50 protein-coding genes (2 of these 50 running past the window's edge) are annotated in these 56,829 nt (G+C 71.7%); 27 read left to right on the top strand and 23 right to left on the bottom strand.

Annotation, left to right across the window (positions count from 1 at the left end):
- On the top strand, positions 1-212 hold the 3' portion of the coding sequence (locus ABT147_RS16285; protein ID WP_351406301.1) for a discoidin domain-containing protein. The gene continues 2,110 nt to the left of window position 1, outside the view; 212 of the gene's 2,322 nt are visible here — the last part of the coding sequence; its start codon lies beyond the left edge, outside the window; the stop codon is at positions 210-212.
- 66 nt (positions 213-278) lie between these two features.
- On the opposite strand, the gene ABT147_RS16280 is transcribed toward ABT147_RS16285, so the two are convergent.
- From ABT147_RS16280 to ABT147_RS16250, 7 genes are all read right to left on the bottom strand, one after another.
- A complete protein-coding gene (locus tag ABT147_RS16280; RefSeq protein WP_351406299.1) occupies positions 279-956 on the bottom strand; it encodes a 4-carboxy-4-hydroxy-2-oxoadipate aldolase/oxaloacetate decarboxylase in 678 nt (225 codons plus the stop codon).
- 29 nt (positions 957-985) lie between these two features.
- The gene (locus tag ABT147_RS16275; protein ID WP_351406296.1) at positions 986-2,191 is read right to left on the bottom strand and encodes an aspartate transaminase; all 1,206 of its coding nucleotides are present in this window, start codon (positions 2,189-2,191) and stop codon (positions 986-988) included.
- Positions 2,192-2,195: 4 nt separating this feature from the next.
- Entirely contained in the window at positions 2,196-2,939 is a 744-nt protein-coding gene (locus ABT147_RS16270) for an SDR family oxidoreductase (protein WP_351406294.1), read from the bottom strand.
- Positions 2,940-2,998: 59 nt separating this feature from the next.
- The gene (locus ABT147_RS16265) at positions 2,999-4,309 is read right to left on the bottom strand and encodes an MFS transporter (RefSeq protein WP_351406292.1); all 1,311 of its coding nucleotides are present in this window, start codon (positions 4,307-4,309) and stop codon (positions 2,999-3,001) included.
- Positions 4,310-4,462: 153 nt separating this feature from the next.
- Complete coding sequence (locus ABT147_RS16260) at positions 4,463-5,440, bottom strand: 5-oxoprolinase subunit C family protein (protein ID WP_351406290.1); 978 nt, start codon at positions 5,438-5,440, stop codon at positions 4,463-4,465.
- Positions 5,433-6,305 (bottom strand): 5-oxoprolinase subunit B family protein, encoded by an 873-nt coding sequence (locus ABT147_RS16255; RefSeq protein WP_351406287.1) that lies wholly within the window; start codon positions 6,303-6,305, stop codon positions 5,433-5,435. The genes ABT147_RS16260 and ABT147_RS16255 overlap by 8 nt, the downstream gene beginning before the upstream one ends.
- A gap of 1 nt (position 6,306) precedes the next feature.
- Entirely contained in the window at positions 6,307-7,089 is a 783-nt protein-coding gene (locus ABT147_RS16250; RefSeq protein WP_351406285.1) for a LamB/YcsF family protein, read from the bottom strand.
- 340 nt (positions 7,090-7,429) lie between these two features.
- Here ABT147_RS16250 and nac point away from each other — a divergent pair, with 340 nt between their 5' ends.
- The gene (nac, locus tag ABT147_RS16245; RefSeq protein ID WP_351406282.1) at positions 7,430-8,362 is read left to right on the top strand and encodes a nitrogen assimilation transcriptional regulator NAC; all 933 of its coding nucleotides are present in this window, start codon (positions 7,430-7,432) and stop codon (positions 8,360-8,362) included.
- Positions 8,363-8,473: 111 nt separating this feature from the next.
- On the opposite strand, the gene ABT147_RS16240 is transcribed toward nac, so the two are convergent.
- The gene (locus tag ABT147_RS16240; protein WP_351406280.1) at positions 8,474-8,692 is read right to left on the bottom strand and encodes a hypothetical protein; all 219 of its coding nucleotides are present in this window, start codon (positions 8,690-8,692) and stop codon (positions 8,474-8,476) included.
- A 225-nt stretch (positions 8,693-8,917) separates the two neighbouring features.
- Between ABT147_RS16240 and ABT147_RS16235 the strand changes: the two genes are divergently transcribed.
- The 3 genes from ABT147_RS16235 to ABT147_RS16225 all read left to right on the top strand — a co-directional run bounded on the left by ABT147_RS16235 (position 8,918) and on the right by ABT147_RS16225 (position 13,672).
- Entirely contained in the window at positions 8,918-9,733 is an 816-nt protein-coding gene (locus ABT147_RS16235) for an SAM-dependent methyltransferase (protein WP_351406278.1), read from the top strand.
- Positions 9,734-9,889: 156 nt separating this feature from the next.
- Positions 9,890-11,191, top strand: a complete 1,302-nt coding sequence (locus ABT147_RS16230) for a hypothetical protein (protein WP_351406275.1) — start codon at positions 9,890-9,892, stop codon at positions 11,189-11,191.
- Positions 11,192-11,389: 198 nt separating this feature from the next.
- Entirely contained in the window at positions 11,390-13,672 is a 2,283-nt protein-coding gene (locus ABT147_RS16225; RefSeq protein ID WP_351406272.1) for a M4 family metallopeptidase, read from the top strand.
- Positions 13,673-13,704: 32 nt separating this feature from the next.
- On the opposite strand, the gene ABT147_RS16220 is transcribed toward ABT147_RS16225, so the two are convergent.
- Positions 13,705-16,002 carry an MMPL family transporter gene (locus ABT147_RS16220; protein WP_351406270.1) on the bottom strand — a complete coding sequence of 766 codons (2,298 nt, stop codon included), beginning with the start codon at positions 16,000-16,002 and terminating at the stop codon, positions 13,705-13,707.
- A gap of 149 nt (positions 16,003-16,151) precedes the next feature.
- Between ABT147_RS16220 and ABT147_RS16215 the strand changes: the two genes are divergently transcribed.
- The gene (locus ABT147_RS16215) at positions 16,152-16,517 is read left to right on the top strand and encodes a cupin domain-containing protein (RefSeq protein WP_046709106.1); all 366 of its coding nucleotides are present in this window, start codon (positions 16,152-16,154) and stop codon (positions 16,515-16,517) included.
- Between the two features lie 108 nt (positions 16,518-16,625).
- On the opposite strand, the gene ABT147_RS16210 is transcribed toward ABT147_RS16215, so the two are convergent.
- A complete protein-coding gene (locus tag ABT147_RS16210; RefSeq protein ID WP_351406268.1) occupies positions 16,626-17,678 on the bottom strand; it encodes a hypothetical protein in 1,053 nt (350 codons plus the stop codon).
- A 177-nt stretch (positions 17,679-17,855) separates the two neighbouring features.
- On the opposite strand from ABT147_RS16210, the gene ABT147_RS16205 reads away from it, so the two are divergent.
- Positions 17,856-18,320 carry an SRPBCC family protein gene (locus ABT147_RS16205; RefSeq protein ID WP_351406266.1) on the top strand — a complete coding sequence of 155 codons (465 nt, stop codon included), beginning with the start codon at positions 17,856-17,858 and terminating at the stop codon, positions 18,318-18,320.
- Between the two features lie 42 nt (positions 18,321-18,362).
- Here the strand turns inward: ABT147_RS16205 and ABT147_RS16200 are convergent, their stop codons facing one another.
- The 5 genes from ABT147_RS16200 to ABT147_RS16180 all read right to left on the bottom strand — a co-directional run bounded on the left by ABT147_RS16200 (position 18,363) and on the right by ABT147_RS16180 (position 25,323).
- The gene (locus ABT147_RS16200) at positions 18,363-19,943 is read right to left on the bottom strand and encodes a hypothetical protein (protein WP_351406263.1); all 1,581 of its coding nucleotides are present in this window, start codon (positions 19,941-19,943) and stop codon (positions 18,363-18,365) included.
- A 206-nt stretch (positions 19,944-20,149) separates the two neighbouring features.
- Positions 20,150-21,112, bottom strand: coding sequence for a hypothetical protein (locus ABT147_RS16195; RefSeq protein WP_351406261.1), 963 nt, complete (start codon positions 21,110-21,112; stop codon positions 20,150-20,152).
- 111 nt (positions 21,113-21,223) lie between these two features.
- Positions 21,224-21,961 (bottom strand): response regulator, encoded by a 738-nt coding sequence (locus ABT147_RS16190; protein WP_351406258.1) that lies wholly within the window; start codon positions 21,959-21,961, stop codon positions 21,224-21,226.
- Positions 21,958-23,151, bottom strand: coding sequence for a sensor histidine kinase (locus ABT147_RS16185; protein ID WP_351406256.1), 1,194 nt, complete (start codon positions 23,149-23,151; stop codon positions 21,958-21,960). Before ABT147_RS16185 ends, ABT147_RS16190 begins: the two co-directional genes overlap by 4 nt.
- Positions 23,152-23,250: 99 nt before the next feature.
- The gene (locus ABT147_RS16180) at positions 23,251-25,323 is read right to left on the bottom strand and encodes a DUF1996 domain-containing protein (RefSeq protein ID WP_351406254.1); all 2,073 of its coding nucleotides are present in this window, start codon (positions 25,321-25,323) and stop codon (positions 23,251-23,253) included.
- Positions 25,324-25,652: 329 nt separating this feature from the next.
- Here ABT147_RS16180 and ABT147_RS16175 point away from each other — a divergent pair, with 329 nt between their 5' ends.
- From ABT147_RS16175 to ABT147_RS16165, 3 genes are all read left to right on the top strand, one after another.
- A complete protein-coding gene (locus ABT147_RS16175; RefSeq protein WP_351406252.1) occupies positions 25,653-28,430 on the top strand; it encodes a SpoIIE family protein phosphatase in 2,778 nt (925 codons plus the stop codon).
- A gap of 72 nt (positions 28,431-28,502) precedes the next feature.
- Entirely contained in the window at positions 28,503-29,390 is an 888-nt protein-coding gene (locus ABT147_RS16170) for a Gfo/Idh/MocA family protein (RefSeq protein WP_351406249.1), read from the top strand.
- Between the two features lie 230 nt (positions 29,391-29,620).
- On the top strand, positions 29,621-30,412 hold the full coding sequence (locus ABT147_RS16165) for a hypothetical protein (RefSeq protein ID WP_351406247.1): 792 nt from the start codon (positions 29,621-29,623) through the stop codon (positions 30,410-30,412).
- A gap of 60 nt (positions 30,413-30,472) precedes the next feature.
- Here ABT147_RS16165 and ABT147_RS16160 read toward each other — a convergent pair whose 3' ends face one another.
- Complete coding sequence (locus tag ABT147_RS16160; protein WP_351406245.1) at positions 30,473-31,255, bottom strand: alpha/beta fold hydrolase; 783 nt, start codon at positions 31,253-31,255, stop codon at positions 30,473-30,475.
- Positions 31,256-31,440: 185 nt separating this feature from the next.
- On the opposite strand from ABT147_RS16160, the gene ABT147_RS16155 reads away from it, so the two are divergent.
- Together ABT147_RS16155 and ABT147_RS16150 are read left to right on the top strand one after the other, a co-directional pair.
- Positions 31,441-32,406: a DUF1152 domain-containing protein gene (locus tag ABT147_RS16155; RefSeq protein WP_351406242.1), complete on the top strand. Its 966-nt coding sequence runs from the start codon at positions 31,441-31,443 to the stop codon at positions 32,404-32,406.
- Between the two features lie 53 nt (positions 32,407-32,459).
- Positions 32,460-33,443, top strand: coding sequence for an aldo/keto reductase (locus ABT147_RS16150; protein ID WP_351406240.1), 984 nt, complete (start codon positions 32,460-32,462; stop codon positions 33,441-33,443).
- Positions 33,444-33,511: 68 nt separating this feature from the next.
- On the opposite strand, the gene ABT147_RS16145 is transcribed toward ABT147_RS16150, so the two are convergent.
- Complete coding sequence (locus ABT147_RS16145) at positions 33,512-34,000, bottom strand: hypothetical protein (protein WP_351406238.1); 489 nt, start codon at positions 33,998-34,000, stop codon at positions 33,512-33,514.
- A gap of 143 nt (positions 34,001-34,143) precedes the next feature.
- Here ABT147_RS16145 and ABT147_RS16140 point away from each other — a divergent pair, with 143 nt between their 5' ends.
- Together ABT147_RS16140 and ABT147_RS16135 are read left to right on the top strand one after the other, a co-directional pair.
- Positions 34,144-35,520: an FAD-dependent oxidoreductase gene (locus ABT147_RS16140; RefSeq protein ID WP_351406236.1), complete on the top strand. Its 1,377-nt coding sequence runs from the start codon at positions 34,144-34,146 to the stop codon at positions 35,518-35,520.
- 138 nt (positions 35,521-35,658) lie between these two features.
- The gene (locus tag ABT147_RS16135; RefSeq protein WP_152173297.1) at positions 35,659-36,279 is read left to right on the top strand and encodes an L-threonylcarbamoyladenylate synthase; all 621 of its coding nucleotides are present in this window, start codon (positions 35,659-35,661) and stop codon (positions 36,277-36,279) included.
- A gap of 22 nt (positions 36,280-36,301) precedes the next feature.
- Here the strand turns inward: ABT147_RS16135 and ABT147_RS16130 are convergent, their stop codons facing one another.
- A complete protein-coding gene (locus ABT147_RS16130) occupies positions 36,302-37,327 on the bottom strand; it encodes a DUF6745 domain-containing protein (RefSeq protein WP_351406233.1) in 1,026 nt (341 codons plus the stop codon).
- Between the two features lie 76 nt (positions 37,328-37,403).
- Positions 37,404-37,730 (bottom strand): DUF8820 family protein, encoded by a 327-nt coding sequence (locus ABT147_RS16125; protein ID WP_351406231.1) that lies wholly within the window; start codon positions 37,728-37,730, stop codon positions 37,404-37,406.
- A 290-nt stretch (positions 37,731-38,020) separates the two neighbouring features.
- Here ABT147_RS16125 and ABT147_RS16120 point away from each other — a divergent pair, with 290 nt between their 5' ends.
- The 6 genes from ABT147_RS16120 to ABT147_RS16095 all read left to right on the top strand — a co-directional run bounded on the left by ABT147_RS16120 (position 38,021) and on the right by ABT147_RS16095 (position 44,089).
- Complete coding sequence (locus tag ABT147_RS16120; RefSeq protein ID WP_351406228.1) at positions 38,021-38,989, top strand: STM4015 family protein; 969 nt, start codon at positions 38,021-38,023, stop codon at positions 38,987-38,989.
- A 36-nt stretch (positions 38,990-39,025) separates the two neighbouring features.
- A complete protein-coding gene (locus tag ABT147_RS16115) occupies positions 39,026-40,201 on the top strand; it encodes an STM4014 family protein (RefSeq protein WP_351406226.1) in 1,176 nt (391 codons plus the stop codon).
- A 70-nt stretch (positions 40,202-40,271) separates the two neighbouring features.
- Positions 40,272-41,078 carry an STM4013/SEN3800 family hydrolase gene (locus ABT147_RS16110; RefSeq protein WP_351406374.1) on the top strand — a complete coding sequence of 269 codons (807 nt, stop codon included), beginning with the start codon at positions 40,272-40,274 and terminating at the stop codon, positions 41,076-41,078.
- Positions 41,075-42,436 (top strand): STM4012 family radical SAM protein, encoded by a 1,362-nt coding sequence (locus ABT147_RS16105; RefSeq protein ID WP_351406224.1) that lies wholly within the window; start codon positions 41,075-41,077, stop codon positions 42,434-42,436. The genes ABT147_RS16110 and ABT147_RS16105 overlap by 4 nt, the downstream gene beginning before the upstream one ends.
- Positions 42,437-42,449: 13 nt before the next feature.
- A complete protein-coding gene (locus tag ABT147_RS16100) occupies positions 42,450-43,343 on the top strand; it encodes an STM4011 family radical SAM protein (protein ID WP_351406221.1) in 894 nt (297 codons plus the stop codon).
- Positions 43,340-44,089, top strand: a complete 750-nt coding sequence (locus ABT147_RS16095) for a thioesterase II family protein (protein WP_351406219.1) — start codon at positions 43,340-43,342, stop codon at positions 44,087-44,089. The genes ABT147_RS16100 and ABT147_RS16095 overlap by 4 nt, the downstream gene beginning before the upstream one ends.
- 58 nt (positions 44,090-44,147) lie before the next feature.
- On the opposite strand, the gene ABT147_RS16090 is transcribed toward ABT147_RS16095, so the two are convergent.
- Both ABT147_RS16090 and ABT147_RS16085 read right to left on the bottom strand, forming a co-directional pair.
- Positions 44,148-44,891, bottom strand: a complete 744-nt coding sequence (locus ABT147_RS16090) for a response regulator (protein WP_351406216.1) — start codon at positions 44,889-44,891, stop codon at positions 44,148-44,150.
- Entirely contained in the window at positions 44,888-46,531 is a 1,644-nt protein-coding gene (locus ABT147_RS16085) for a sensor histidine kinase (RefSeq protein WP_351406214.1), read from the bottom strand. Before ABT147_RS16085 ends, ABT147_RS16090 begins: the two co-directional genes overlap by 4 nt.
- Before the next feature lie 392 nt (positions 46,532-46,923).
- Between ABT147_RS16085 and ABT147_RS16080 the strand changes: the two genes are divergently transcribed.
- Genes ABT147_RS16080 through ABT147_RS16070 form a run of 3 tightly spaced genes read left to right on the top strand, consistent with a single transcriptional unit; the run spans position 46,924 to position 49,962 of the window.
- Positions 46,924-47,907, top strand: coding sequence for a Bug family tripartite tricarboxylate transporter substrate binding protein (locus ABT147_RS16080; RefSeq protein ID WP_351406371.1), 984 nt, complete (start codon positions 46,924-46,926; stop codon positions 47,905-47,907).
- The gene (locus ABT147_RS16075; RefSeq protein ID WP_351406211.1) at positions 47,904-48,443 is read left to right on the top strand and encodes a tripartite tricarboxylate transporter TctB family protein; all 540 of its coding nucleotides are present in this window, start codon (positions 47,904-47,906) and stop codon (positions 48,441-48,443) included. Before ABT147_RS16080 ends, ABT147_RS16075 begins: the two co-directional genes overlap by 4 nt.
- A 1-nt stretch (position 48,444) precedes the next feature.
- On the top strand, positions 48,445-49,962 hold the full coding sequence (locus tag ABT147_RS16070; RefSeq protein WP_351406209.1) for a tripartite tricarboxylate transporter permease: 1,518 nt from the start codon (positions 48,445-48,447) through the stop codon (positions 49,960-49,962).
- On the opposite strand, the gene ABT147_RS16065 is transcribed toward ABT147_RS16070, so the two are convergent.
- Positions 49,955-50,479: a hypothetical protein gene (locus tag ABT147_RS16065; RefSeq protein WP_351406207.1), complete on the bottom strand. Its 525-nt coding sequence runs from the start codon at positions 50,477-50,479 to the stop codon at positions 49,955-49,957. The genes ABT147_RS16070 and ABT147_RS16065 overlap by 8 nt on opposite strands.
- A 313-nt stretch (positions 50,480-50,792) precedes the next feature.
- On the opposite strand from ABT147_RS16065, the gene ABT147_RS16060 reads away from it, so the two are divergent.
- Both ABT147_RS16060 and ABT147_RS16055 read left to right on the top strand, forming a co-directional pair.
- Positions 50,793-52,715, top strand: a complete 1,923-nt coding sequence (locus ABT147_RS16060; RefSeq protein ID WP_351406205.1) for an AMP-dependent synthetase/ligase — start codon at positions 50,793-50,795, stop codon at positions 52,713-52,715.
- A 283-nt stretch (positions 52,716-52,998) separates the two neighbouring features.
- Entirely contained in the window at positions 52,999-54,246 is a 1,248-nt protein-coding gene (locus ABT147_RS16055) for a DUF4032 domain-containing protein (protein ID WP_351406202.1), read from the top strand.
- Between the two features lie 40 nt (positions 54,247-54,286).
- Here ABT147_RS16055 and ABT147_RS16050 read toward each other — a convergent pair whose 3' ends face one another.
- The gene (locus tag ABT147_RS16050) at positions 54,287-55,159 is read right to left on the bottom strand and encodes a universal stress protein (protein WP_351406200.1); all 873 of its coding nucleotides are present in this window, start codon (positions 55,157-55,159) and stop codon (positions 54,287-54,289) included.
- Between the two features lie 57 nt (positions 55,160-55,216).
- Here ABT147_RS16050 and ABT147_RS16045 point away from each other — a divergent pair, with 57 nt between their 5' ends.
- Both ABT147_RS16045 and ABT147_RS16040 read left to right on the top strand, forming a co-directional pair.
- Positions 55,217-55,573 (top strand): VOC family protein, encoded by a 357-nt coding sequence (locus tag ABT147_RS16045; protein ID WP_351406197.1) that lies wholly within the window; start codon positions 55,217-55,219, stop codon positions 55,571-55,573.
- Positions 55,574-55,670: 97 nt separating this feature from the next.
- On the top strand, positions 55,671-56,829 hold the 5' portion of the coding sequence (locus ABT147_RS16040) for an NAD(P)/FAD-dependent oxidoreductase (protein ID WP_351406195.1). It continues 518 nt past the right edge of the window; the window shows 1,159 of its 1,677 coding nt (coding positions 1-1,159); the start codon lies at positions 55,671-55,673; its stop codon lies off the right edge, out of view.

Genomic DNA, 56,829 nt, shown 5'->3' with positions numbered 1-56,829 from the left:
TGCGGTCGTTCGAACTGCAACGCTGGGACGCGGGCACCGGCCGCTGGGTCACCTTCGCGACCCGCGACACCGGCATCGGCCACGACCTGACCGTGACCGGCTTCGGCGACGTCACCACCTCCCGGCTCCGGGTGGCACTCACCGGGAAGATCGCGACGGAGCAGTACACGCCCACGCTGACCGGGATATCCGTCTACAGGAGCGACGGCTAGGCACACACGGCAACGGTCACCGGTGGGCGGGCGCCCACCGGTGACCGTCGTCACCATCTGTCGTGGTCACTCGTCGTCGACGACCAACCCCTTCGCCGCCAGCAGCGGTTCGAGACCGCACATCTCGATGACGGTCTTTCCCGCCCGGTAGGCGGCGATGTACCCGGCCTCGGCGTCGACCCGTTCCTGCGACAGGGCGACCGCCTCCGCCGCGTCCTCCCGGCGTACCACGACCACACCGTCGGCGTCGGCGCGCACCACGTCGCCCGGGCGGACGAGGACGCCGCCGACGGTGACCGGCTCGCACATGGGCCCGACGGTCTCCTTGACCGTGCCCTTGATGGAGACGCTGCGGGAGAAGACCGGGAAGCCGAGGGCCCGCAGGTCCTCGGTGTCCCGGACGCCGGTGTCGGTGACCAGGCCCGCGATCCCCTTGGCCTGGCAGGCGTTGGCGAGGACGTCCCCGAAGGACCCGGCCTCCTCGTAGGCGCCGGCGGAGACGACGATGACATCGCCGGGGCGGGCGTAGGCGATGGCGGTCTGGAGCATCAGGTTGTCGCGGGGCGCGCACTGGACCGTGAAGGCGGGGCCGCACAGGGACATCCGGTGGTCGACCGGCTTGACGGCGGAGTCCAGGGCACCGAGCCGGCCCTGTGCCTCGTGGATGGTGGCCGAGGAGAAGGCGCTCAGCCGCTCGACCACGGCGGCGTCCGGACGCTCGAACTTCGTGCTGACGCGGATCATGATGGCCTTTCAGGTGAGAGCAAGACAGATCAGGTCAGCGCGGCGCACGCCGTCGCGATGCGGGCGCACGCCTCGGTGAGGACGTCCGACGACGTGGCGAACGAGATACGGAAGTAGCCGGGCGCCCCGTACGCCGCCCCATGGATCACGGCGACCTGTTGGCTGTCGAGGAGGTGCCGGGCGAACTCCTCGTCGGTGCTGATCCGCTGTCCGTCCGGGGTGGATTTCCCCAGGGTTCCCTGGCAGTTGACCAGCAGGTAGAAGCCTCCGGCGGGTGTCGTGCAGCTCAACTCCGGGATGTCCGCGATGAGTTTCACCGCCGTGTCGCGGCGCGCCCGGTAGACGGCGACGGTGTCCCGTACGAAGTCCTGCGGCCCGGTGAGGGCTTCGGCGGCGGCGGCCTGGCTGATGGAGGAGGGGCAGGAGGAGATCTGGGACTGGAGTGTGTTGATCGCGGTGACCAGGTCGGCCGGGCCCACGCCGTAGCCGATGCGCCAGCCGGTCATCGCGTACGACTTGGACACCCCGTTGGTGAGGAACACCCGGTCGGCGAGGCGGGGTTCGACGGCGGCCAGCGAGAGGGTGTCCTCGTCGGCGTACCAGATCTCGTCGTAGATCTCGTCGGTGAGGACGCGGACGTGCGGGTGAAGCAGCAACACGTCGGCGAGGGCCCGTAGTTCGGCCCGGGTGTAGGCGGCTCCGGTCGGGTTGCCGGGGGTGTTGAGCACGACCCAGCGTGTTCGCTCGGTGAGCGCGTCGGCCAGCCGCCGCGGGGTCAGCTTGAAGCCGTCCGACTCGGGGCAGTCGACGAGGACGGGTGTGCCGTCGTTGGCGAGGACCATGTCGGGGTACGACACCCAGTACGGGGCCGGGACGACGACCTCGTCCCCCGTGTCGAGGGTGGCCATCAGGGCGAGGAAGATGACCTGCTTGGCTCCCCCGCCGACCGCGATCTGCCCGTCGGTGACGGTCAGGCCGTGGCGTTGCCGGAGTTTCCCGATGATCGCGGCGCGCAGCCGTGGAGTCCCGTTCACCGCCGTGTACTTGGTCTCGCCCGCCTCGATGGCCCGGATCGCGGCGGCCTTGACATGGTCCGGGGTGTCGAAGTCCGGCTCGCCCACGGTCAGGTCGAGGATGGTGTGCCCCTGGCTCTTGAGCTCGCGCACGCGCTGGGCCGCCGCCGTGCTGGGCGAGGGGTTGATCCGGCGTACGCGCTCCGCGGTGTTCACGGCCATGGGCTCAGCCCTCGCGGCGTTCGAAGTTCAGGCCGCCGGGGACCTGGAAGGTGGGCAGGATCTCGATGTGGCCGATGTTGACGTGCCGGGGCGAGTCGACGGCGAACTCGATGGCGTCGGCGATGTCCTCGGGCTTGAGGGACTCGTAGCCGTCGTAGAACTGCCGCTGGGCCTCCTCCATGTCGCCGAGGAGCCGGCCGAAGATCTCCGTCTCCACGCGGCCGGGGCAGATCTCGGTGACGCGGATCCGGCGGCCGTAGCCGTCGACGCGGAGCTGCCGGGAGAGGGTGTGCACGGCCGCCTTGGTGGCGTGGTAGATCGTGTTGCCGCCGAAGTTGTAGACGCCGGCGATGGAGCTGATGTTGACGATGTGGCCGAGGTCGCGCTCGACCATGCCGGGCATGAGGAGCCGTACGAGGTGCAGGACGGCCTGGATGTTGACGGCGATCTGCTCGTCGACGGCGAACTCGTCGGCGGTCAGGATGTTGCCGGTGCGGGAGACGCCCGCGTTGTTGACGAGGACGTCGATCTCCAGGCCGTCCAGTACGGCGGTGAGGGCGTCGGTGTCGGTGATGTCGACGGCGTGCGGGACGCAGCCCGTGGTGCGGGCCAGGTCGTCGAGCCGTTCGGCGTTGCGGGCCAGGGCGTGCACCTCCAGTCCCTGCTTGGCGAGCCGTTCGACGACCACCGCTCCGATGCCGGTCGACGCTCCGGTGACCAGGGCCGTCCTGTAGTCGGAGATGGGCATGCTGTGGTGCTCCTTGGTGTGGGGGCGGGGTGCGGGTGCCGGGGTCCGTGCGGGGGTGGTCAGGCGTCGCGCAGCGGCAGATGGGCGCGGTCCTTCACCCGGGACACGGCGAGGAGGGTGCCGAGGGCGGTGACGACGGCGTAGAAGGCGGGCATGTTGACGTTGCCGGTGCGGTCGATGAGGTACGTCATCAGCAGCGGGGCGGTGCCGCCGAAGAGGGCGGCGGAGACGTTGTAGCCCAGGCCGTAGGCCGAGTAGCGGACCCGGGTGGGGAACAGCTCGACGAGCAGGATGTGGATGACTCCGGTGTGCCCGGCGAAGACGACGGCCATGAGACAGGCGCCGAGGACGGCGAGGGCGACGTTTCCGGTGCCGATCAGGAGGTAACAGGGGATGCCGACGACGGCCATGGCGATCGCGGCTCCGGCGATGACCTTCTTGCGGCCGATCCGGTCCGAGAGCCGGCCCATGTAGGGGATGGCGATACAGATCGCGACCAGGCTGGAGGCGGTGACGAGGAGGCCCTGGACCTTGCCGAAGTCCAGCTCGTTGCTCATGAAGGTGGGCATGTAGCCGAACAGGACGTAGTAGCCGGAGCCGTTCATCAGGGGGATGAACAGGGCGAGCAGCATGGCACGGCGGTGCTCGGCGGAGGTGAAGGCCTCTTTGAGGGGGTTCTTGGACAGGCCGCCCTCTTCTTGCAGGCGTGTGAAGTTGGGGGTGTCGCTGATGCGCTTGCGGATGTAGATGCCGGTGACGCCGAGCGGCACGGCGAGCAGGAAGGGAATGCGCCAGCCCCAGGACTCCATGCGTTCGGTGCCGAGTCCGCTGGTCATGGCGGCGGCGATCAGGGTGCCGGTGAGCAGGGAGAGGAACGACGCGATCTGCGCGTAGCTGGTGTAGAGGCCGCGCTTGCCCTCGGGGGCGTGCTCGGCGAGGAAGCTCATCGCGCCGGACGCCTCACCGCCGACGGAGAAACCCTGGGCGACGCGCAGCAGGATGAGGAGGGCGGGGGCGGCGATGCCGATGCTGGCGTAGGTGGGCAGCAGGCCGATGCACGCGGTGGCGACGCTGATCAGCATGATGACGAAGACCAGCATCCGCCGGCGTCCGATGCGGTCGCCGAGGTGGCCGCAGATGATGCCGCCGAGGGGGCGGAAGAAGAAGGAGACGGCGTACCCGAGGAAGACGAGCTGTATGGCGTTCTCGGAGCCCGGGAAGAAGACGGCGGCGAGGGTTCCGGCCATGAAGCCGAAGATGCCGTTGTCGTAGAGCTCGGCGAAGATACCGACGCATCCCGCGAGGGTGACCTTGCGTGCTGTTCTGGGGTCGACGGTGTGGGGCAGCGGCTGAGCGGCCATGGTGGTCATGGCGTCTCCTGTCCTGGGGCGGGCAGCGGGGAGCTGGCGTGGGTCGGGGGTGTTCAACTCCGTGCGGGTCGGGTGTTCGGCTCCGTGCGGGTGGGTGGAGCGGGGGCCGGGCGGGTGGGTGGAGCGGAGGCCGGGCGGGGCCCGGGTCGGCACTCAGCGGAGGATGTGGAGTGCGTCTAATGCCGTGCGGACACGGGTCCTCAGGGCGTCGACGGCGGCACGCCGGGCGCGGTGCGCGGTGACGGCCTGGTCGAGGGTGCGGTGGCGGAAGCGGAGGGTCTGTCCGGGGCGCACCTGGCCCAGGGCGGACAGACCGGTGGCGGTGACGACGGCGAGGACGGGGTAGCCGGCCGTGACACCTCGGCCCCGGTGCAGGACGAGGAGTTCGTCCCCGGCCGGCACTTCGACGGCGCCGATGGGCACCCCTCGGGAGAGGATCTCGCCCCGGGTGACGCGGCGGGGCAGGGCGGCGCCTCGCAGCCGCAGTCCGATGTGGTTGCTCTGCGGAGCGACGGTGAACGGCGCGTCGTACAGCAGGGCCCCCGTGTCACCGAACTCGGCCCGGTCGGGGCCGTCGGTGACGTCGATGCTCCAGGTGGTGGGGAACGCGGGGACGGGTGCGCGCAGCCGGAACAGCGGGATGCGGGAGAAGGGGTGGTCGAGAGGCGGGCAGGATCTGCGCAGCCGGAGTTCGTCGCCGTCGCGCAGGGGAGGGCCGAAGCCGAGGACGGTGTCGGGGGCGCAGCTTCCCTGGAGGCGGTCGGCCTCGAAGGAGCCGAGTACGGCCAGGTAGACACGCAGTCCCTGGCGGATCCCGGTGATCCGGACGGTTTCACCGGCCCGCACGGACACCGGTTCCCATCGCGGGCGGGCCTGTCCGTCGACGGTGAGGTCGGCGGGGGCTCCGGTCACCGCGATGAGGATGTCGCCGGAGGAGACGCAGGCGAAGTCGAGGGCGGTGATCTCCAGGAGCGGGGCGCGTTCGTCGTTGTCGCAGAGGACGTTGGCGACGCGCGCCGAGTGCTGGTCGGCGGCTCCGTTGGCGGGCAGCCCGTAGCGGGAGCGGCCGACGCGGCCGAGGTCCTGCACGGTGGTGATGCCGGCGGTCCGGATCGTGAGCGTGTCAGCCATGGCGGCCCGCCGAGGTGGTGGCGCGGGCGTGGCCCTCGAAGCGGGTTGTGCCGTTGCCGGTGGGCGTGCCGTTGCCGGTGGTCGTGCCGGTGCCGGTGGGCGTGCCGGTGCCGGTCGGGTCCTCGCAGGCCGCCAGGGTCGTGTCGGCGTACGTGTCCCACTCGTCGGGTGTGATGGGGACGAACCGGAGGGTGTCGCCGGGCCGATAGGGGGTGAGGGGGTCGCCGTGCGGGTCGAGGACGCGTACGGGGGTGCGGCCGAGGAGGGGCCAGCCGCCGGGCGACGGCATCGGGCAGATGACCGCCTGCCGGCCGGCGACGGCGACCGCGCCGGGCTCGACGCGGGTCCGGGGCGAGGCCAGCCGGGGCACCGGCCTCGGGAAGGGCGGCCCGTCCATCATCGGCGCACCCGCGGGCGCGCCCAGACATCGCACGGTGAGATCGGTCCCGGTGTGGACGGCGACGACCTCCCCCTCGGTCAGGCCGAGTTGTGCGGCGACCTCGGGCAGGTCGGGCCCGTACTCCCCGCCGTAGACGACGGGGACGACGAAGCGGCGGGAAGAGGCCGGCCGCGGCCCGGACCCGGCCCCGATACGGGCGGCCTCGTGCCGCAGGACCTGCCTGACGGTGGCGTGGTCGGTGGTGGCGGAGTCGAACTCCACGAGCAGGGCGTCGTAGGTGGGCACCATGTCGTGCACCCCCGGGAGACGGACGGCGTCCAGGGCGTCGGCCAGCGCGTGGACGAGTCGCCAGTTCTCCTCGACGTCCGGGCCCGTGGCCTTCACGACGAGGGCGGAGTCACCGCAGTCCGTGATGGTGCAGGCGCCATCGCCCGGCGGGCCGTTCACCACGTGGTCGTCGGCCATGTCAGGCACCCCTGGCGGTCAGTACGGCGTCGAGGTGGGTGATCTCGACGCCGGCGGCGAGGAGTTGTGCGCGGACCCGGCCGGCGAGCGCGATCGCTCCGGGGGTGTCGCCGTGCAGCAGGACGGTGTCGCAGATGACCGGCAGGTCCTTGCCGCCGACGCTGCGGACGACGCCCTCGGTGACCATGCGCAGGGTCCGCCGGGCGATCTCGTCCGGATCGTGGATCACCGCACCGGGCTCGGAACGGGGCACCAGGGTCCCGTCGTCCTCGTACGCGCGGTCGGCGATGCCGACGATGCCGACGCGCAGTCCACGGGAGCGGGCGGCGTCGGCGAGTTCGCCGTCCTGCGCGAGGACGATCAGCGTCTCGTCGAGGGACGCGACGGCGCCGACGACCGCACGGGCGTAGTCGGCGCGGACGGCGACCAGGTTGCCCAGCCGCCCGTGCGGGGCGACGTGCCGTACCCGGGTGCCGTGCGCGACGGCGAACGCCTGCAGGGCGCCCACCTGGTACAGCACGTCCGTACGGACCTCCTCCGGCGTGAGGTCCATCGCGCGCCGCCCGAATCCCACCAGGTCGGGAAAGCTGGGATGCGCGCCCACGGCCACGCCGTTCCGTACGCAATTCCGCACGGTGGCGTCCATGATGCGCGGATCACCGGCATGGAATCCGCAGGCGACATTCGCCGAGGTCAGCAATTCCAGCAGGGCTTCGTCGTCGCCCATGGTGTAGGCACCGAATCCCTCGCCGAGATCGGCGACGAGATCAACCATGTGGGTCATGACGTCCTCCGGAAGGAAAGGGACCGACACTGAGAAGCGAAGACGAACACCGCGGATGAACACCACAGCTGAACACCGCAGATGAGGAGCGCGGATGAGCAGCGCGAATGAGGGGCGCGGACGAATATGGCAGCCACGGGAATTCGCGACGGCTTCGTCCGCTATTCCGGGCCTGATGTTCCGCTCAACGTAATCCCCCGCTCACACGATCGCCAATACTCATTCGCTTTGGCGTTATCGCGAACGGTTATGACCCGGCTCACAGCGGGACGCGTCCGGGACTGTGCTCCGGTGCACCCGCTCCCTACGATGAGGCTCCGCTCCCGCTGGAAGGCCCCGCATGGACACCAGACGCCTCTACTCGTTCATCAAGATCATCGATGCGGGGAGCATCACGCGCGCGGCCGACATCCTGCACATCGCGCAGCCGGCGCTGAGCCAGCAACTGTCCGCGCTGGAGGGCCAGTTCGGGCAGCAGCTGCTGATCCGCAGCAAACGCGGGGTCGCCCCGACGGAGGCGGGCCGGGTGCTCTACCGGCACGCCCAGCTGATCCTGAGGCAGGTCGACCTCGCCCACGCGGCGGTCTCGGTCTCCGGCCGGGCCCCCGCCGGCAGCGTGTCGGTGGGGCTGGCGCCGTACAGCCTGGGCGCGGCGCTCGCGCTGCCGCTCCTCAAGAGCGTCCGCGAGCGCTATCCGGACATCCTGTTGCACATCAACGAGAACTTCGGCGGCGTGATCAGCGAAGCGATCATGACCGGCCGGATGGACATGGCGTTCATCTACGGCGCCGGACCGCTCCGGGGTGTGCAGTTCGAGCCCCTCCGCACGGAGGACCTGTTCCTGATCGGAGCCCCCGGCGGCACGGCTCCTGCGGGGGCTCGGGGCGAGGTGAGCCTGGAGGAGCTGGAGCACGTGCCCCTGCTGCTGCCCAGCGGGATCCACACGATCCGTCAGGTCGTGGAGGCCGCGTTCCAGCACGCCTCGCTCCAGCCGAACGTGGTGGGCGAGGTGGAGTCCGCCCTCACCCTCGTCAACGCCGTCGACGCGAACCTCGGCGCGACCGTGCTCCCCTGGTCCGCCGCCCGCGCCGTCCTGGACGTGCACTCCCTGTCGGTCCGCCGCATCGTGAATCCGACGATCCAGGTCAAGCTGTCCCTGGTGACGTCGGACAATCAGCCCCTGTCGGAACCCGCGCTCGCGGTGCACGACCTTTTTCTGGAACTCATCGCCGCCTACGACGATTCACCGGGCATGGAAAAGGCCCCCGAGTAGCTCCGGATAAAGCCTCCTCCGGGACCGAACCGTGATTCGGTCTTTCCGGGAGGGTCCTTTCCGGCGGCTGTCCCGTGGGCCTTCTCCAGGGGTGGAACCCGCTGGAGATCCTCAGATACCGAATCCGAGCAGGGCGACTTCGAGAGGGAGCACGGGGCGCTCGGGAAGAGCGGGAGGGTCCTGGCCTCGGCCGGTGTGCGTGGGCGGGACGACACGGAGGGCCTTGATGCCGTCGGCGGCCCAGCCCGCGTCGGTCGGCGGCAGCGACAGGGTCATCCGGCGGCCGTCCGCCAGGGTGGTCTCGATCTCGGTCGGGTCGTTCGTCGTCATGGCAACCCACTTCCGTCGCGCACCAGGTGCGTCCAGCCTCACCACCAAGGACGCCTGTTCGAAGCGATAAGTTCCCCTGCCATCACCCACCGACAGCGCGGCTGTTGGGCCGCGAATCCCCTGCTCGGGGCCCACCGGAAATGTGAACTGGCGTACGGAGCACGGGTTTCGGGCCGTAAGTTATGTCGGGAACTCCTCGCTTCGGCTGAAAGACGGACGGTAGACATGACCGACCACGCGCCCACGCCCGGACCGGCGGCGCATCAGAAGATCGACACCTCGGTGCCGCACTCGGCCCGTATCTGGAACTACTGGCTGGGCGGGAAGGACAACTACCCCGTCGACGAGCAGGCCGGTGACGCGTACACCGCCGTGTTCCCCGGCATCGTGACCATCGCCCGCAGCAGCCGCGCGTTCCTGCGCCGCAACATCACGTACTTGGTCGCCGAGGCCGGGATACGGCAGTTCCTGGACGTCGGGACGGGTCTGCCGACCGCCGACAACACCCATCAGGTGGCCCAGCGGATCGCCCCCGAGACCCGGATCGTCTACGTCGACAACGACCCGATGGTCCTGGCGCACGCCCGCGCCCTGCTCTACTCCACGCCGGAGGGGGCGACCGCGTACGTCGACTCCAACGTGCTCGACCCGGACCGCATCCTCGCGGCGGCCGCCGAGACGCTGGACTTCAGCCGGCCCACGGCCCTGATCCTCAGCAACATCCTGGGCCACGTCGCCACGTACGACCAGGCGCGCTCCATCGTCGACCACCTGATGGGCGCGCTGCCGTCCGGCAGTTACCTCTCCATCAACGACGGTTCCCGGGGCATCGACCCGATCTTCGAGCGGGCCCAGGACGGGTACAACGAGAGCGGCGCCGTGCCGTACAACCTGCGCTCCGTCGACGAGATCACCTCGTTCTTCGACGGTCTGGAACTCCTGGACCCCGGCGTCGTCTCGGTGCCCCTCTGGCGCCCGGACACCACCGACGCGACCCCGGAGGTCATCGCCGAACACGGCGGTCTCGCCCGCAAGCCGTGACGTGACGTCATATCACCGCTCGTCGTGATGCCCGGGTCCGCCATGGGACCCGGGCATCCGCCTCCGCATCCCCCCTCGACCGGCCGCTGAAAAAACGGCTGGTGCCGGTCGGCCGTCTCCGGCAGGCTTCGCGGCGATGAGTGCCGATGACTGCCGATGAGTGAAGAGACCGCGGACGAGCAGGCGTACGCCTCGCCGAACACACTGGACGGGCTGCTGCAACGCGGACGCGGGCTGGGCGCGTTGCGGGCGCTCGACGGACCGGAGACGTCGGCCGCGTCGGCCGCGTCGGCCGCGTCGGCCGCGTCGGTGTACGAGGTCGTGCGGCAGGACTGGCGGTGGGACACAGTGGTGGACGACCGCGCCCTGTATCTGGCGCGCCTGATAAGGGAGTTGGGGCTCGCGCTGGGTCCCGTGCGCACCCTCCTCGCGGGCGACGCGGACGACTGCGAGCGGGCCACCCGGATCCTGGAGCTGCTGGCCCTGTCGGGGTCGGCCGAGGCACGCGAAGCGCTGCGGGCGCACGTCCACGAGGGCGAGCACTGGACCGATGTGCTGGAGTCCGTGGCGGATGTCTGGCCCGTCGAGTGGTGGGACGACCTGCGCGACGTCGCACGGGACCGACTGGGCGCGGACCGGCCCCCGTTGTGGCGGTCCGAGCCCTGGGTGCGCTGGCGCATGGGGGCCGGGACACCTGCGGCGGGGACCGGAGCACATACGGCGGGGGCCGAAACACATGCACCCGTGTGCCGACTCCGGCCGCACACCCTCGACATGGGACCGAGCAGCCGACGACTGCTGGACGTCCTCGCCGACGACGGATCGGCACTCCACGAGAGAATCGAGGCCCTGCGCCTCCTGGCCGGGCGTCCGCCGGACCCGGCACTCATCCCGCTGGTGCCCGGCCTTGCGGAGGTGAACGGCGAACTGCCCCTGCCGGGGCTCGGGTTCGCGGTCGGACGGCTCGGTCCGCTCGCCGTGCCCGAGGCGCGGGCCTGGGCGGCGAGCGGGCGGTCATGGCTGTCCTGGACCGGGGTCCAACTGCTGGCGGAACACGGCACGGTCCAGGATCTGCCCGTCCTGCTGGCCGAGCTCGAAGCGCACGAAGCGGCACGCCAGTGGTGCGGTCCCGCCACCCCGGCCACCGGAATCGCCCGCTTCGGCCCGGCGGGCGCGGAGGCGGCGCCGATGCTGCGCCGGCTGTGGCTGCGCACCCCGCACTCGTACGAACGGCCGGACTATCTGCGGGCGTTGGCGGCCGTCGCGCCGGCCGGGCTCGACTTCGCGTACACCGAGTCGCTGTGGGACTGCGAACCGGACGCGCGTCTGCTGGGGATCACGCACGCGCCCGATCTGCCGCACGTCCGGGAGCGGCTGGCGGCACTGCGGGACGATCCGATGGAAGAGGCCGAGGTACGGGCCGCCGCCGGGAAGCGCCTGGTCACCGGCGGTCGGTGATCGAACACTTTCCGGCCAAACACTTGATATGCCCCTGACATACCCGGCTGACGTCTGCCACTCTGTGCGCATTCCGTCTCACGACGGCGCACGCGCACCCGCATCGCAGCACTCCCTGCACCACCCGGTGCCTCGACCCGTGCACCGGGGCCTTCGTACGGCCGCTCGTCCAACGTCGGCCGCAGCAAAGGAGTTCGCGTGAGATCCACCCCCCACAGACGTACCCATGCCACGGCCGCCCTCGTCGTCGCGGCGGCGGTCCTCGCCGTAGCCGTCCCCGGCGCCCCGGCGATCGCTCGCGGTGACGGCGGCGAAGGCACCGCCCGTCCCGCGGCGTCGGCGAAGCCGGACCGCGGGGCACTGCCCGCGCAGCTCACCCCGGCGCAGCGCGCGACCCTCGTCCAGCGGGCCGAGAAGGCCACGGACAGGACCGCCGACCGCCTCGACCTGGGCGCCCAGGAGGAGTTGCGGGTCCGCGACGTCGTCAAGGACGCCGACGGCGCCACGCACACCCGCTACGAGCGCACCTACGCCGGGCTGCCGGTGCTCGGCGGCGACCTCGTCGTCCACGCCGCCAAGAGCGGCGCGGTCGAGAGCGTCACCCGGGCCTACAAGCCCGAGTTGAAGGTGTCGGACCTCAGCGCCGAGGTCAGCAAGGCGGCGGCGGAGAGGCAGGCGCTCGCGGCGGCCAAGGAGGAAGGTTCCTCCAAGACCGAGGCGGACAGCGTCCGCAAGGTCGTCTGGGCCGCGAAGGGCACGCCGACCCTCGCCTACGAGACCGTCGTGAGCGGCTTCCAGCACGACGACACACCCAGCGAGCTGCACGTCATCACCCACGCGCAGACCGGGAAGAAGCTGTTCGAGTACGAGGCCGTGCACACCGGCACGGGCAACACCCGCTACAGCGGCACGGTCCCCCTCGGCACCAGCCCGTCGGGCTCGTCGTTCACACTGACCGACGCGGACCGGGGCAACCACCGCACGTACAACCTGAACCGGGGCTCGTCCGGGACGGGCACGCTGTTCAGCGGGACCGACGACATCTGGGGCGACGGGACCACCGCCAACCTGGAGACCGCCGGCGCCGACGCGCACTACGGGGCCGCGCTGACCTGGGACTACTACAAGAACGTGCACGGCCGCAACGGGCTGCGCAACGACGGGGTCGCCCCCTACAGCCGGGTCCACTACGGCAACAACTACGTCAACGCGTTCTGGCAGGACTCCTGCTTCTGCATGACGTACGGCGACGGCTCGAACAACGCCAACCCGCTGACCTCGATCGACGTGGCCGCGCACGAGATGACGCACGGTCTGACGTCGGTCACCGCCAACCTCGTCTACAGCGGCGAGTCGGGCGGCCTGAACGAGGCGACCTCCGACATCTTCGCCGCCGCCGTCGAGTTCGCCGCCGGCAACGCCAACGACGTCGGGGACTACCTCGTCGGCGAGAAGATCGACATCAACGGCGACGGCACACCTTTGCGTTACATGGACAAGCCCAGCAGGGACGGCTCCTCGCGCGACTACTGGTCGTCCACGCTCGGCAACATCGACGTCCACTACTCCTCGGGCCCGGCCAACCACTGGTACTACCTGGCCTCCGAGGGCAACGGCGCGAAGGTCGTCAACGGCGTCTCCTACGACTCGCCGACGTTCGACGGGCTGCCGGTGACGCCGATAGGCCGGGACGCGGCCGAGAAGATCTGGTTCCGGGCGCTCACCACGTACATGACGTCCACGACCAACTACGCCGCCGCCCGCGTCGCCACCCTGCAGGCCGCCGCCGACCTGTACGGGCTCGGCTCCGTGACCTACAACAACACCGCCAACGCCTGGGCCGCGATCAACGTCGGCTCCCGGATCCTCGACGGTGTCACGGTCGTCCCGCCGGCCGCCCAGTACTCCCTGATCGGGCAGGCCGTCACGCTGGACGTCCAGGCGTCCTCCACCAACGCCGGCGCCCTGTCGTACGCGGCCACCGGTCTGCCGGACGGGCTGTCCGTCGACGCCGCCACCGGCCGGATCTCGGGCACCCCGACCACGGCCGGGAACTGGACGCCGACGGTCACCGTGACGGACGCGGCCGGCGAGACCGGGACGGCGAGCTTCGCCTGGCGGGTGGACGAGGAGGGGAACCAGTCGGTGTTCGAGAACACCGCCGACTACCAGATCCCCGACAACTCCACCGTCGAGTCCCCGATCAACGTCAACCGGGCCGGAGCGGCGCCCAGCACGCTCAGCGTGGACGTGAACATCGTCCACACCTGGCGCGGTGACCTGGTCGTCGACCTAGTCGCCCCGGACGGCACGGCGTACCGGCTGAAGGACGCCTCGGGGTCCGACTCGGCCGACAACGTGGTCGAGACGTACACGGTGGACGCCTCCTCCGAAACCGCCGCGGGTACCTGGAAGTTGCGGGTCCAGGACGTGGCCAGCCTCGACACCGGCTACATCAACAGCTGGAAGCTGACGTTCTGATCGTCCGTCAGTTCACCTTCCGCTGAAGCGCGTCAGCCATCGAGCGGCCGGTCCCGCCCCTGCGGGACCGGCCGTTCGGCCGTGTCCCCCTCCGCGTCGATGTGCGGCAGCACCCGGTCCAGCCAGTGCGGGGTCCACCAGGCGTGACGGCCCAGGAGCGTCATCACCGCCGGGACGAGGAGCAGCCGTACGACCGTCGCGTCGATGAGGACGCTCACGGCGAGACCGAGGCCGAGCATCTTGACGACGATGTTGTCGCTGATGATGAACGCGGCGAAGACGCTCACCATGATCAGGGCGGCGCAGGTGATGACGCGCGCGGTGATCTCCAGCGCGTGGGCGACCGAGGCTCGGGCGTCGCCGGTGCGCAGCCAGGCCTCGTGGACCCGGGAGAGCAGGAAGATCTCGTAGTCCATGCTGAGCCCGAAGATGATGGCGAACATCATCATCGGGACATAGCTCTCGATGGGCACCTTGCCGGAGACGCCCAGCGCCGGTCCGCCCCAGCCCCATTGGAAGACGGCGACGACCACGCCGTACGAGGCGGTGATGGACAGGACGTTGAGGACCGCCGCCTTCAACGCGACGAGCAGGCCCCGGAAGACGATGAGGATGATCAGGAAGGCCAGGGCGACGACGACGGCGATGATGATCGGCAGCCGGCTCGCCACGATGTCGCGGAAGTCGACCTGGGAGGCCGTGGTGCCGGTGACGTACCCCTTGGCCTTGGTGCCGGAGACCGAGGCGGGCAGGGTGTCGTCGGCGAGACGGTTCACCAGGGCCGTGGTGTCGGCGTTCTGCGGGGACTCCTCGGAGTAGACCGTGCCGTAGAGGACGTCCCCGTCCTGGGTGACGGTCAGCGGGGTGACCGCGTGCGCCCCCTCCACCGCGTCGAGGTCCTTCTGCGCGGTGGACTGCAGGGACTGGCGGTCGGACGACGGAACGTCGGTCTGGTCGATGACGACGGTGAGCGGGCCGTTGGAGCCGGGGCCGAAGGCGTCGGTCATCAGGTCGTAGGCGCGGCGGTCGGTGAAGGAGGTGGGGTCGGCGCCGTCGCCGATGTGGCCGAGCTGGATGGAGAAGACGGGGATCGCGAGGACGGCGATCGTGACGATCCCCGCCGAGAGGAAGTGCCAGGGCCGGTGCTCGACGCGCTGGGCGTAGCGGTGCCAGGTGCCCTGGATCTCCTGTCCCTCCTCGACGCCGGTCTCGGCGATCGGCTTGCGCACGTGGTAGCGGTCGATACGGCGGCCGATGAGCCCCAGCAGGGCCGGCACCAGGGTCAGGGCGCCGATGACCGCGGTGACGACGGTGACGGCGGCGGCGAGTCCGAGTTTGCCGATGAAGCTCACGCCCGACGCGTACAGGCCGGCCAGGGCGATGATGACCGTGCAGCCGGAGACGAGGACGGCGCGGCCGCTGGTCGTCGCGGCGTATCCGGCCGCGTGCACCGGGTCGGCGCCGTCCATGAGGTTCTGCCGGTGACGGGTGATCAGGAACAGGGCGTAGTCGATGCCCACGCCGAGACCGATCATCGTCGCCAGGGTCGGGGAGACGGTGGCGAAGGTGAACGCGGAGGCCAGCAGCCCGAGACAGGCCAGGCCGCCGATCGCGCTCAGCAGCGCGGTCACCAGCGGCAGTCCGGCCGCGATGACGCTGCCGAAGCCGACGAGGAGGACGACGATCGCCACCCCGAACCCGATGAGTTCGCTCACCCGGTCGTCGGGCGCGGGCCGGGCCAGCTCGCCGAGCGGTCCGCCGTACTCGACCTCGGCGCCCGCCGACCGCAGCGGTTGCACGGAGTCGTCCACGCCGTCGAGGTAGCCGTCCCCGAGGGTCGAGGGCTGTACGTCGAAGCGGACGGTGATGTACGCGGTCTTCTGGTCGGAGGACAGCGGGCCGACGTTCGGCTGCTGCGACTGGTCCGACGACTGCGAGGACGGGTCGGAGGGCGCGGAGAGCGGGTTCTGCGCCGACAGCACATGCGGCAGCTTCTCCAGGCTGGAGACCGTGTCGGACATCTGGGAGCCGAGCGAGGTGAGCGCCTTGTCCTTGTCGTACAGGACGATCTGGCTGCTGTAGCCGCCGGCCGCCGGGTCGTGCTCCTTCAGGACGTCCAGGCCCTTGGTGGACTGCGCTCCCGGGAGGTCGAAGTCGTCCGAGTAGTCGCCGCCGTAGGCATGGTTCAGCGTCTGCAGGGCCGCGAGGGCGACCAGCCAGGCGACGATCACGATCACGAAGTGCCGGGCGCACCACTCGCCGAGCCGTCGCAGCCGCCCCACCGCGGCCTTGCCCCCGCCGCCTTCCCCACCGGAACGCCCTGAGCGCATCGTCTCTCCCACGGGAGCGATCTCCCGGCCCTCATTACACGACGCTCCCGGCGGCCCGGCACGTCCAAAGAGAACGGTCCCCCGGTTGGCGGCCCCGGCTTGACAGGCGGACGATGGGGAGGTGGGACGGCCTAGCGGAAGGAGCCGTCATGCTGGAGATCAAGACGGTCGAGAAGCCGGACGAACGGCGCGATTTCCCACGGGGGCACCTCGAAGCCGTGCACCTCACCGGGCTCGACTTCGCCGTGGCCACCTTCGAACCGGGCTGGCGCTGGTCCGAGTCCGTCGCCCCCATCGCGGGCACGGAGAGCTGCCAGGTCCACCACAACGGCTATGTGGTCCAGGGACGTATGCACATCCGTATGGACGACGGTGGTGAGGGCGAGGTAGGACCGGGCGACGCCTTCGTGTGCCCGCCGGGGCACGACGCGTGGGTCGTGGGCGACGAGCAGGTCCTGCTGTACGACTTCGCCGGCCAGATGGCGACGGACTACGCCAAGGCGAAGGACGACTGAGCCGATCGGGTGCGAGAGGGGGCGGAGGCGGTGGCGTGCGCGCACCGCCTCCGTCCGTGAGCCCCGCGCACCTCGCCCCGGCGGGCCCGCGCGCACCGGGGCGCACGGCTAGATGCCGTCGGAGTCCCGCAGGTTGTCCAGCGTCGCGTTCGTGTCGTTCTTGAGCCACTCCACGACGTCGTCGACGTCGGGCATGGCCACGTCGTCGTAGCTGGAGCCGTAGGCGCTCCACCGCATCTCGTACGTCATCCAGCCGTCGCGCACCGCGAGGGTGGCCGACCGGCTGCCGCTCTTGTCGTCCCCGGACGTGGTGTCCTCGGTGACGAGATACGCCTCGTCGCCGAAGCCGGAGACCTCGTCCACGTCGTAGTCCTCGTACCGCTGGTCGTACTCGGACCACAGGGCGGTGAACTCGGGGCCCGGGTCGGTCTTCTTGTGGAGGTCCATCTGGACCGAGAAGTACGCGTCGGAGAGGGAAGAGGTCGAGGATTTCTTGAGGGAGATGCTGCAGTAGCCCTGGTCGAGGGCCTCGTGCTCCAGGGAGTTGTTCACCGGTGCGGTGTCCTCCTCCGGGTACTCGTTCTGGAACGAGGAGTAGTCCACCGAGGAGCAGAGGTTGGACTTGGCCTGGTAGCCGCGCAGATCCGCCTCCGTGTCGTCCTTGCCGAGCAGGAAGACACCGCCGGCCCACGCCGCCGAGGCCACCACCGCGCCCACCAGCGCCCACAGCACGGCACGTCCGCCGGCGCCCTTCGCGGGCGGGGCGCCGAGGGGCGGGTAGCCGCCCGGCGGATAACCGCCCGCCGGCTGGCCGTACGGATTGGCCTGGGCCGGTACCGGCGCGACCGGGGGGCCGTACCCGGCCGGTGACTGGGGGTTCGGATAGGGGTACGCGGTCGGGGCCGCCTGGGCGGGTGCCTGCGTCTGCGCCGGGGTCGGTGCCTGCGCCGGGCTCGGTATCTCCGCCTGAGTCGGCGTCGGTGTCGGGGCCTGGGCCGGCGTCTGCGGCTGGGCCTGGGCCGCGGGCGCGGCGGGCAGGGTCGGCTGCTGGGGCGCGGGGGCCTGCGGCTGGGCCTGTGCCGGGGGCGGCCAGGCCGGGGACGCGGACGGCTGGTCCTGTGGCTGCGGTTGCGCCGGCGCACCCTCGGGGCGTTCGGTCATCGGCTTCTCCTCGTGTCGTGGTGGACGGGGTGAGGCGGCGAAGATCCCGATCCTGGCAGAACGCCCCCGGCACGGTCGTCCGTAGAAGTACGCATCCCGCCTACGCAACCCGGCGAGCCGGCCGGGGCGGCGGCCGTCCTGGGGCGGGTGTCGGTACCCGGTGCTTTCATGGGAGTCATGACCAGCAGAAGTGTCGTAGTCGAGCGGCGGGTGGCCGCTTCTCAGGGGCGGGTGTGGGAGGCCCTGACGGACCTCGGCGGTATGGAGCGGATGCTCGGCGGTGTCACACGGGTCGAGGTCCTCACGGACGGGGGCTTCGGGGTGGGCACCCGGTGGCGGGAGACCCGTCGGATGTTCGGCAAGGACGCCACCGAGGAGATGTGGGTGACCGTCAGCGAGCCGCCCGAGCGCTATGTGGTGGAGGCCGAGTCGCATGGCTCCCGCTATGTCTCGGAGTGGGTGCTGCGGGCCGACGGACCGGAGTCGACGACGATCCTGATGACGTTCTCGGCCGAGCCGACCGGTGCCGTCGCGGGTCTGCTCGCCAGGGTCATGGGCGGTATCGGTGCCCGTGCCGTGCGCAGGGCCGTCGCGAAGGACCTCGACGACGTCGCCGGGTGGGTGGAGGGCCGCAGGAGCTGAGCCGCGCCCGCGGCCCTCCGGATCGCCGTGCCCCGGTGCGCGTCAGGAGTCCAGGCCGTAGCCCGAGGTCACATAGGCGCACTCTGTGTAGATGTAGCCCGACTCCAGCTTGGCGGTGTCGGAGGCGGCACTCGACGTACTGCCGCCCTTCGGCTTGTGCAGGAAGTACGTGGTGCCGACCGGCAGGCTGATCGTGCGCTGCGGGTAGTTGTCGTTGCCGTTGCACGGCTTGAAGCCGGTGACCAGGGTGCTGCTCCAGCTGTAACTGGAGCAGGTGCCGCAGCCCTTGAGGGTGAAGGTGCCGGTCACGGGACCGGTGTACATGACCTGGATCTCGTCGGGGCTGTCGTTCTTGACCGTGACGGAGATGCTGCCGCCGGAACGCGTGGTGGGCAGCTTCTTGCCCGCCTCCGGGACCTCCTGCGCGATCTCGGCGGCGATCGCTATCTTCTTCGCGCGCGGCGCGTTCTTGTGCTTCTTGTTGGCGTCGACGAAGTCGTTCATCGAGGTCACGGCCTCGGCGAAGTCACCGTCGTTGTACTGGTCCACACCGCAGGTGTAGACGCCCGCGGACGCGGACTTCTCGGCCCGTCCGGCGTCGGCGGCGAGGGCGTCGGCCACGCCCGCCTTGTCCCCCGGCAGCGACTTCACCTGGGAGCCGAGCGTCCCCAGCCGGTCCACGGCGGTGCACGGGTCGTCGCCGCCCACGGCCTTGACGGCCTTGTCGACGGCCGCCTTGACCTCGGGCTCGACCTTCGCCGCCTGCTCCGAGTCGGGGAACGTGGTGAGGAGGTCGCTGAACTGGTCGTGCCATCCCTCGGTGTCGCCCGCCAGGCTTTCGGAGGCGCACTCGTACAGCGAGGTCGCGAGCCGGTCGTCCGGCCAGGTCGTCAGCGAACCCAGGTCCTGCTTGCCGACGGTCTGCGGGACCGTGCGCAGGTATTCGAGGGGAGCGACCGCGTCGCAGTACTGCTGCTTCTCGTAGGGGGCGCCGACCGTCGTGTAGAAGGTCTTCAGCCGGTCCGGGACCTTCTCGGCCGCCCGGGAGTCGGGGTGGTCGGTGGTCAGGTCGTCATAGGCGGTCAGGGCCCTGCGGAACTCGGACTGGGTGGAGGAGAAGGTCTGACCGGAGGCCTTGTCCACGAGCTCGTCGGCCTTCTCCAGCCGGTCCAGGAGCATCTCCTCGACGGCTTCCTTCCGCGCGGTCTCGTACAGCAGACCGCTCGCGACCGGTACGCCGAGGAGGAGGACGCCGAGCGCGATGGCGAGGGGGGACTTCGCGGGCCACACCAGGCGGTTGCGCAGGCCCAGGAAGGCGCCGTGGACGGCCGCGAGGAGGAGGAACAGTCCGTAGACGGTGAGGGTCGCGCCGGAGACACCGTCGGGGTCGGCGGGCAGCACGGTGAAGAGCAGGAGGCCGGTGGCCGCCCAGCACACGAGCATCAGGAGCGGGCGGCGCATCAGGGCGTAGCCGAGCCCGAGACCGCTGAGGTTCAGCAGGCCCACCCCGACGGCCCGCCAGCCGTCGGCCGGGCCGGGCGGCGGCCCCGGCGGCATCGGAGGCACGACGAAGCTGTGGCTCCAGCCGTCCTGGTCTCTTACGCCGTACTGATCCCCGGACATCTCGGATCCCCCCGTCAACTCCACCCGCATGCTTACGAATTGTCAGTGTACGGCCGAAACTCGATGGCGCGACAGACGATTCTCGGGCGTGGACAGAGATCGATTTCCATTCGTGACCACCGCCCGAGAGGTGGCGCGAAAGGGTCGGTCGCACCGCCGGGCGGTGCGTGGAGGTACAGGTCCCTCAGCAGGTGGACGCACCCGGGTCACCGTCCGGTTCGCCCGACGAGCGAACTGTTCTCCACCGCCGCCCGGGGTTCCGGGGCGCGGTGGGAGGGGGACGCCTGGGCGAGGACGACGGCCGCCGCCGTGCCCGTCGTGAGGAGGCCGGCCACCAGCAGGACCCAGAAGGGGGCGGTCGGGTCGTAGGGGGCGCGGCCGGCGTAGGCGGTCGCGGTGACGGCCCCGAAGGCGGCGGCGTAGCCGAGGGCGGCGACCGCCAGGACGATGCCCGTACTCCGGGGCCGCAGGCGCCCCGCGTCGCCCAGGATCGCGAGCACGGCGAGGAGTTGGATGCCGTGCAGCCCGGCGGCATGGGCGAGCTTGGCACTGCCCGCCGTTCCGAAGAGCACCTCCTGCGGCACCCGCCCGGTGTCGTCGTAGACGGTCTCCCCGATGGCGGCCATGTCGGTGCCGATGTACCCGGCCACCAGGACGGCCGCCAGACCCACCAGTGCGGCGACACGGGACGCCCCGCTGCCGTCGAAGCGGACCAGCACGGCGACGAACAGCCAGACCAGGCCGAGGATCAGCGGCAGGATCAGGGTGCCGATGACGGACCAGATCGCGGAGTCGGTCTCCGTCGCCTGGTTGAAGTGGGACGCGACACCGCGCCAGCGCTGGGCGGTGATGAGCCCGACCTCGCAGACAGCGACGAGGACGACGAGTCCCGCCGGGACCCGCACCCACCAGCGCGCCGGCATCTGCCGCACGATCCAGACCACGGACCACACCAGCAGCCCGAACGACACCCCGAACGCGACCGGTTTGCGCCAGGACACCGGCCCCCACCACGGCGCCCAGTCCACCACCGCCACCACACCGTGCACCGCCCCGGAGACCGTCAGCGCCGTCCCGCACCACCACAGCGGCCACTCAAAGCGGTCCCGCGGACGCACGGCCCGCCACACGTCCGCCGCCAGAACCGTCCCCGCCCGCATCGCGTTCATCCCCGCTCCCCCGCCCCGTCACGCCGACCGGCACCGACCGTAGGCCGGTGGAGAGAGCCGGGCGTCCCCCTGCGGGGGTGACCGGGCATACCCCTGTGGGGGTACGCCCGGTCACACGAGGTCGGGGTCCGTGCGGTCGCCGCGTGGCTCCATCAGACCGGAGCGGTACGCGAGAACCACGGCCTGGGCCCGGTCACGGGCGTCGATCTTGTGCAGGATGCGCTTGACGTGCGTCTTGGCGGTGGACTCGGCGATACCGAGCAGACCGGCGAGTTCCGCGTTGGACAGTCCCTCGGCGATCAGGCGCAGCACCTGTGCCTCACGGGCGGTGAGCCGGCGCAGCCGGGCGCGGTCGCCCGTGTCCGGATCGGCGCGGGCGGTCCGGCCGTCGAGGACGAAGCGCTCGACGAGGGCGCGGGTGACCGAGGGGTCCAGCAGGGTGTCCCCGGCGGCCACCGTGCGGACGGCGTCGATGAGGCGCTCGGGTGTGGCCCGCTTGAGCAGGAACCCGCTGGCGCCGGACCGCAACGCCCGCCACACGTACGCGTCGTCGGGGAACGTCGTCAGGACGAGGACCCGCGCGGTCAGCCCCGCCTCGACGATCCGGCCGGTGGCCTCGATACCGTCGATGCCCGGCATCCGCACGTCCATCAGCACGACGTCCGGGGCCAACGCGTGGCACAGTTCCACGGCCCGTACCCCGTCGGCGGCCTCCCCGACGACCTCGATGTCCGGCGCGGTGCCGAGCGTCACCGCGACACCGGTGCGCAGCAGGGCGTCGTCGTCGGCCAGGAGCACACGGACGGTCGTGGCGCCGTCGGCACGGGCGGTCGTGGCGGGGTCGGTCACGGCAGGGGCAGTTCTACGGTGAGGGCGAAGCCGCCGCCCTCGTCGTCCGGGCCGTGGGCCACCGTTCCGCCCAGCGCGGCGGCCCGTTCACCGATGCCGCGCAGCCCCCGGCCGGGCCGGTACCGCGGCGGCGGTCCCTCGCCGCCGTCCACGACGCGTACGAGCACCGCGTTGCCCCAGCGCTGTCTGCGGACCGTCACCTCGGCGGACCGGGCGTGGCCGTGGCGCAGGGCGTTCGTCAGCGCCTCCTGGACGATCCGGTGGACGGACAGCCGCAGCGCCCTCGGCAGGGTGAGCGTCTCCGGCTCGACGCGCAGACGTACGTCCATGCCCGCGTCCGCCATGGGGCGCACGAGCTGGTCCAGGTCACCGGGGTCCAGGCCGGTCTCGTCGCCGTCGTCCTCGTGATCCGCGTCGTGATCCGCGTCGGTCCTGTGGCCCCCGGCCGTTCCGTGGTCCCTGACGGTCCCTTCGGTGGCGGGGTCGTCGTCTGCGCGCAGGACGCCGAGGAGGCGGTCGAGTTCGGTGAGGGCGTCCCGGCCCGTGCGTTCGACGCTCAGCAGCAGCTCACGGGTGCGGGCGGGGTCGGTGTCGAGCACCATGCGTCCGGCGCCGGCCTGGACCAGCATGGCGTTCACCGAGTGGCCGACGACATCGTGCAACTCGCGGGCGATGCGCACCCGTTCGGCGACGAGTGTCTCGCGGCGCAGCAGCCGCCGCAGCTCTTCCGTCTCCCTGCGGCGGCGGGCCGTGGCGCAACCCGCCGCCCACACCAGCAGCCAGACGAGGACGACCGCGACCGGCACGACCGACGATTCGTCCTTCGGGGCGAAGTGCGCCACCACGCCGGGCGGTACGAGCAGCGCGCCGAACGCGGCCCGGCGCGGGCTCGCGTAGAGACCCAGCGAGTGGACGGCGATGAGGTTCGCGACCGGTGTCAGCGGACCGGGGCCCACCCACAGCGCCTCCACGACGAGCCCCGCCGTGCCCACCACATACCCGGCCAGCGGGGCGCGGCGCCGGACCGCCAGGCCCCCGGCGATCACCGCGCCGAGCGCCACGGTCACGGGCAGGGAGGCGCCGGTGTCGCCCTCCGAGCCCAGCCGTACGGCCACCATGGCGACGAACACCACGGCGGCCGACGCGACATCGCCGGGCGGCGGCAGCCGCCGGGCCCAGACCTCCGCCATGCTCCGCCCCGAGTCGTTTCATCTGGCACAGGATCAATTCCTGTTCAAATTAACAAGCTTGGCGGAGCATGGGGACCGCATACGGCCGGTTCCGCGGGGTCAGTAACTCCCGCGCCTGACCCGGCGGAGCAGGACGACTCCGGCGAGCACGGCCACGCCGCCGATCATGGCGGGCCACAGCTGGCCCCCGGTCTCGGCGAGGCTGCCGGTCGCGGACTCGGACCCCTGCGAGCCGGGCTGACCGGCGGCCGACGGGAAGTTGGCGGCGGGCGTCGACTGCGCCGGGGGCACGGCCGCGTCGCCGCCGTCTCCGGCGTTGTCCGCGCCCTGGTCGTCGCGCTCGTCCCCGGCGGGGGCGTCGCCCCGCTGGGTCGCCTTCACCGAGCCGAGGACCTGGGGCTCCTTGTCGCCGCCCTGGTTCGCCTCGTCGTCCCCGTTTCCGGGTGCCTGAGCGGTCTCGGTGGGCTCAGCCGTGTTCTCGTCCTGGTCCTGGTCCTGCCCCTGGTCGTTGCCCGGCTGTTCCTGGTCCTGGCCGTCGTCCTGACCCTGGTCCTGGTCCTGGCCGTTGTCGTTGCCCGGCTGCTCCTGGCCCTGGTCGTCGCCCTGACCGTTGTCGCCCTGACCGTTGTCGCCGCCCTGGTCACCACCGTCGCCCTGGTCACCACCATTGCCCTGGTCGCCGCCATCACCCTGGCCGCCGCCGATGTCGGCCGCGTCGCACTCCCGGCCGTCGTTGATGCAGTCCACCATCGCCCGCATCAGGTCCTCGTCGAAGACGTTGATGAAGTCGCCGTGGTCGGTGACGGCCTTGTGGAGCTGCTCGGGGAAGGAGTCCACGGCGAACAGCGGGGTCGTACGGCCGCCGTCCTGGAGGCTCGGGGCGTCGACGTCGTAGACGATGCGCTGGACCAGCTGCGGGATGGCCTTGAAACCGGCCGCACAGCTGCCGTCCGCGGCGGCGAAGGCCACGTGGGTGCGGTGGTTGGCGCTGTCGATGTTGCGGCCGTCCCAGCAGCTCTGGAACTTGAACGTGCGGACGACGTCGCTGCCCGCGGGGCAGAGCGGGTACTTGTCCTTCAGCTGCCGGTCCTCGAAGCCGGTGCAGCTCCAGGACGCGTTGGCGTTGGCCGTGCCGTTGATGAAGGCCTTGGCGTCGCCGGTGATGATGCGCAGCAGTCGCGGCATCTCCGTGACGTCGCCGCGCGGGCTGCCCTCGGAGCTCATCGTGACCGCCTTGGGCGTCACGATCTCACCGGCGTTGCCCTCGATGCCGCCGCCGGGAGAGTTGGCGTCCTGCTCGGCCGTGCCGTTCTGCAGCCGGATCACGGGCCAGAAGTACGAGGACTTGTCGCCCTGGTTCTCACAGCTGGTGTCGGCCGCCGCGAGGTCCTCGTCGCTGGCGAACGCGCTGTTGCCCTGGTTGCCGACGTAGTCGTGGAAGTGGTGGGCGCCGTTGGAGACACCGGGGGCGACGATGACGTTGTCGGAGTTGAACAGACCGTTCGCGTTCACCCCGCAGGCGGTGGTGAAGGAGCCGGTGGAGCCGTTCTGCCGCCCGCCCCGGTTCCCGGCGTTCGGCTGGACGGACTTGATGTCGGCGTAGTCCGCGGCCACCGGCCCGTTGCCGGCCTGCCCGCCGTTGCCCTGCTGGCCCTGCCCGCCCTGCTGGCCGCCCTGGTCCTGACCGTCACCGCCGTCGTTCTGACCGCCGTCGTTCTGGTCCTCGCCGTTCTGACCGTCGCCGTTCTGGTCACCGCCGTTCTGCCCGCCACCGTTCTGGTCGCCGTTCTGGTTCTCGGCGGGGCGCAGTTCACAGGCGGCGAGGGCGTCGAGGCCGTCGGGGCGGTCACCGACGCGGTCGATGGCGATCGCGATCCGCTCGATCGTCGCGGTCCGCTTCTCCTTCAACGGGTTCATGATCGCGTTGTCGGCGAAGCCGCTGTCCTGCTGCTGGGCCCGCGCGGAGTTCTGCAGCCGCTGGTAGGCCTCGGCGATCTGCTGGTCCAGGGCGGCGAGTTCCTTGTCGACCTCCGGCCGCGCCTCCTCGGGCACCTCCGTCAGTTCGGCCCCGACATCCGGGCAGTCGATCGTGCCGACGGCGGAGGCGACCTGCTCGACGGAGTCGTCGGTCGAGCCGCTCTCGGTGGCCGACGCATAGACGTTGACGGCCACGAGCCCGCCTCCGCCCAAGATCAGCGCGATCGCGGCAGAGGTCGCGCGCCGTGCTCCTGTTGGGCGTCTGCGCCTGGTGGTGCGTCCCACGGATAGCTCCTACAACGTCGCGGTCGATTCCGGGCAGGGAAAACCCCAGCCCAATACGGAGCCGGAGCCCGATGCGTTCAAACGTCTCGTTAATTCACAGGAATCCGACAGGAAGCGGCACGTCACAGGTGGTCACAGCATTGAAGGACGTCTCCTGGGCCGTACGGGCGACGGCATCGGCCGTGACAGTGCGTGATCCCCTCTCGCCTCCAGGCGCGGGGCAGTGTAGACATGGGCACATGGTCCGTCTCCTGGGTCGATCTCGCTCTCATTCGACCCGCCGTCCCCAGGGTCGGCCTGCGCAGGGCCGGGACGACCGCGCCCGGCGGGTACCGCACGGATCCGACGGCGGCGCAAGTCGGGATCCGGGATCCGGATGGGGCCCGCTCGCGGGGCTGCGGTCGGCGCTGAGCGGGCGCAGTGTCGCCGGGCAGGTGTTCCTGCTGCAGGTCGTGATCGTGCTCGTACTGGTCGTGTCGGCCGTGGTGGCGCTGGTCCTTCAGGTACGGCACGACAGCACCCGCGAAGCGCACAACCGCTCACTCGCCGTGGCGGAGACGTTCGCCAACGCGCCGGGCACCCGGGAGGCGCTGAGCGGCGACGATCCGACGGCGGTGCTCCAGCCGAGGGCCGAGGCCGCCCGGGTCCAGTCCAAGGTCGACTTCATCGTCGTGATGAACACCGACGGGATCCGCTACACCCACCCCAAGACGGACCGCATCGGCAAGCAGTTCGTCGGCACCATCGAACCCGCGCTGAAGGGCGAGTCCTTCACCGAGGACATCAACGGCACCCTCGGCCCGCTCGTCCAGGCCGTGGTGCCGATCAAGGATCCCGACGGCAAGGTGGTGGGCCTGGTCTCGGCCGGGATCACCACCGAGAACGTGGGCGGGGCCGCGGAGCAGCAGCTGCCGCTGGTGCTGGCCGCCGCCGCGGCGGCCCTCGCCCTGGCCACGGCGGGCACGGCGCTCGTCAGCAAACGGCTCCTGCGCCAGACCCACGGCCTCGGTCCCTCCGAGATGACCCGCATGTACGAGCACCACGACGCGGTGCTGCACGCCGTGCGGGAGGGCGTGATCATCGTCGGCGGCGGGGGCCGGCTGCTGCTCGCCAACGACGAGGCGCACCGCCTCCTCGATCTGCCGGCGGACGCCGAGGGGCAGGACGTCCACGCCCTGGGCCTCGAATCGCACATGGCCGACCTGCTGGCCTCGGGGCGGGTCGCCAACGACGAGGTGCACCTCGTGGGCGACCGGCTGATCGCGGTCAACCAGCGTGCCACGGATCTGCAGGGCGAGCCCTCCGGCAGCGTCGCCACGCTCCGTGACTCCACCGAGCTGCGCGCCCTGTCCGGCCGCGCGGAGGCCGCCCGGGAGCGTCTGAGGCTGCTCTACGACGCCGGGGTGGGCGTCGGCACCGGTCTGGACGTGACCCGTACCGCCGAGGAGCTGGCGGAGGTGGCCGTCCCCCGGTTCGCGGACTTCGTCACCGTGGACCTGGCCCCGGCGGCGCTCAGCGGCGACGAGCCCGAGACGGCGACCACCCTGCGCCGTACGGCGTTCAGCGGGATCCGCAAGGACGCGCCGCTGTACAAGGTGGGCGAGCGGATCGACCTCGTCGCCTCCTCTCCGCAGGCCCGCAGCATCGACAGCCATCGCTCGACGCTGGTGGCCGACCTGAGCCGGGCGCCCGGCTGGCGGGCGCAGGATCTGGAACGGTCCGCGCAGGTCGTCGAGTACGGCATCCACTCGCTGATCACCGTGCCGTTGCGGGTGGGCCAGCTGGTGATGGGCGTCGCCAACTTCTGGCGCTCCGAGAAGCCCGAGCCGTTCGACCAGGAGGAGCTGGCGCTCGCCGAGGAGCTCGTGGCCCGGGCGGCGGTCTCCATCGACAACGCGCGCCGCTACACCCGCGAGCACACGATGGCCGAGACCCTCCAGCGCAGCCTGCTGCCGCGCAATCTGCCCGAGCAGAGCGCCCTGGACGTCGCCTACCGCTATCTGCCCGCGCAGGCCGGGGTGGGCGGCGACTGGTTCGACGTCCTGCCCCTGTCCGGGACCCGTGTCGCGGTCGTCGTGGGCGATGTCGTCGGGCACGGGCTGCACGCGGCGGCCACGATGGGGCGGCTGCGCACCGCTGTCCACAATTTCACCGCGCTGGATCTGCCGCCGGACGAAATCCTCGGGCTGCTGGACGAGCTGGTGAGCCGTATCGACCAGGACGAGGCGGTGCTCGACGGCACCGCCCCGATCACCGGCGCGACCTGCCTGTACGCGATCTACGACCCGGTGTCGCGGCGCTGCACCGTCGCTCGGGCCGGCCATCCGCCGCTCGCGGTGGCCCGGCCGGACGGCACGGTCGACTTCCCCGAGGTGCCGGCCGGTCCGCCGCTCGGTCTGGGCGGGCTGCCCTTCGAGACGGCCGAGCTGGAGCTCGACGAGGGCAGCCGGTTGGTGCTGTACACCGACGGGCTCGTCGAGGACCGGGAGCGGGACATCGACGCCGGTCTGGAACTGCTGCGCACCGCGCTGGCCGGGGCCGACACCTCACCGCAGGGCACCTGTGAGGCCGTGCTCGACGCGCTGCCGCCGAGCCGGGCCAGCGACGACATCGCGCTGATCGTCGCCCGCACCCGCGCGCTGGACCCGGGCCATGTCGTCGAGTGGGAGGTGCCCGGCGACCCGGCGGCCGTCCGCCGGGCGCGCGCCGACGCCACCCGGCAGCTGACCGAATGGGGCCTGGAGGAGCTGGAGTTCACCACCGAGCTGATCCTCAGCGAGCTGGTCACCAACGCCATCCGGTACGGCGGCGGGCCCATCCGGGTGCGCCTGATCCACGACCGGCAGCTGATCTGCGAGGTCACCGACAGCAGTCACACCTCCCCCCATCTGCGGTACGCCGCCACGACCGACGAGGGCGGGCGCGGCCTGTACCTCATCGCCCAGCTCACCCAGCGCTGGGGCACCCGCTACTCCCCCACCGGCAAGACCATCTGGACCGAACAGGCGCTGCCCTGACGGTCGTCGACAGGCCCGTCCCGAGGGATCCCGAAGGACAGGGCCCCTGAACGCGCAAGGAGAGACCGGAGCATGCGTATCGGACTGCTCGGAACCGGACCGTGGGCCGAGATGGCGTACGCCCCCGCGCTGAGCGCGCACCAGGAGCTGGACTTCGTGGGGGTGTGGGGCAGGCGCCCGGAGGCGGCGAAGGAACTCGCCGACCGGCACGGCGGGCTGCCCGTGTACGAGGATGTCGACGCCCTGTTCGCCGATGTGGACACGGTCGCAGTGGCCCTTCCGCCCTCGGTCCAGGCACCGCTCGCGGCACGTGCCGCCCGGGCGGGCTGCCATCTGCTGCTCGACAAGCCCCTGTCGACGGACGTGGAGCAGGGGCGGGCCGTGGTCGAGGCGGTCGAGGAGGCCCAGGTCGCCTCCGTCGTCTTCTTCACCGCCCGTTTCCAGACCGCGATCGACGCGTGGATCACCGAACAGGCGGCCAGTGGGGGCTGGTTCACGGCCCGTGCGGAGTGGCTCGGGTCGCTGTTCGACGACGAGAGCGACAGTCCGTTCGCGGCCTCGCCGTGGCGGCGGGAGAAGGGCGGCCTGTGGGACGTGGGCCCGCACGCCCTGTCGGTGCTGCTGCCGGTCCTCGGTGACGTGGAGCAGGTGGCCGCCGCCGTGCGCGGGCCCAAGGACACGGTCCATCTGGTCCTGCTGCACACCGGCGGGGCGTCCAGCACGGTCACCCTCAGCCTCACGGCGCCGCCCGCGGCCTCCGGCGCCACGGTCGAGCTGCGCGGCCGGACGGGGACGAGCGTCCTGCCCACGTCCGACGAGGGGGCCGTACCGGCTCTCGTGCGGGCCGGGGACGCGCTGTTGGCGGCGGCGCGCACCGGCCGCCCGCATCAGTGCGACGCCGCGTTCGCGCTGCGGGTGACGGAGCTGCTGGTGGCGGCGGAAGGGCAGTTGACCGGCTGACCGGCCCGACTCCCGGGCCTGCCTTCGGGTTTGGGGCGGGGTCTGGGTTCCGCCTCGGGGTTGGGGTTTGGGTTCACGCTCGGGTTGGGTTCGGGTTGGGTTCGGGTTCGGGTTTGCGTTCGGGCCTGCCCTCGGTCCTCGGTTGCGTTCGGGTTTGCGTTCGACTGATACCGGACATCGTCCGGTGGCGGGCATGCCTTCGCCTCGCGCGTTTCGGTGAGGAGGTGCCCGTGAGCGGAACGGACGGGAGCGCCGCCGAGCCCCTGCGGCGCGGGGTGGCGGCCGGCAAGAAGGACCAGGACGCGCGGACGGTCATGCGGTTGCGCCTGGGGGTCGGGGTCATCGGTGTCCTGCTGCCCCCGGCGCTGCCGGCCGGCAACTGGATCGCGGCGCGGCTCGACGGCCGGACCGGGGAGGACGCCTGGCCCGGTTCGATGAGCGGCGCGTACTACACGAGCACCCGCGACATCTTCGTCGGCGCGCTGTGCGCCCTCGGGATCTTCCTGATCGTCTATCGCTACAACAGGTTCAACGACATCCTCGGCACGGCCGCCGGGACCTGCGCCCTCGGTGTCGCCCTCTTCCCCACCGCGCCGGGATCCGGGGGCGACGCGGGCCAGCAGACGGTCTCCGTGTTCCACCAGGTCTTCGCCGTCGCCCTGTTGACGGCGATGGCGGCCTTCTGCCTCTTCATGTACGGGGCGCCGGGCATCAAGGAACGCTCCTATGTGCGGCGTCCCTACCTCGTGGCCGGGGTGCTGATCCTGGTGTTCATGGCGCTCGCCGCCGTCGCGGCGGTCACCGAGGTGGGCGACGACTGGCTGATCACACCCCTGTACCTGTGCGAGTGGCTGTCCGTCTGGTCCTTCGGCTTCGCTTGGACGGGCGCGGCCCTGTCGCTCGCCGCCGACATCGACCGTCTGTCCCGGACCCGGGCGGTCGTCGGCGCCGTCCTGGGATGGCTGCGCTCGCTCGGCGGCGTCCTGGGCCGGGGAAGGGCACGTTCGCGCGCGGCGGTGTGACCGCACCCGGCCGGGGCCCGGGGCCCGGCCGGCGCCGGGCTCAGGGGCGAGGTGGCGGGCTCAGGGGCGGGTACCGGTGAGGAAGCGGTCGAGGGTGGCGGTGAGTTCCGCCGGCTTCTCCACGGGCAGTTCATGGCCGGCGTCCAGGATGCGCACCTCGGCGTCCCGGCAGGCCTTGGCCATGCGGAGCATCTGGGAGACGGGGAGCTGGATGTCGTGGTAGCCGTGGACGAGGAGGGTCGGGGTGCTGATCTCGCCGAGGCGGTCGAGGACGTCGAAGGCGCGCATGGCTCCGTACAGGGTCATGACGACCTCGCGCGGGGTGGCCGCCGAGGCGCGGATGTACTCCCGGATCTCCTCGCGGGGGTAGCCGGGTGCGAAGGCCCGCTGGATGTTGGCGGCGACGAACAGCTTGAAGGGGACCCGGGTGGAGGCCGCCATCAGCAGGCCCCGGCCTCGGCTGTAGGTCATGCGGCCGATGGAGTTGACCAGTACCAGGCGCTCCACGCGCTCGGGGTGGGCGAGGGTGATGGTCTGGGAGATCATGCCGCCCATGGAATGGCCGACGAGGACGAACCGCTCGACCTCCAGATGGTCGAGGAGGGCGAGCACGTCTCTCGCCAGCTCCTCGATCGTCCTCACCCCGGCGCCGCCGCTCTCGCCGTGGCCGCGCAGATCGAGCCGGATCACACGCCGCTTCCCGGCGAAGTGCGCTACCTGGTGGTCCCAGCGGTGCCGGTTCGCGGTCCAGCCGTGGATGAACACCAGGGGCACCCCGTCACCGTCGCGGGGGCCCTCGTCGTCGTACGTCAGCGCGGCGCCGTCGACTTCGAGCTGCGGCATGGGGCCTCCTGCGGTGCGGTCAGGTCAGGTCAGATTCGGCCCGGTTCGATCTGGCTCGGTCTGGTTCGGTTCGACTCGATCCGGGTTACTGACCGGTACGGTAACCGGCGGCCGGGCCCCGCGTCACCGTCGCGCGTCGGGGAATTCGAGAGCCGCGCCCCTGGCCGGCCTGCTAGCTTCCCCCGGTGTTCTCCCTCCAGCAACCCCCGTTCTTCACACGGCTGCGCGAGGCGCGGCGCGTGCTCATAGCCGGTGCCGGCGGCGGCTTCGACGTCTACGCCGGACTGCCCCTGGCCCTCGCCCTGCGGTCGGCGGGCAAGGAGGTCCATCTCGCGAACCTGTCCTTCGCCGATCTGTACGGCCTGAGCATGGACGTGTGGCTGGAGCCGGACGTCGCGGCCGTCGGCCCGGACACCACATTCCGGGGCGACTACTTCCCCGAACACACCCTCGCCCGGTGGCTGGACCTGCACGGGCTGCCCAGCACCGTGTACGCGCTGTCCCGTACCGGGGTGGCACCCCTGCGGGCCGCCTATCGCGCGCTCATCGGCCATCTGGGCGGGGTGGACGCGGTCGTCCTGGTGGACGGGGGCACCGACATCCTGATGCGCGGCGACGAGCACGGGCTCGGGACGCCGGAGGAGGACATGGCGAGTCTCGGCGCCGTCGCCGGGCTCGACGACATCCCGGAGCGGCTGGTGGCCTGCCTCGGCTTCGGCGTGGACTCGTACCACGGGGTCAACCACTCGCTGGTCCTGGAGAACCTGGCCGCGCTGGACCGCGACGGCGCCTACCTCGGCGCGTTCTCGCTGCCGCGCGACAGCCGCGAGGGCGCCCTCTACCTGGACGCGGTGGCCCACGCCCAGCGCAGCACGCCGACCCACCCGAGCATCGTCAACGGCTCGGTCGCGGCGGCCGTGCGCGGCGAGTTCGGCGACGTCCGCTTCACCGACCGGACCCGGAACAGCGAACTGTTCGTCAACCCGCTGATGGCGCTGTATTTCTGTGTGGACGCGGTCGGCCTCGCCCGCCGCAACCTCTACCTCGACCGGCTGGAGAAGACCGAACTCACCCGGCAGATCAGCTCGGTCGTCGAGGAGTTCCGGGACGAACTGCCCCGGCAGCGCCCCCCGCGTGCCTTCCCTCATTGACCACGGGGAACAGGCGACAGAACAGGCACCAGAACAGGTGACAGACTGGCGCCATGGAAGAACGCGCATTCGGTAGGTTGGGTCAGCACGCGTCCGTGGTCGGTCTCGGCACATGGCAGCTGGGTGCCGACTGGGGAGACGTCGACGACACGGAAGCCCTCGCGGTGCTGGAGGCCGCGGCCGAGTCGGGGGTGACCTTCTTCGACACGGCCGACGTCTACGGCGACGGACGCAGCGAGCAGACCATCGCCACGTTCCTGCGGAGCAGGCCGGACCTTCATGTGTTCATCGCGACGAAGATGGGCCGTCGCGTGGAGCAGATCCCCGAGAACTACGTCCTCGACAACTTCCGGGCCTGGAACGACCGGTCCCGCCGCAACCTCGGCGTGGACCGTCTCGACCTGGTCCAGCTGCACTGCCCGCCCACGCCGGTCTACTCCTCCGACGAGGTGTTCGACGCCCTGGACACCCTGGTCGAGGAGGAGCGCATCGCCGCGTACGGCGTCAGCGTGGAGACCTGCGCCGAGGCGCTGACGGCGATCGCCCGCCCGAACGTGGCGAGCGTGCAGATCATCCTCAACCCGTTCCGTATGAAGCCGCTCCTGGACGTCCTCCCGGCGGCCGAGAAGGCGGGCGTCGGGATCATCGCGCGCGTTCCGCTGGCCTCGGGGCTGCTGTCCGGCAAGTACACCAAGGACACGGTCTTCGCCGAGAACGACCACCGTACGTACAACCGGCACGGCGAGTCCTTCGACCAGGGCGAGACCTTCTCCGGTGTCGACTACGGCACGGGTGTCGAGGCGGCCGTCGAGTTCGCCGCGCTGGCCCCCAACGGATTCACCCCGGCCCAGCTGGCGCTGCGGTGGATCATCCAGCTGCCGGGGGTCACCACGGTCATCCCGGGCGCCCGCACCCCGGACCAGGCGCGCGCCAACGCGGCCGCCGCCGCGCTGCCGGAGCTGTCCGCCGAGACGCTCACGGCGATCCGGGACCTGTACGACCGCCGGATCAAGGAGCAGGTGGAAAGCCGCTGGTAGGACGTCGGACGGGGCCCCTCCGGTGCCGCACACCGGAGGGGCCCCGCAGGCGCGTCGCCGGCGGCGTGTCAGATACGGCCGCCGGTGAGCCGGGTGAGCGGGCCGATGTGGACAGGGCGGCCGGAGCGGCGGCCGACCGCGTAGGAGGCGGCGGTCAGGGCGGTCAGGCCCGCGCCCACGCCGGCGGCGACGAGCTTGCGGTGGGCGATGACGGTCATGGCCGTCTTCGCACCGGCGGCGACCTGGCCGGAGGCCTGGACGACCGCCTGGCGGCCCGCCTCGACGCCCTTCACCGCGCTGTGCACGGCGCTGCTCGCGCTGTCGGCGGCGCGTCCGGTCGCCTCGGCCGCGCGTCCTGCTCCGGCCTTGGTGGCGGACGCCGCGTCGTCCATCTTGATCGCGGCCGTCTTCGCGGACTCGGTGGCCGGTGCCGTCGCCTTGCCGGTGGTCCGGCGGGCCTTGGCCGCGGCCGTCTCGGCGGACGCGGAGTTCTCGTTCGGGTCCTTGTTCGGTCGATTCATGGAAACCGCGTTGCCGTTCACCGCTCCGGCAAACACATCCGGTCGACCATCCGGACATTCCCTCGGATGGCATAAGATCGCTTTATGAGGTCATAGACCCGACCCGTGTACCTGGTAAGGGTTACCTTAGTTTAGGGTTGCCGTCGAGTCGCTTGTCTCCGCTCGAAGGGAACCTGAACATGCCCCGCCCTCTGCGGGTAGCCATTGTCGGAGCCGGACCCGCCGGGATCTACGCCGCCGACGCGCTGCTGAAGTCCGACGTGGCCACCGAGCCCGGTGTGTCCATCGACCTCTACGAGCGGATGCCCGCCCCGTTCGGACTGATCCGCTACGGCGTGGCCCCCGACCACCCCCGCATCAAGGGCATCATCACGGCCCTGCACCAGGTGCTCGACAAGCCGCAGATCCGTCTCTTCGGCAACGTCGACTACCCGACGGACATCAACCTGGACGATCTGCGCGCGTTCTACGACGCCGTGATCTTCTCCACGGGTGCGACGGCCGACCGCGCGCTGGACATCCCCGGCGTCGACCTGGACGGCTCGTACGGCGCGGCCGACTTCGTCTCCTGGTACGACGGCCACCCGGACGTCCCGCGCACCTGGCCCCTGGAGGCCGAGAAGGTCGCCGTCCTCGGCGTCGGCAACGTCGCGCTCGACGTGGCCCGTGTCCTCGCCAAGACCGCCGACGAGCTGCTGCCGACCGAGATCCCCGCGAACGTCTACGAGGGTCTGAAGGCCAACAAGGCGCTGGAGGTCCACGTCTTCGGGCGTCGCGGCCCGGCACAGGCGAAGTTCTCCCCGATGGAGCTGCGGGAGCTGGACCACTCCCCCAACATCGAGGTCATCGTCGACCCCGAGGACATCGACTACGACGAGGGCTCCATCGCGACCCGGCGCGGCAACAAGCAGGCCGACATGGTCGCCAAGACCCTGGAGAACTGGGCGATCCGCGACACCGGCGACCGCCCGCACAAGCTGTTCCTGCACTTCTTCGAGTCGCCCACCGAGATCCTCGGCGAGGACGGCAAGGTCGTCGGTCTGCGCACCGAGCGCACCGCCCTCGACGGCACCGGCAACGTCAAGGGCACCGGCGAGTTCAAGGACTGGGACGTCACCGGCGTCTACCGCGCGGTCGGCTACCTCTCGGACAAGCTGCCCAAGCTGCCCTGGGACGTCGAGTCGGGCACCGTCCCGGACGCCGGCGGCCGGGTCATCGAGGAGACCGGCGCGCACCTGCAGTCGACGTACGTCACCGGCTGGATCCGGCGTGGTCCGGTGGGCCTCATCGGGCACACCAAGGGCGACGCCAACGAGACCGTCTCCAACCTGCTGGACGACTTCGCGAACGGGCGGCTGCACGAGCCGTCCGCGCCCGCGCCGGAGGCCGTCGACGCCTTCCTCGCCGAGCGGAACGTGCGCTTCACGACGTGGGAGGGCTGGTACCGGCTCGACGCCGCGGAGAAGGCGCTGGGTGAGCCGCAGGGCCGGGAGCGCGTGAAGATCGTCGAGCGTGAGGACATGCTGCGCGCCAGCGGAAGCGCTCCGCTGGGTTAGGCGGACGGGGATCGGGGGACTGTGGGCCGTTCGAAGCCGCGAGTCGTACGTGGCTGGTCGCGCAGTTCCCCGCTCCCCTTTCAGGGGCCTGCGGCCCCATCACGGGGCCCACGCGCCCTGAAGGCATAAGCTCGGCGGATGGCCAAGTACTACGACGTGCACCCCGACAACCCCCAGCCGCGTGCCATCGGGCAGGTGGCCGACAGTATTCGTCAGGGTGGGCTCATCGCGTATCCGACGGACTCCTGCTTCGCGCTGGGGTGCCAGTTGGGCAGTCGGGACGGGATCGAGCGGATCCGTACGATCCGGCAGCTCGACGACCGTCACCACTTCACCCTGGTGTGCGAGAACTTCGCGCAGCTGGGCCAGTTCGTGCACGTCGACAACGACGTGTTCCGCGCCGTGAAGGCGTCGACGCCCGGCAGCTACACCTTCATCCTCCCCGCGACGAGGGAGGTGCCCCGCAAGCTCCTGCACCCCAAGAAGAAGACCGTCGGTGTGCGTATCCCCGACCATCGCGTCGCGCAGGCCCTGCTCGCGGAGCTGGGCGAGCCGCTCGTCTCCAGCACGCTGCTGCTGCCCGACGAGGAGGAGCCGCTGACGCAGGGCTGGGAGATCAAGGAGCGCCTCGACTACCTGGTCGACGCGGTGGTGGACTCCGGGGACTGCGGCACGGAGCCGACGACCGTCATCGACTTCTCCAGCGGCGAGGCGGAGATCATCCGCAAGGGCGCGGGCGACACCGCACGCTTCGAGTGACGCCCGGGCGCCCCGGTGCCGCTCAGGTCTGCCGCAGCGGCTCGTACGCCTCCGCGCTCAGGCCGAACGTCCAGGCCACTCCCTCCCGGGCCGTGGTCGTCGTGGGCGGCACCCGCAGCCAGTAGGTGCGGCTCGTGCCGTCCGGCTCCGGCGTGGAGTTGACGACCTCCACCATCACCACGTCCTCGTCGCCGGGCAGGGCCGTCCGCCACAGCACACCCGTCTCGTCGCGGTGCACCGGCTGCGCCCCGGTCTCCTCCAGGTAGCGGTCGTAGCCGTAGTACTCCAGCATCACGCGGCGCAGTTCCGCGTTCTCCTCGTCCCGGATCTCCGCGGCGGTCAGCGTGCCCAGCCGGTCGAGGAAGTCGCCGGGGACTGGCAGCCCGCGCCAGGCGTGCAGGGCGAAGCCGTCGGCGTAGGCGAGCGCGGGTCCATCGCCCCGGTCCAGCCGGCCCGCCTCGTCGCGGTGCAGTTCCACGGGCCGCTCGGCGACGACCGCGATGTTCTCGTACGGCCACCACCAGCCGGCCGTGCGGGACACCTCGGCGAGTCCGTCGAGGTCCGGGGCCGTGTCGAAGGCGGACAGCCAGGCGGCGTCGTGCTGGCCGAGGACGGCGTCCAGAAGGAGCAGTCGGATGCCGGTCTGTGCCTTGCGGTCGGCGGGGGCCAGGGCCTCGACGACGCCGGTGCGGACGCGGTCGACGAGCGGCCGGGTCGTCTCCCAGAGGTCGGCGCCCGTCGCACGCCAGTGGTCGCTCCAGCCGGTGGGGCCCAGGCGGGTGTGCGACCGGGCGCGTGCGGCGGCGACGGGTCTGTTGCGGACGGCGTCGCGGACGCTCGCCCCGGTCGCGGGCAGCCGCTCGCCGTCCTCGGCCGGTGCTCCCGCCAGCAGGCGTACCGCCTCCAGGGGCGAGCGGGCCCACACGATCCGCTCGGGCTCCCGCAGCCCCGCCCGCCGGTAGGCGAGCCGTACGCCCGCCTCGGCCCGCGCCCGGTCGCCCGCCCCGGTGGCCGCCGCCACCGCCCGCCAACTCGTCTGTTCCGTCACGCCGTTCCTCCTGGATCCCGATGTCTGCCTGCCGCTGGGGCTGCCGTGCGCCACGGCCGCCGTTCCGCTCATGGGTTCAGTCGGCGACGATCCGCACCGACCCCGGTACGTACTCGCGCTGCCGTATCACCCGGTACCAGCCCTTGGGCAGGGAGATGGCCGCGTGTTCCTCGTGGACGACACGGGCGCCCTCCGGGACATGCAGCAGCATCGGCCCGAACGTGCTCGCCTCGCGGATCAGTCGGCCGGGGCCGACCACCGCGTGCGCGTGACCGGTGACCTCGCCGAGGGCCAGGACCAGCCGGCCGCGACCGTCGCGCGGTTCCGAGGCGGCGTCGAGCGCGCCGCCGGGCACGGCGCTCTCGGCCAACGGCGCGATGAGGACGTCTCCTTGCCGGTACATGGGTCTCCTCCCGTCGGGCACTCGCTGTGCCACGAAACGACCGTAGAGGCAGCCACTGACAATCGGCCCGGTGCGGGCCGTCGGCCGGTGCGGGCCGCCCGCCGGGGCGGGCACGACCGCTCATCCACAGGTGTTTGTCCACAGGACAGGGGTCCGCCGCACACGATGTCAGTCGTTCTTGGTAGAACTCCCGTACCCGGCGGCGCTGTGCGCTCCGGGGGCGCGAAGGGGCGGACCGGGCAGGGATCCGGCTGCCGCCCATCAACAGGGAACGAAGGGGCGGGGCGCACATGACCATCGGGAGCCATCTGGAGGATTTCCACGGCCTGCCGGTCCACCGCTTCCCCGGGTCGGTGAAGGGCCCGGAGGGCGCGGGGCAGCTGCCCGCTCCGGAGTCGGTGGCGTGGAGCATCGCCGTGGACTCGTACGACAGCGAGGAGGCGTGGGAGGACGCGTTCGCCCGGTTCCTGGCCTCGGTCGACACCACGAAGGTGCGGGCGCTGATCGTGGGGGCCTGGAGCGACGCCTACGACAACGGCCCGGAGAAGATCGTCGAGGCCCTGGTCGCGGCGAAGGACCGGCTGCCCGCGCTGCGCGCGCTGTTCCTCGGCGACATCGTGATGGAGGAGTGCGAGATCTCCTGGATCAACCAGGGCGATGTGGGCCCGCTGCTGAGCGCCTTCACGGAGCTGGAGGAGTTCGGGGTGCGGGGCGGCCAGGGGCTCGTCTTCCCGGCCGTGCGGCACGAGCGGCTGCGGAGCCTGACGGTCGAGACCGGCGGTATGCCCGTCGAGGCCGTCCGGGGTGTCGCGGGCAGCGAGCTGCCGGCCCTCGTCGAGCTGGACCTGTGGCTGGGCACGTCCGAGTACGGCGGTGACTCCGAGGTGGCCGACCTGGCGCCGATCCTCGCGGGCACCCGGCTGCCGGCCCTCAAGCATCTGGCGCTGCGCAACAGCGAGATGCAGGACGACATCTGCGCGGCCGTGGCCTCCGCGCCGGTGGTGGCCCGCCTCGACGTCCTCGACCTGTCGATGGGCGTCCTCACCGACGACGGCGCGACCGCGCTGCTCACGGGCCAGCCGCTCACCCACCTCACCACGCTGGACCTGCACCACAACTACCTGAGCGCGGCGATACGCGACCGCCTCCGGGACTCCCTGGAGGCCGAGGGGGTCCAGGTCGACGTAGACGCCGACGACGCCGAGTCGGACGAGGAGGAGGACGGCACGGTCTGGCGGTTCGTCGCGGTGGGCGAGTGAGCGCGTAGGCGTACGGGGGCGAAAGGGGGGATCGGTGTGTCCGGTTGGAGCGGTGCGGCGGGGGCGGGGCCCGGCCCGTACAGGTGGGTGGTCGTCGGGAACGGGGAGAACCGGCGGGTCGGGCTGTTCGTCGCGGCGGCGGAGGCGGCCGGTGTCGGCACGCCGCGTGTCGTGGAGTGGCGGGACGTGCTGCGCGACGGCGGCCACGAGTTCGCCGCCGACGAGGTCGTGCGGCTGGACTCACCGGGTGAGAACGCCGAGGTGGACCGGCTGCTGCGGGGCGTCGACGATCCGACGCGGGTGGAGGGCTCGGCCACCTGGTACGCCCGGTTCCTGGCCGCCGTGGGCTCGTTGCGGGGCGGGCTGCGGCTGGACGATCCGGCGGATCTGCCGGTGCTGTTCGACAAGCGGCTGTGCCACGCCCGGCTCGACGCGGCCGGGGTCCCGGTGCCGCCGTCGCCCACCTCGGGCGGCGCGCCGCCGGTGCGCGGCTGGGACGACGTACGGGCGGTGATGCGGGAGCACGGCATGCCGCGTGTCTTCGTGAAGCCGGCGCACGGGTCCTCCGCGTCCGGGGTGCTGGCCGTCGAGGCGGCGGGGAGCGGGCGGATCAGGGCGACCACCTCGGTGGAGGTGGCCGCCGACGGCCGGCTGCACGCACCGCCACGGCTGCACAACTCCCTGCGGGTGCGGCGCTACACGGACGAGCGGGAGATCGCCGGCATCGTCGACGCCCTCGCGGCCGACGGTCTGCACATCGAGCGCTGGCTCCCGAAGGCGTCCGCGCAGGGCAGATCCGCCGATCTGCGGGTCCTGGTCGTGGCGGGCCGGGCCACGCACGCGGTCGTCCGCACCAGCCGTTTCCCGATGACCAATCTCCATCTCGGCGGGGCGCGGGGCGATCTGACGTCGGTCGTGGACGCGGCGGGCGACCGCTGGCGGCAGGCCCTCGACATCTGTGAGCGGGCCGCCGCCTGCTTCCCGGGCACGCTGAGCGTCGGCGTGGACCTGCTGCCGGCGATCGGCTGGCGCCGGTTCGCCGTGGGCGAGGTCAACGCGTTCGGCGATCTGCTGCCCCGGCTGACCGGGCTGCCGGGCGGCCCCGCGGAGGGTCTGGACACCTACGCGGCGCAGCTCGCGGCGGTGCGGAGCGCGCTGCTCCCGCCGCCCTCGCACCACCCCCAGGCAAGGAAAGACCATGCACCCTTCTGATCCGCCCGGCACCGCGAACACGGCAGTCACAGCCGACACCACCACGGTCGTCGAGCCCGGCATGCCCGACATGAACGAGGTGGTGGGCCGCGACGACCTGCTGCTGCTCACCCTCGACACCCTGCGGTACGACGTGGCCGTGCGGCTCGCGGCGGAGGGCCGGCTGCCCAATCTGGCCGCCCGTCTGCCGGGCGGCACCTGGGAGAAGCGGCACGCGCCCGGCAGCTTCACCTACGCCTCGCACCAGGCGATGTTCGCGGGTTTCCTGCCGACCCCGGCGGTCCCCGGACCGCATCCGCGGCTCTTCGCCGGCCGGTTCGCCGGCAGCGAGACGACCGCGGGGCGCACCTTCGTCTTCGACAGCCCCGACCTGGTGTCGGCGCTCGCCGGGCACGGCTATCGCACGGTGTGCGTCGGCGGTGTCGGCTTCTTCAACAAGCAGGGGGCGCTCGGCAGTGTCCTGCCGGGTCTGTTCCAGGAGAGCCACTGGGAACCGGAGTTCTCCGTGGCGTCACCGACGTCCTTCGAGTCCCAGGTGGCCCGCGCCGAGCGGATCGTGGCCGAACTGCCCGCCGAGCGGCGGCTGTTCCTCTTCCTCAACGCCTCGGCGCTGCACCAGCCCAACTGGTTCCATCTGCCGGGCGCCACCCGCGACGCGGGCGACAGCCTGCTCACCCACGCGGCGGCCCTGGAGTACATCGACCGGCACGTCGGGCGGCTCTTCGCCGCGATGAGTTCACGGCGCCGCTGTTTCGCCGTCGTCTGCTCCGACCACGGCACCACCTACGGCGAGGACGGCTACACCGGCCACCGTCTCGGCCACGAGGCCGTGTGGACCGTCCCCTACAGCCACTTCTTCCTGGAGCCGTCCGCATGACCGTCACCACCGCCGCTGTCACCGCCGCGCACGCACCACCGCGGCCGTACCAGCACTATGTGTACGCCTACCCGCACAAGACGGCCTACCGGAAGCTGCCCGGCGGCCCCCGGCTCGCGGACCTGTGGGCCGGGGAGTCCCGGCAGGCGCTGTCGCTGTACGCGCACATCCCGTTCTGCGAGGTGCGCTGCGGCTTCTGCAACCTGTTCACCCGGATCGGCGCACCGGACGGGCTGACCGGCCGCTATCTGGACGCCCTCGAACGGCAGGCGATCGCGGTGCGGGAGGCGCTCGGGGACGCGGAGCCGCCACGGTTCGCGAACGCCGCGTTCGGCGGTGGCACCCCGACCTATCTGGAGGCCGCCGAGCTGGAGCGGCTCTGCGACATCGCCGAGCGGCGCATGGGCGCGGACCTGCGGGCGATCCCGCTGTCGGTGGAGGCCTCCCCCGCCACGGCGACGGCCGACCGGCTGACCGTCCTGGCCGAGCGGGGCGCCACACGGCTGAGCCTCGGCGTGCAGAGCTTCGTGGCCCAGGAGGCGCGGGCGGCCGTACGACCGCAGCGGCGGTCCGACGTGGAGGCGGCGCTGTCACGGATCCGGGAGGCCGCCATCCCGGTTCTCAACATCGACCTGATCTACGGCATCGACGGGCAGACGGCGGCCAGTTGGCGGCTGTCCCTGGACGCGGCCCTCGCCTGGCGGCCGGAGGAGATCTATCTCTATCCGCTGTACGTCCGGCCGTTGACGGGACTCGGCCGCCACACGGACCCGCAGACCGCCGACCGCGACTGGGACGAGGCGCGGCTGCGGCGCTACCGCGAGGGCCGCGACCATCTGCTCGCGCACGGCTACGAGCAGGTCTCCATGCGGATGTTCCGCCGTACGGACGCGCCGCCGCAGGGCCCCGACGACTACGCCTGCCAGACCGACGGCATGATCGGCCTGGGCTGCGGCGCGCGTTCGTACACGTCGAAGCTGCACTACTCCTTCGACTACGCGGTCGGTATGGGCCAGATCCGCTCGATCATCGACGACTACACCGCCACCGAGGACTTCGGCCGGGCCGTGCACGGCCGCGAGGTCGACGAGGACGAGGCGCGGCGCCGCCATCTGCTGCAGTCGCTGCTCCAGGCGCGGGGGCTGCCGGTGGCGGAGTACCGGCGGCGGTTCGGGTCGGACCCGTACGCGGACTTCCCCGTGGAGCTGGACCTGTTGGCGGCGCGCGGCTGGCTGGCGGAGACAGGCGACGGGCTGCTGAAGCTCTCCGCCGAGGGGCTGGCCCACTCGGACGCCATCGGGCCCGGCTTCTTCTCCCCCGCCGTACGGGCCGCGATGGCCGAGTACGAGCTGAAGTGACGGGACCGGACCCATGGACCTGACGATCCTCTACCGCGGCCCCCTCGCCTCCTGCGACTTCGACTGCCCCTACTGCCCGTTCGCCAAGCGCCGCGACTCGACGGCTCAACTGCGGGCCGACCGCGCGGCCCTGGACCGTTTCACCACCTGGGCACGGGAACAGACAGGCGACCGGCTGTCGGTGCTGTTCACGCCGTGGGGCGAGGGCCTGGTGCGCTCCTGGTACCGCAGGGCCCTGGTCGACCTCTCCCACGAGCCGCACATCGACCGGGTGGCGATCCAGACGAACCTCAGCTGTCGCACGGAGTGGCTGGCGGAGGCCGACGCGGACACGGTGGCCCTGTGGTGCACCTACCACCCCGGGCAGACCCCGTACGAGCGGTTCCTCGACAAGACCCGTCGGCTGGCCGGGATGGGGATTCGCTTCAGTGTGGGGATCGTGGGCCTGCCCGAGCATCTGGAGCACGCCCGCCGGCTGCGCGGGGAGCTGCCGGAGCAGGTGTATCTGTGGGTGAACGCCGCCGACGGGCACACGTACACCGACGAGGAGGCTGCGGTATGGGGTGAGATCGACCCGCTGTTCCACTTCAGCCGCCGTCCGCACGACTCGGCGGGCCGCGCCTGCCGCACCGGCTCGACGGTCGTGTCGGTGGACGGGGAGGGCACGGTCAGGCGCTGCCACTTCGTCAGGGCCGAACTGGGCAACCTCTACGACGGCTCCTTCCGCACGGCGCTCGCGCCCCGCCCCTGCCCGCTGGCCGTCTGCGACTGCCACATCGGGTACGTCCACCTCGAAACCCTCCCGCTGTACGACGTGTTCGCGGGCGGCGTCCTGGAACGCGTACCGACAATGGAGGCCCGACGAGACATCGGGGGACGAGACATCAGGAAGCGAGTGAGTCCATGACCTCAGCGGTCAACAGCGGTGTGTGGATACGGCGTTACCGGCCCGCGCCCGAGGCGGCGGTCCGGCTGCTGTGTCTGCCGCACGCGGGCGGTTCGGCGAGCTACTACCACCCCATGGCGCAGGCCCTCGCCCCCGGGGCCGAGGTGCTGGCCGCGCAGTACCCGGGTCGCCAGGACCGTTACGCCGAGCCGCCGGTGGAGAGCATCGCCGGGCTGGTCGAGCGGATCGTCGAGGCCGTCGGCGGGGACGACGACCGTCCGCTCGCCCTCTTCGGGCACAGCATGGGCGCGGTCGTCGCGTACGAATCGGCGCTGAGGTTGGAGGCGGCCGGCCGGGCGCCGGTCCGGCTGTTCGTGTCGGGGCGGCGCGCTCCCTCCTCCGACCGGGACGGCAGGTCGCTGCACCGGGCGAGCGACGCCGAACTGATCGACGCCGTGCGCCGGCTGGACGGCACCGACAGGCAGGTCTTCGAGGACGAGGAGCTGGTCCAGCTCGTGCTGCCGGCGCTGCGCGCCGACTACACGGCCCTGGAGACCTACGTGCCACGCCCCGGCGCCCGGCTCGCCTGCCCGGTCACCGTCCTCACCGGCGACGCCGACCCCGTGACCCCGGTGGCGCAGGCGCGCGCCTGGGCGGACCACACCGACGGGCCGACCGAGCTGTGTGTGTTCCCCGGCGGCCACTTCTACCTCAACGACCGGCCGGGGGAGATCGTCGACGTCGTACGACGGCACCTGGGGCTGTAGCCGGGAGACGACGGGTTCGTGGCCGGGGAACGGCGGCGGGGGCGGTCCGTCCCCGCCGTCACACCCGCCAGCTGTACCGGCGCTCCGGCCGCCCGGCCACGCCGTAGCGCAGGGAGACGTCCGCGCTGCCGATGCCGTGGAAGTACTCCAGGTAGCGGCGGGCGCTGACGCGGGAGATGCCGGTGAGGGTGGCGCACTCGGTGGCGGAGAGGGTGCCGTCGGTGCCGCGGAGGGTGCCCTCGATCAGCTCGGCGGTCTCGACGCTCATGCCCTTGGGCAGGGCGCCGGCCGCCGAGGCGGGCGCGGCGGCTCCGGCGAGGACGCGGTCGACGTCGGCCTGCCCGCGGACGACGGTGGTGAGAAGGCGTCCGCGCTGGGCGGCGTACCGCTGGAGCCGGGAGCGCAGCTCCTCGAACTCGAAGGGCTTGAGGAGGTAGTCGACGACGCCGTGGCGGACCGCGCCGCGCACACTGTCGGCCTCCCGGGCGGCGCTGATGACCATGACGTCGCAGTCGTGGCCGGCGGTGCGCAGCCGGGGTATGACGTCGAGGCCGAAGCCGTCGGGGAGGTAGAGGTCGAGGAGGACCAGGTCGGGGCGGAGTTCGTCGACGGCGGCGACGGCCTGTTCGCCGGTGCTGGCGACGCCGACGACGCGGAACGGCTCGACGCGTTCGACGAAGGTGCGGTGGACCCGGGCCACCATGAAGTCGTCGTCGACCACGAGCACGTCGATCGTGCCGGGCGGACCGCTCGTGGCGGACGGCCTGCCGCTCGTGCCGGGCGGGCTGCTCGTGCCGGTCATGGTGTCGCTCCTTCCGCCACCGCGTCGGCGAGGTGGCTGACGGTCATGCGGGCGGTGAACATGGCTCCGTCGGGGGTGTTGGTCACCGAGATCTCACCGCCGTGTCGTTCGCAGACCAGTCGGGTGAGGGCCAGGCCGATGCCGCGTTCGCCCTCCCGCGCGGCCTTGGTGGTGAAGCCGTGGGAGAAGACTTCGCGGGCGAGTTCGGGGGCCACTCCGGGGCCCGAGTCGCGGACGACGATCTCCACGCTGGAGGCGTCCTGCCGCAGTTCCACCTCGACCCAGGCCTCCCGGCCGTCGGCGCCGCCCCAGGGCTCGGGGTCGTCCGGCGCGGTCGTGGTGGCGGCGGCGTCCACGGCGTTGTCGACGAGGTTGCCGACGACGGTCGCCACGTCGGCGGCGTCCTCGGGGGCGAGCCGGTCGAGGGCGGTGCTCTCCGAGATCCGCAGGGTGACCCGGCGTTCGGCGGCCAGGGACGTCTTCGCGGTGAGGAGGGCGGCGACGGCGGTGTCGCGGACGCGGCGGCTGAGGGTGACGTCGAGGGAGTGGCGGTGCCGGCTCAGCGCGCGGATGTAGTGGACGACCTCGTCCTGCTCGCCGATCTGGATGAGCCCGGAGATGGTGTGCAGCTGGTTGGCGAACTCGTGGGCCTGGGCGCGCAGCAGTTCGGAGGAGCTGCGGAAGGAGCCGATCTCGCGTTCGAGGCGGGCCAGCTCGGTGCGGTCCCGCAGGGTGGTGACGGAGCCGAGGTGGCGGCCGTCCTTGGTGACGGTCATCCGGTTCATCACCAGGACCCGGCCCCGGCGGATGACGACCTCGTCGCGCTGGTGGGGCGCCTCTTCCTGCGCTCCGGCGAGGACGTCCCGCAGCCGTCCCTCGATGCCGAGGTCGGTCAGGCTCTTGCCGACGCAGTCCTCGGGGAGGTCGAGCAGACGTCGTCCCATCTCGTTGACGAGGGTGAGCCGGTGGTGGGGGTCCAGGGCGATCACGCCCTCGGCGATGCCGTAGAGCATGGCCTCGCGGTGTTCGGCGAGGCCGGCGATCTCCTGGGGCTCCAGGCCGAGGGTCTGCCGTTTGACGCGCCGGGCGAGCAGCCAGGAGCCGACCAGGCCGAGGCCGCTGGCGATGCCGAGGTAGGCGAGGAGGTAGGAGGAGGCGCCGCTGAGGCGCTGCCACACGGTCGGGGAGGCCTCGCCGATCATCACCGTGCCCAGCAGGCTGCCGAGGTTGTCGTTGGTCGTCGCGCCGAGCACGGGCACCTGGGCGACGAGTTCGCGGCTGCCGTCGAGGGTGAGCGATCCGGACCAGCCGCGGCCGGCGACGGCGCCCTCGCCGGTGGGCAGGGGATCGCCGATCACGGTGGGGTCGGTGGAGCTGACGATCCGGCCGTCGGCGTCCGCGACGGTGACGGAGGTGACCCCCGACTGGGTCTGGGTGGAGTTCATCAGGGGCGCCAGCGCCTCGTGCGCGACGGGCCGGGCGAGCCGGTCGCGGACCAGGGGATTGGCGGCGAGCTGCTCGGCGAGTGCGGTGACGCGGCGGCCCTCGACCCGGTTGAAGGTCGCCGCCGACTGTGTGAGCGAGACCGCGGCGACCGCCAGGAGCACCACCACGACGATGGCGAGCTGGAGGACCAGCATCTCGCCTGCGAGGGTATGGCGACGGAACACCACGACGGACTCTTCTCTCGTGCCGACGCCGTCCCGGGCGTCTCGCTCTTGTCTCGTGCCGACGCCGTCCCGGGCGTCCGGCTGTTCTCTCGTGCCGACACCGCGTCGGGCGTCCGGCGGCTCGGGCGCCGCCTCGTGCGGTGGGTCGTGCGGTGGGTCGCACAATCATGGCGCCCGACCGCGATCCGGGAAAGAGAGGTGTGGGGGACGTGCTCATACGGTGACAGGGTCCGTGACCACTACGACCACAACCTCCGTTGCTTCCGCAAGTGAGGCGGGCCGGCATCTTGTGGGCACGCTGTGTCCCAGGTCACTCTTCCCCTCTCGTCCCCTCTCGACTCGACCGACAGGTGGTGGCATACGTGCGGCTGCGCACCCCTCTCGCCCTGCTCGGGGCGGCTGTACTCCTGCTCGTGGGGCCGCCGCTGCTGACGACCGGCAGCGGCAGCGAGACCGGCACGCAGATCCCCGGCCTGCGTTTCATGGTGCCGAACACGCCCGGCGGCGGCTACGACATCACGGCCCGGACGGCGGCGAAGAACGCCGAGGACGCCGGGCTCACCCACAACATCGAGGTGTTCAACCTGCCGGGCGCCGGCGGCACGGTCGGCCTGAGCCGACTGGTCGGCGAGCACGGCAACGGCAAGCTCGCGATGTCGATGGGGCTCGGTGTCGTGGGCGCCGTCCGTTCCAACGACGCGCCCAAGACCCTGGCCGACACCACCCCGATCGCCCGCCTCACCGAGGAGCAGGACGTCGTGGTGGTCGCCAAGAACTCGCCGTACAAGACGATCGACGATCTCATCGGGGCGTGGAAGGACGACCCCGGGAAGCTGCCGGTGGGCGGCGGGTCGGCGCCGGGCGGGCCCGACCATCTCGCGCCGATGCTGATGGCGCAGGCGGCCGGGATCGCGCCGAAGGACGTGAACTACATCCCCTTCGACGGCGGCGGTGAGCTGCTCGCCTCGATCCTGGGCAACAAGGTCGCCTTCGGGGTGTCCGGGGTCGGCGAGTACCTGGACCAGATCAAGGCCGGCGAGCTGCGGCTGCTCGCGGTGACCGGCCCGAAGCGGGTCGCCGGGCTGGACGCGCCGACGCTCCAGGAGGCGGGCTACGACGTGAACTTCACCAACTGGCGCGGCATCGTCGCCCCGCCCGGTCTCACCGAGGCCGAGCGGGACAAGCTCACCCGGCTGATCGAGGAGCTGCACGACTCACCTCAGTGGCGGCAGTCGATGAAGCAGAACGGCTGGGACGACGCGTTCCTGACCGGCGACGAGTTCGGCGCGTTCCTGGACGCCCAGGACAAGCGCGTGGTGTCGGTGCTGAAGGAGCTGGGCCTGTGACCACGGAAGCCACAGGCACTCCCCCGGCGCCCGCCCCCGAGCACCGCTCCTGGCTGCGCGACCACTCCGAGCTCGGCGTCTGCGTCCTGCTGCTGGCGCTCGGCGTCCTCGTCCTGACCGACGCGCTCACCATGGACGTCGACATCGCGCAGCGCGGTCCCGTCGGCCCGAGGACGGTGCCGATCGTGGTCGGCGCCGGCCTGCTGCTGATCGCCGCCCTGCTCGCCGTGGACGTCCTGCGCGGCGGCCGGGGCGAGGCCGAGGCCGGTGAGGACATCGACCTGTCCGAGCCCGCCGACTGGCGCACGGTGCTGCTGCTCGCCGGGGTGTTCCTCGGCGCGGCCGTCCTGATCGAACCGCTCGGCTTCCCGATAGCGGGCGCCCTGCTGTTCTGGGGCGCGGCCTACGCCCTCGGCAGCCGGCGCCTCGACCGCGATCCGCTCATCGCGGCGGGCATCTCCCTGGTCACGTACGCCGTGTTCAACAACCTGCTCGGGGTGCCGCTGCCGGGCGGCCCGCTGATGGGAGTGCTCTGACATGGACGCCCTCACCTCCCTCATGGACGGTTTCGGCACGGCCCTGACCCCGATCAACATCCTGTGGGCCGCGATCGGTGTCCTGCTCGGCACGGCGATCGGTGTGCTGCCGGGCATCGGGCCCGCGATGGCGGTCGCGCTGCTGCTGCCGGTGACGTACGGGCTGAACCCGGTCGGCGCGTTCATCATGTTCGCGGGCATCTACTACGGGGCGATGTTCGGCGGTTCGACGACCTCGATCCTCCTCAACACCCCCGGGGAGAGCGCGGCCGTGGTCGCGGCCATGGAGGGCAACCCGATGGCCAAGTCGGGGCGCGGCGCGCAGGCGCTGGCGGCGGCCGCCATCGGGCACTTCGCGGGCGGCATGGTCGGCACGATCCTGCTGGTGGCGCTGGCGCCGACGGTCGCCGACCTGGCCGTGGACATCGGCGCCCCGGACTACTTCGCGATCATGGTGCTGGCGTTCATCGCCGTGACGTCCGTCCTGGGCTCGTCCCGTATCCGGGGCCTCGCCTCCCTGCTCATCGGTCTGACGATCGGGCTGGTGGGCCTGGATCAGATGACCGGGCAGCAGCGGCTGACGTTCGGTTCCCTCCAGCTCGCCGACGGCATCGACGTGGTGATCGTCGCGGTCGGTCTCTTCGCCATCGGCGAGGCGCTGTGGGTCGCCGCCCATCTGCGGCGCAGCCCGCCCGAGCCGATCCCGGTGGGCCTGCCGTGGCTGGGGCGCTCCGATGTGAGGCGAAGCTGGAAGTCCTGGGCGCGGGGCCCGTTCATCGGCTTCCCGTTCGGCGCGATCCCGGCGGGCGGCGCGGAGATCCCCACGTTCCTGTCGTACGTCACCGAGAAACGGCTGTCGAAGCACAAGGACGAGTGGGGCAAGGGCGCGATCGAGGGGGTGGCGGGCCCGGAGTCGGCGGCGTCGGCGTCGGCGGCGGGCACCCTCGTCTCCATGCTGACCCTCGGCCTGCCCACGACAGCGGTCGCGGCGGTCATGCTGGCGGCCTTCCAGCAGTACGGCATCCAGCCCGGCCCCCTGCTCTTCGAACGCGAGCCCGACCTGGTCTGGGGCCTGATCGCCTCGCTCTTCGTCGGCATGGTGCTGCTGCTCGCCCTCAACCTGCCCCTGGCCCCCCTGTGGGCGAAGCTCCTGCGGATCCCCCGGCCGTACCTCTACGCGGGCATCCTCTTCTTCGCGGCGGTGGGCGCGTACGCGGTCGGCGGCGAGGTGATCGACCTGGTCATCCTGCTGATCATCGGCCTGATCGGCTTCGGCATGCGCCGCTACGGCCTCCCCGTGCTCCCCGCCGTCATCGGCGTCATCCTCGGCCCCAACGCCGAGCAACAGCTGCGCCGAGCCCTCCAGATCAGCGACGGCAGCATCACGGGCCTGGTGAACACACCGTTCTCGGTGACGGTGTACGCGATCATCGCCGTACTGCTGGCCTGGCCGTTGCTGAAGCGGCTGGTGCTCCGAAACCGGGGGGAGCGAACGAAACAGGGCGCCCCGCTCAGCTAGCGCCCCGCTCCGCCTCCTCGTGCAGGAACGCGCTGATCTGGCCCGCGATGCCCTCGCGGCCCGGGCCGGACGTGGGGTCGAGGAGGTCCTCGGCGATGCCGATGCCGCCGGACCACAGATACCGCTCGGTCCACTCCTCGTCGGCCCGCAGCTGCACCTGGATGTCGAACTGGGTGAGGTGGGCCTCGGGGGCGGCGGCGTAGAGGACGGAGGTGGCGCGGCGCAGGGGGTAGAGGTCGAAGCCCTCGATGAAGCGGGAGTTGCGCCAGTCCAGGAAGGCACTCTCGCCGTCGGGGCCGGTGCGGATGTCGAGCTGGCCATCCTCCAGGTGGAGGCCGATGTGGTCGGTGCCGCGGTTCTCCACGGTCACCCGGAACCGGACGTACGTCAGGCCCTCGGCGGCGTCGTCGCGTCCCCGCGGGGGTTCCGCGCACTCCACTCCGTGGACGCGCACACGCAGGCCGGCCAGATCGCCGTCGTACTCCTGCCAGTCCCCGATCACATTGGGCTCGCGCACCGTCCACCTCTCCACATCGGCGGGACACCTCCCGCGTTCGCGCGCACCACAGTGCCACACCCGTCGGACGTCCGGGTTCGGGGCATTACCGCCGGTCAGACGTGATCAAGCCGTGTGCAGCGACGATTCCCGGGAGGGCCTCCCGAAGGAGGTCCGGCACGTGCCGTACATCACGTTCACGGCCCACAGTGCGGATATACGGTGACCGACTTGCCGATTCCCCGGGCAGGCTCCGGCGCCGTGCGCTACGTTCGATCACCGCCGGTCGGCGCACCCGCCGGCGAGGTCGTGCAGGGAAGGTTCTGAGCGTCGCATGGGCAACTTCGGTATTGCTCCACCGACGGGCCCGGTCATGACCGGAGGGCTGGCCGATCCGCTGTTCGAGACGGCCCACAGAGATCCCGCCCTGCCGCAGATGGCGCGCCGCGACACCGCCTCCCCGGACACCTGGACCCAGGTGAGCGCGGCCGAGACGCGGGACGAAGTGACCGAACTGGCCAAGGGGTTGATCGCGTCCGGCATCCGGCCGGGCAACCGCGTGGCCGTGATGGCGCGGACCCGGTACGAGTGGACGGTGCTCGCCGTCGCGCTGTGGGCCGTGGGCGCCGAGATCGTGCCGATCTGTCCGACGTCGTCGCGCGACCAGATCGAGTGGATCCTGCGGGACGCCGTCTGCGTGGGCGTGGTCGTCGAGGACGAACTCGGTGTGATGACGGTCGGCTCGGTGTGCGCCAAGCTCCCGCTGCTGCGGTACGTCTGGCAGTTGGACACCGAGTCCCTGCCGCAGCTCGTCGAGGCGGGCCGGGACGTCCCGGACGCGACGGTGGACTCGCTGCGCCGCATCGTCATGCCCGACTCCACCGCGGTGATCGCGTACACGTCCGGCACGACCGGCCGGCCCCGGGGCTGCGCGCTCTCCCACCGCAGCCTCGCCAGCCCCTGCGACGCGCTGCTCGCCGGGTGGCGGCGGACGGCGGCGGCACCCGGCGAACAGCCGGCGATCCTCGCCTTCCTGCCGTTCTCGCACGTCTACGGCCTGATGATCCAGGGGATGTGTCTGCGCGGCGGGCTGCTCCTGGCGCACGAGCCGGAGTCGACGGAGGAGGCGCTGTCCGCCGCGATGCGCTCGTTCCGGCCGACGTTCCTCTTCGGTGTCCCCTATCTCTTCGAGAAGATCTACAAGAACTTCCTGCGCAAGGCCCAACAGGCGGGCCGGGGCCCGCTGTTCGAGCGCGCGGCCCGCACCGCCCGGGACTACGCCCTCGCCGCCGAACGACAGCGGCTGGACACGGGCCCCGGCCCCGCCATGGATCTGAAGCTCCAACACGCCTTCTACGAGAAGACGGTGTACCGCAAGCTGCGCGCGGCCCTCGGCGGCCGGGTGCGCGGAGGCTGTTCCGGCGGCTCCCCCCTCAACCGCGACCTGACGCTCTTCTACGCCGGTATCGGCATCCTCGTCCACGACGGGTACGGCCTCACCGAGACCGCCGGGGGCATCACCGCCCAGCCGGTGGGCCGGGAGAAGTTCGGCACCGTCGGCCGTCCGCTGCCGGGCACGGAGATCCGGGTGGCGCGGGACGGGGAGATCCTGGTCAACGGGCCTTCGGTGTTCCAGGGGTACGTCAACGACGAGGCCGGCACCCGGGCCGCGCTCCAGGACGGCTGGCTGGCCACGGGGGACATCGGGCGGCTGGACAACGAGGGGTATCTGTCGATCACCGGCCGCAAGAAGGAGATCATCATCACCAGCGGGGGCAAGGGCGTGGCCCCGGCGCCGCTGGAGGAGCAGCTGCGGACGCATCCGCTGATCCATCAGGCGGTGGTCGTGGGCGACAACCGGCCCTGCGTGGGCGCCCTACTCACCCTGGATCCGGAGTTCCTGGCGCACTGGCGGGGGTCGCTGTCCGCGCCGGGTGAGCTGCTGGGGCGGGAGGCGCGGGAGGAGAACGCGTTGCGGCAGGAGGTGCTGCGGGCCATCGCCGCGGCCAACAGCACGGTCTCGCGCGCGGAGTCGATCCGTGTCTACCGCATCCTGCCCGAGCCCTTCGACCTCGCCAACGGCATGCTCACCCCGTCGATGAAGCTGCGCCGGGACACCATCGTGCAGCGGTACGAGGCCGAGATCGAGGCCATGTACGCGACCTCGGCACGGGCCGCCCGCCGCACCGCGTCGGAGGAGATCGCGAGCTGGGACGACACGGACTCCGACGACGTGTTCCGCCGCGCCCGCCACTGACGGGCGAATCGAACGGCACCGAACAGCGCCGACAGGAAGGAGCCGACGGCTCCGGATCCCGCCGGCTCCGGATCTCGCCGGCACCCGCTTTCCTCCGCCCCCTCCCGCTTCCCTCCGGCCCCGATTCCCCCGGCCCCCGGTCCCCCTTTTCCCGCCGACCACAGGGCGGGCGGTTGTTGACGAAACGGTCCTCCGGATGCGGAGATGCTCCAGGCGGAAGCGGACAACCGCTTGCCGCCGGCACTCCGCACCACCGTGAGACGAAGGCAGAGGACCAGGACCCATGGCACTGCAGATCAGCGCCACCAACCCGGAACACCCCGCGCTCCTGCTCGAACTGCCGTGGCACCTGCCGCTGGAGGAGTGGCCCGAGCACTACCTCGTTCCGCTCCCCCGGGGCATCTCCCGCCACGTCGTGCGCTACGCCCGCGCCGGCGACGAGGTCGTCGCCGTCAAGGAGCTCGCCGAGCGGCCCGCCCTGCGCGAGTACGAGCTGCTGCGGGACCTGGACCGGCTCGGCATCCCCGCCGTGGACGCCCTCGGTGTGGTCACCGGCCGCACGGACGAGGCGGGCGAACCGCTGGAGCCGGTGCTGATCACCCGGCATCTGGGCGGCTCGATGCCGTACCGCTCGATGTTCGAGACGACCATGCGCCCGGCCACCATGCACCGGCTGATGGACGCCCTCGCCGTCCTGCTGGTGCGGCTGCACCTCGCCGGGTTCGCGTGGGGCGACTGCTCGCTGTCCAACACGCTGTTCCGGCGGGACGCGGGCGCGTACGCCGCGTATCTGGTGGACGCCGAGACGGGTGATCTGCATCCGCAGCTGAGCAGTGGACAGCGCGAGTACGACCTCGATCTCGCCCGGGTCAACATCAGCGGCGAACTGCTCGACCTGGAGGCGTCCGGTGCGCTGCACCCGTCGGTGGACGCGATCGAGTTCGGCAACGAGATCTGCTCCCGCTACCACAAGCTGTGGGAGGAGCTGACGCGCAGATCGGTGTACCCGGCCGGGAAGTACCACTACATCGAGCGCCGGATCCGCCGGCTCAACGAACTCGGCTTCGACGTCGCCGAGATGCAGATCGAGCACTCGAACAACGGCGACACGGTGACCTTCGTGCCCAAGGTCGTCGACGCGGGCCACCACCAGCGCCAGCTGCTGCGGCTGACCGGTCTGGACACCGAGGAGAATCAGGCCCGGCGGCTCCTGAACGACCTGGAGAGCTGGATGGCCACCCAGGACGACTACGCCCCGGGCGACCCCCTCGGCGCCCGCCCCGAGGTGCTGGCCCACCGCTGGGTGCGGGAGGTGTTCCGCCCGACCGTACGGGCCGTCCCGCTCGAACTGCGGGGTGCGGTGGACCCGGCGGAGATCTACCACCAGCTCCTCGAACACCGCTGGTACCTGTCCGAGCGGGCGCAGCACGACATCGGCCTCGACATGGCGGTGAAGGACTACATCGACAACGTCCTGCCGGGGACACTGGCCCTGCTGCCGCCGTCGGTGGACGACGTCACCCCCATGTGAACCACGTGAACCCCCGGACCGGGACCACCGCCGGCCCGGGTCACTTGTGCGGGACCACGGCCACCGGGCAGTGCGCGTGGTGCAGGACGCCGTGGGCCACCGAGCCGATGCGGGCGCCGACGGCCGTACGGTGGGCGCGGCGCCCGACCACCATCAGCTGGGCCCGCTGCGCCACGGACAGCAGGACCTGCCCGGCGCTGCCCATCTCGACGTGCTGGGTCACCGGCACCTCGGGAAACCGCTCCCGCCACGGCCGCAGCGCGGCGGCGAGGGCCTTCGTCTCGTACGGCTCCAGGCCCCCGGCCTCGTCGAGGAGCTTGAGCGAGCCCGGGCTGTACGCGTACAGCGGCGGCAGCGCCCACGCCCGGACCGCCCGCAGGGACGCCCCACGGGCCGCCGCCGTCTCGAAGGCGAACCGCAGGACGTCCGCGCTGTCCTCCGGGGTGCCCTGCTGGCCGACGACGACCTCACGTCCGGCGGCCTCCCCGGCGGGGCTGTCCTCGGCGCGGACGAGCACGACGGGACGCGGTGACTCGACGATCACCTGCTGTCCGACGGAGCCCAGCAGGAAGCCGACCACCGCGCCGTGCCCGCGCGAGCCGAGCACCAGGGTCTCGGCGTGCTCGGCGGCACCGACCAGGGTGGCGACCGGCGGGCCCTCGACCAGGTCCGTCGTCACGGTCAGCTCCGGGTGCCGCTCGGAGACCCCCCGCGCCGCCTCGGCGAGCGCCTCCCGCGCCCACCGCTCCTGCCCGTCCCGGTCCACGCCGACCGCCTCGTGCGGCTCCCCCCGCCACGCGTGCACCACCCGCAGCGCCAGGCCCCGGCGTACGGCCTCCCGGCCGGCCCACGCCAGTGCGGCCAGGCTCTCGGACGTACCGTCCACTGCGGCGGTGATCGGGCCCGTCGTCATCGGCCACCTCTCTGTAGTCACATGGCTGACGGGCCCAGTCTTCACTACGCTCGCCATATGACCTTGGAGTGGGAGCAGTTGCTGGTGGACTCCGCCGATCCGGTGGCCCTGGGTCGCTGGTGGGCCGAGGCGCTCGGCTGGGTGGTGGTCGACGAATCCCCCGAGGAGTACGAGATCCGTCCGGCCCCGGACCGCCTTCCCGGCCTCCTGTTCGCACGCGGTCCGGACGCCAAGACCGTCAAGAACCGCCTGCACCTCGACTTCCGCCCCGTCGACCAGGAGGCCGAGGTCACCCGCCTCCTCGCCCTCGGCGCCCGGCACGCGGACGTCGGGCAGACCGGTGACGAGCCGTGGGTGGTGCTCCAGGACCCGGAGGGCAACGAGTTCTGCGTCCTGGCCCCGCGCAAGAGCTGAGGCCTCGCCCGGAGCCCCCGGCCCGCGGCCCTCCGGAAACCGAGCGAACCCGGACGGTCGAACATACGATGGGCGCATTGGCTCGGGGTGGAGGCGTATGACTCAGGCGGTCGGTCCGGCGCGGAACGTGATCCTCACCGTGGATGACGATCCGGGGGTGTCCCGTGCGGTCGCGCGGGACCTGCGGCGCAGGTACGGCGAGTCGTACCGGATCGTGCGGGCGGAGTCCGGGCAGGCGGCGCTGGAGGCCCTGCGGGAGCTGAAGCTGCGCGGGGACCAGGTGGCGGTGATCCTGGCCGACTACCGGATGCCGGAGATGAACGGCATCGAGTTCCTGGAACAGGCGCTGGACGTCTTCCCGGGAGCGCGTCGGGTCCTGCTCACCGCGTACGCGGACACCGGCGCGGCGATCGACGCGATCAACGTCATCGACCTCGACCACTACCTCCTGAAGCCGTGGGACCCGCCGGAGGAGAAGCTCTACCCGGTCCTGGACGACCTGCTGCAGGCCTGGCGGGCGGCCGACCGCAGATGTGTGGGCACCACGAAGGTGGTCGGGCACCGGTGGTCGGCGCGGTCGTCGGGCGTACGGGAGTTCCTGGCCCGCAACCAGGTGCCGTACCGCTGGTACTCGTCGGACGAGCCGGAGGGCCGGCGGCTGCTCGCGGCGGCCGGTACGGACGGGGAGCGGCTGCCGCTGGTCGTCACGCCGGACGGTACGCCGCTGATCGAGCCCGAGGACCCGGAGCTGGCGGAGAAGGTGGGGCTGGCGACGACGCCGGCCCAGGACTTCTACGACCTGGTCGTCATCGGCGGCGGACCGGCCGGGCTCGGGTCGGCCGTGTACGGGGCCTCGGAGGGGCTGCGGACGCTCCTCGTCGAGCGGTCGGCCACGGGCGGGCAGGCGGGCCAGAGTTCACGCATCGAGAACTACCTCGGGTTCCCCGACGGCGTGTCCGGCGGCCAGCTCACCGGCCGGGCCCGACGGCAGGCCACCAAGTTCGGGGCGGAGATCCTCACCGCCCGCGAGGTGAGCGGCCTGGAGGTGAACGGGGCGGCGCGGACCGTCCGGTTCTCCGACGGGTCGGCGGTCGCCGCGCACAGCGTGATCCTGGCGACCGGCGTGTCGTACCGGCAGCTCGCCGCGCCGGGCTGCGCGGACCTCACCGGCTGCGGGGTGTTCTACGGCTCCGCGCTGACCGAGGCCGCCGGCTGCCAGGGGCACGACGTGTACATCGTGGGCGGCGCCAACTCGG

It is taken from the genome of Streptomyces sp. NPDC001868, assembly GCF_040297125.1.
GTDB lineage: Bacteria > Actinomycetota > Actinomycetes > Streptomycetales > Streptomycetaceae > Streptomyces.
The sequence above is the reverse complement of the archived record's forward strand: the minus strand, read 5'-3'. Positions and strand labels throughout refer to the sequence as shown.

Bases quoted from the DNA above. Each gene is read 5' to 3' on its own strand.
- ABT147_RS16280 (WP_351406299.1), bottom strand. From the start codon at position 956: ATGATCCGCGTCAGCACGAAGTTCGAGCGTCCGGACGCCGCCGTGGTC.
- ABT147_RS16275 (WP_351406296.1), bottom strand. From the start codon at position 2,191: ATGGCCGTGAACACCGCGGAGCGCGTACGCCGGATCAACCCCTCGCCC.
- ABT147_RS16270 (WP_351406294.1), bottom strand. From the start codon at position 2,939: ATGCCCATCTCCGACTACAGGACGGCCCTGGTCACCGGAGCGTCGACC.
- ABT147_RS16265 (WP_351406292.1), bottom strand. From the start codon at position 4,309: ATGACCACCATGGCCGCTCAGCCGCTGCCCCACACCGTCGACCCCAGA.
- ABT147_RS16260 (WP_351406290.1), bottom strand. From the start codon at position 5,440: ATGGCTGACACGCTCACGATCCGGACCGCCGGCATCACCACCGTGCAG.
- ABT147_RS16255 (WP_351406287.1), bottom strand. From the start codon at position 6,305: ATGGCCGACGACCACGTGGTGAACGGCCCGCCGGGCGATGGCGCCTGC.
- ABT147_RS16250 (WP_351406285.1), bottom strand. From the start codon at position 7,089: ATGACCCACATGGTTGATCTCGTCGCCGATCTCGGCGAGGGATTCGGT.
- nac (WP_351406282.1), top strand. From the start codon at position 7,430: ATGGACACCAGACGCCTCTACTCGTTCATCAAGATCATCGATGCGGGG.
- ABT147_RS16240 (WP_351406280.1), bottom strand. From the start codon at position 8,692: ATGACGACGAACGACCCGACCGAGATCGAGACCACCCTGGCGGACGGC.
- ABT147_RS16235 (WP_351406278.1), top strand. From the start codon at position 8,918: ATGACCGACCACGCGCCCACGCCCGGACCGGCGGCGCATCAGAAGATC.
- ABT147_RS16230 (WP_351406275.1), top strand. From the start codon at position 9,890: ATGAGTGAAGAGACCGCGGACGAGCAGGCGTACGCCTCGCCGAACACA.
- ABT147_RS16220 (WP_351406270.1), bottom strand. From the start codon at position 16,002: ATGCGCTCAGGGCGTTCCGGTGGGGAAGGCGGCGGGGGCAAGGCCGCG.
- ABT147_RS16215 (WP_046709106.1), top strand. From the start codon at position 16,152: ATGCTGGAGATCAAGACGGTCGAGAAGCCGGACGAACGGCGCGATTTC.
- ABT147_RS16210 (WP_351406268.1), bottom strand. From the start codon at position 17,678: ATGACCGAACGCCCCGAGGGTGCGCCGGCGCAACCGCAGCCACAGGAC.
- ABT147_RS16205 (WP_351406266.1), top strand. From the start codon at position 17,856: ATGACCAGCAGAAGTGTCGTAGTCGAGCGGCGGGTGGCCGCTTCTCAG.
- ABT147_RS16200 (WP_351406263.1), bottom strand. From the start codon at position 19,943: ATGTCCGGGGATCAGTACGGCGTAAGAGACCAGGACGGCTGGAGCCAC.
- ABT147_RS16195 (WP_351406261.1), bottom strand. From the start codon at position 21,112: ATGAACGCGATGCGGGCGGGGACGGTTCTGGCGGCGGACGTGTGGCGG.
- ABT147_RS16185 (WP_351406256.1), bottom strand. From the start codon at position 23,151: ATGGCGGAGGTCTGGGCCCGGCGGCTGCCGCCGCCCGGCGATGTCGCG.
- ABT147_RS16175 (WP_351406252.1), top strand. From the start codon at position 25,653: ATGGTCCGTCTCCTGGGTCGATCTCGCTCTCATTCGACCCGCCGTCCC.
- ABT147_RS16170 (WP_351406249.1), top strand. From the start codon at position 28,503: ATGCGTATCGGACTGCTCGGAACCGGACCGTGGGCCGAGATGGCGTAC.
- ABT147_RS16160 (WP_351406245.1), bottom strand. From the start codon at position 31,255: ATGCCGCAGCTCGAAGTCGACGGCGCCGCGCTGACGTACGACGACGAG.
- ABT147_RS16150 (WP_351406240.1), top strand. From the start codon at position 32,460: ATGGAAGAACGCGCATTCGGTAGGTTGGGTCAGCACGCGTCCGTGGTC.
- ABT147_RS16140 (WP_351406236.1), top strand. From the start codon at position 34,144: ATGCCCCGCCCTCTGCGGGTAGCCATTGTCGGAGCCGGACCCGCCGGG.
- ABT147_RS16135 (WP_152173297.1), top strand. From the start codon at position 35,659: ATGGCCAAGTACTACGACGTGCACCCCGACAACCCCCAGCCGCGTGCC.
- ABT147_RS16125 (WP_351406231.1), bottom strand. From the start codon at position 37,730: ATGTACCGGCAAGGAGACGTCCTCATCGCGCCGTTGGCCGAGAGCGCC.
- ABT147_RS16120 (WP_351406228.1), top strand. From the start codon at position 38,021: ATGACCATCGGGAGCCATCTGGAGGATTTCCACGGCCTGCCGGTCCAC.
- ABT147_RS16110 (WP_351406374.1), top strand. From the start codon at position 40,272: ATGAACGAGGTGGTGGGCCGCGACGACCTGCTGCTGCTCACCCTCGAC.
- ABT147_RS16105 (WP_351406224.1), top strand. From the start codon at position 41,075: ATGACCGTCACCACCGCCGCTGTCACCGCCGCGCACGCACCACCGCGG.
- ABT147_RS16100 (WP_351406221.1), top strand. From the start codon at position 42,450: ATGGACCTGACGATCCTCTACCGCGGCCCCCTCGCCTCCTGCGACTTC.
- ABT147_RS16095 (WP_351406219.1), top strand. From the start codon at position 43,340: ATGACCTCAGCGGTCAACAGCGGTGTGTGGATACGGCGTTACCGGCCC.
- ABT147_RS16090 (WP_351406216.1), bottom strand. From the start codon at position 44,891: ATGACCGGCACGAGCAGCCCGCCCGGCACGAGCGGCAGGCCGTCCGCC.
- ABT147_RS16085 (WP_351406214.1), bottom strand. From the start codon at position 46,531: ATGCTGGTCCTCCAGCTCGCCATCGTCGTGGTGGTGCTCCTGGCGGTC.
- ABT147_RS16070 (WP_351406209.1), top strand. From the start codon at position 48,445: ATGGACGCCCTCACCTCCCTCATGGACGGTTTCGGCACGGCCCTGACC.
- ABT147_RS16060 (WP_351406205.1), top strand. From the start codon at position 50,793: ATGGGCAACTTCGGTATTGCTCCACCGACGGGCCCGGTCATGACCGGA.
- ABT147_RS16055 (WP_351406202.1), top strand. From the start codon at position 52,999: ATGGCACTGCAGATCAGCGCCACCAACCCGGAACACCCCGCGCTCCTG.
- ABT147_RS16050 (WP_351406200.1), bottom strand. From the start codon at position 55,159: ATGACGACGGGCCCGATCACCGCCGCAGTGGACGGTACGTCCGAGAGC.
- ABT147_RS16045 (WP_351406197.1), top strand. From the start codon at position 55,217: ATGACCTTGGAGTGGGAGCAGTTGCTGGTGGACTCCGCCGATCCGGTG.